This window comes from Armatimonas sp., from assembly GCF_031410135.1.
Classification (GTDB): domain Bacteria; phylum Armatimonadota; class Armatimonadia; order Armatimonadales; family Armatimonadaceae; genus Armatimonas.
In genome coordinates this window covers 1-56669 of the sequence record NZ_JANNYP010000405.1, presented here as the reverse complement: position 1 = coordinate 56669, position 56669 = coordinate 1, and the positions used below count along the sequence as shown (strand labels likewise).

Sequence of the window (56669 nt, the reverse complement as noted above, 5' to 3'; positions counted from 1 at the left end):
GTAAGCTTCACGATCTGGTCAGGAAGGCTTGTCAGGCCGTTGCTATCAAGGTAAAGCACCTGCAAACTGGTAAGATTCCCAATCTCAGCAGAAAAACTAGTGAGCTTATTATTTGTCAACACAAGCCAGGTTAGGTTCGTCAGTTTCCCGATCTGGTCAGGAAGACTTATCAGGCCGTTGCCCTCAAGATCAAGCCTCTCCAAGCCGGTAAGTTCTCCGATCTCAGCAGGAAGGCTCGTCAGGTCGTTACCATCAAGTTTAAGCCTCTCCAAGCCAGTCAGTTTCCCGATATCGATGGGAAGACTTGTCAGGGCGTTGTCTCGAAGGTCAAGCGTCTCCAAGCCGGTAAGCTGCACAATCTCTCTGGGAAAACTCGTCAAACCGTTGCCCTCAAGACCAAGCCAGTTTAGGTTCGTTAGTTTCCCGATCTCGGCGGGAAGACTTGCTAGGTTGTTGTTGCTAAGGTCAAGCGTCTCCAAGCCGATAAGCTCTCCGATCTCGGCAGGAAGACTTGTCAGAGCGTTGTCGCTAAGGCCAAGATTGGCTAAGTTCGTTAGTTTCGTTAGCTTCTCTATCTCAGCAGGAAGACTCATTAGAACATTATCGTCAAGACCAAGCCAGTTTAGGTTCGTTAGCTTCCCGATCTCAGCGGGAAGACTTGTCAGGTCGTTGTTGCGAAGGTCAAGATCAGTTAGGTTCATTAGTTTCCCAATCTCGGCAGGAAGACTTGTCAGGTCGTTGTTGAGAAGGTAAAGCCCGGTTAGGTTTGTTAGATTCCCGATCTCGGCGGGAAGGCTCGTCAGACTGTTGTTGTAAAGGTAAAGCCAAGTTAGGTTTGTTAGATTCCCGATCTCGGCAGGAAGGCTCGTCAGGACATTGTCGCTAAGGTCAAGATTGGTTAGGTTCGTTAGTTTCCCAATCTCGGCAGGAAGTCTCATGAGGTCATTGCCATCAAGATTAAGCGTTGTGGCGTTGTTCTTTGCGGCTTTTTCGATGGCTTCAAGAGCTTTTTGATAGCCGTGGTCGTTGGAATGGTCGGGCATGGGAACGGTCTCTTCCTTCGCTTCGTATGAGAATCAGTGTAGCCTACTCCGGTGTGGGTGGGCAAGCAGTGGGAGGCGTGGGGGAGCGTTGCAAGAGATGTGCGGGTCGAGTTTGACAAGCACTTGAAGGCTGGATTGCTCTTCCGGGTCGGAGTGTAAGAGCAGAGTGTTGTTTTAGCGCATTTCCAAGTCGAGTAGGAGAAGTGTCCAGACGTTTGAGTGGTCTTCAAAGTCGAGTTTGAGATGCACTCAGACGCTCTTTTATAAATATAAAGCGAGAAATAGACGATGACGAACAAGCAAGTGGAAGAGACCGTGCGGGTGGGTAAGCTCATCCGCAGCAGTGACGATGCCAAAAGCGACGGAGATGCGTTCAAGCTTCCGGCGTGGCTTCGTACCCTCCATGAGACGCGGCTGGCGGCGTGTTTGCAGCTTGATGAGGCGCAGCAGCTTGCCACGGGAGATCGCACGCGCAGTGCGGCGCTGAAACGCGAGGCGCTGGAGCGTTTAGAGCAGCGCCTGCGCGATGGCTACAACTTTATCAAGGCGATTCCCGGCTACGAATTAGAGAGCGAGGTGGTGCGGCGCGGGATCTTCGAGGCGTATGGCTGGGACGGCGGGATGCTCGGGGAGCTGACGGGCGAGGGGCGGCTCCTAGCACTGGGGCGCAAGGCACTCGCGACGGCGGCGGTGATCCAGCCGTTGCGTGCCCGCTACCCCCAGGCGCTGATAGACCTACTGAGCCACGAGCTGGGGGTGATCACGGCTCTGGAGCCAAAGGCCACCGTGGGGGCGCGGCGGGTGGTGACAGCGGCACGCAACCAGGCGCTCGACGCGCTGGCGACAGCCAACTCCCGCGTACGGCACTACCTCTGCGCCTGTAGCGACGACACCGATAAGAGCAGCGAGCTTGCCACCGTCGGCTTCCAGCCCCGCCGCGCCACCGGGCAGCGGCTCATTCCTGCGGAGAAGCCCTAACCCCCACTGACTCCCCCTCTGTATCTCCCCCTTCCTCCCACCCGAAGGGCTCCGTTAGTGGGAGGAAGGGGGCCGGGGGGGTTGGAGGGCAGTCTACTCCTCAAGCTCCGCGAGGGCTTCTTTGTCGGCTTCCTCAAACGGCCCGATGGCGGCGATAGTGAGCTTTGCAGCATCTTCGGGCAAGATGGCCTCAGCGATCGCGTGGACATCGGCGACTGTCACGGCGTCAATCTTGGCCAGCGCCTCGGCTAGGAGTGGAACGCGGTTGTAGTACAGCTCGGACTTGCCTAGGCGAGTCATACGGCTGCTCATGGACTCTTGGGCCATGATAAGGGCGCCACGGAACTGATTTTTAGAGCGCTGGAGTTCCGCCTCACTGACCCCCTCTTTGCGGACTTTGGCAAACTCCGCACGCACCAAGTCCAGGCACTCCTCGAAGTTCTCCGGCGACGTGCCCCCGTAGGCGGCAAAGTAGCCCCCCTCACGGTGCGTCGCAGCATAGGAGCCGACGGAGTAGGCCAGGCCGCGCTTCTCCCGAATCTCCTGGAAGAGTCGTGCGCCCATCGAGCCGCCTAAAATGCTATCCAAGATCGCCAGCGGGTACTTTTCTTCGTCGTTCTGGCCGTAGCCCCCCACACCAACACAGAAATTCACCTGCTCGGTCGGGCGGCTGTAGAGTAAGTGCCCTGGAGCGGCGATCGGGCGCGACAAGGGGGCGTTGGGCTCACCGGCGGGAAGGCTCCCCAGCATCTGCTCTGCCAGAGCGACCACGGCGGCATGCTCCAAGTTTCCGGCAGCGGCCACCACAAGGCTCTGTGGACCGTAGCGCCGCGCAACATAGCCACGCAGGTCGTCTGGGGTAAACGCAGAGACCGTCTCCACACTACCGATCACCGGCAGGCCCAGCACATGATCGGGGTAGATCGTCTCCCCGAAAAGATCGTGCACCATGTCTTCCGGGTCGTCGTCGCGCCGCTTGATCTCCTCTAGCACCACTTTGCGCTCTTTTGCCGTCTCCTCAGGATCGAAGAGCGAGCCGGTGAGCATGTCGGTGAGAATATCTAAACCGACGGGCAGGTGCTCGGAGAGAACGCGGGCGTAATAGCACGTGAACTCTTTGTCCGTAAACGCATTGAGATAGCCGCCCAGCGCGTCCATCTCATCGGCGATGTCCTTGGCAGTCGGGCGGCGCTGCGTGCCCTTAAAAAACATGTGCTCTAAGAAGTGCGAGATGCCTCGCAGGCGCGGCTCCTCATCACGCGAGCCCGCACTCGCCCAGAGACCCACCGAGACCGACTGAACCGTCGGAATGCTTTCCGTTACCACACGAACGCCGTTAGACAAAACGGTCCGAGAGACATTTTCAACCATAGTGCCCAGTGTACCGTTTTTTCTTACTGAGAAGCTTACCGGTTTATTCTAAAACGCTTGCCAGTTTGCTTTAGGAAAGGTACATTCCTACAAGAACTATGAACCATAATTCCGCAGGATGTTTGGGGGCACTGGGGCTGCTGGCACTGGCTGTCTTGTGCCCAACCTGCCATCGCACGCCCATTGAGAAGTACTTAAAAGGCGAGGCGGAGGCAGCCCTGAAGCGCGATGGGCTCATGGGGCAGCCCGGCAAGACAGACTGGAGTGTCGGGGTGGATGGTCTTGATGTCAACCTCTTTGGCCCCTCTAGTACCGCAACCCGTGCGCAGTCCATCGTCCAGAACGAGTTGTCGGCGCATGTGCCCTGGTTCTTCGATGTCAATCTCTTGGGTCAGAACGGCGCAAAGCCCTCGCCGAAACCCAGCGCTTCGCCCGTCGCCGTTGCTTCTGCCTCGGCCACGCCCACACCCAGCGCTTCACCAGTAGCCTCAGCCTCACCTGCGCCTAGCGCTTCGCCGAAGCCTGCGGCCGTCGTGACAACCGGGAATGTAACCGGGCTGGTTCAGGTACTCAGCTACGAAGGCATTCACTATGTCCGTGGGGTCTATCCAGACGATGCCAGCCGCAAAGCCGCAGTTCGAGCTGTTCAGGCAGCCTTCGGCGGGACGGTCAAAGATGAGACAACTCTGAGTGGTAGTGGAGGCGAGCTTGGCTGGCCCGAGCAGCCTCTTAAGACTCTCACGGCTCTGAAGAGTGTCCGTAACCTAGAGCTCTCCGCGGGCGGCGATGTGATCACGATGGCGGGTCTGGTTCGCTCGGATGCGGAGCGCCAGAAGTTTGGGGCTATGATGAAGGCCACGCTTCCGTCGGGGGTGACTCTGGAAAACCAGCTCACGCTCGCGGGGGAGCCACGCGCCGTGCCGGAGCCTTCCAGCACCGCTGCTCTTTCCGAGACGGAGCGCCAGAAAGCACAGGCACAAATCAATGTAGCGGTGGCCTCGGGTGAGGTTCTCTTTGCCACCGCAAGCTCCCGTATCAAGCCCGAGGCCTACCCCTATCTCAACCAGATTACCGAGGCGCTCAAAACGCAGATGGGGGCGACGGTCGTTGTCGGAGGTCACACCGATGGCGAGGGTGACTCTGTCGCCAACCGTCTCCTGAGTCAGAAGCGCGCAGACTCTGTCCGTGCTTACCTGGTCTCCCGTGGAATCCCCTCCGTTCATCTTTTTGCAAGGGGCTACGGCTCCTCACAACCTATCGCTTCTAACGCCACCGAAGAAGGCCGACGACGTAACCGACGCACGGGCTTTACGGTACGCTAACGAAGGAATCGCTATGCTCCACTTTCTCTCTTTTATCTGGATATGTCTTCTCCTCGCCGCCGTCGCGGGGTACTTGCTGGCCCTGTGGTGGCTAGGTCGCAACCGCTCGTCGGCAGTAAAGCCCGAGCAAGACACCAAGCTACAAAAAGACCTAGACAACGCCAAGCGCGGCTTGCTAGAGCGCGACAAGCAGCTCGAAACGCTCAAGCTAGAGCGCGACAAGCAGCTCGAAGCCCTCAAAGCGGAGATCTCGACAGCCAAGACCGACCGTGATCGGGTTCGCGCCGAAGCCATCCCGCTTAACGCACGCCTTGATGAGCTAACACTCAACCTGGAAAAGTATGAGAAGCTACGGGTTGCTTCGGAGGGCAAGGTACAGACCGTCGAAACCAAGCCCCGGCTCACCGAGACAGGGCCTAAAACTCTTGGAGCACTTGAGGCAATCGCCGCTGAGCGCGATCAGTTGAAAGAAGCACTCACAAAATCGCAAGATCAGCTTTCTGCCCATACCCAGGCACTGACCCAGGCCAACACTAATATCCAGACCGCCAACGCGACCATTCAGACCGCGCAGGCCCAGCTCAATGCACAAGAGACCCGCCTTCAGCAGCAAGCCGCAGAGCTGGCGCGCCTTCGTGCTACCCCCGCAGCAACCAAAGCGGCAGGGCTCACCATTGCCGCTGTGGAACAAAATCGCGAAGATGATCTCAAGGAAATCATCGGAGTCGGCCCCTTTATTGAGTCCAAGCTCCACACCCTGGGAATCCGCACCTTCAAGCAGATCGCCCTTCTCTCCCCTGAGATGCTGGAGCAAGTCGCAGAGCATATCGAGCACTTCCAAGGCCGCATCGGTCGCGAGAACTGGACAGAGCAGTGCAAGGCGCTGCACTTTGATAAGTACGGCGAGAAAATCTAGAAAATCCCCCAAAAGCCGGGCAGATGTGCCCGGCTTTTTCTTTTTCTGAATTTAACAAACATTAGTTTGCTATTCCGTAAAAATGCCGCTATACTCTTGCCTGGAGGTTTGTGATGAACGTTTCAGAGATTGGACAGGGTCTGGTTGACCTTTGCCGCGAAGGTAAGTTTGACGAAGCAATGGCGGCGTACTACGCCGAGGGAATCGTCAGTGTGGAAGGCGACGGCTCCGAAGTGGTCGGGCTGGTAGCCTGCGAAGCCAAGGGAGCAGATTGGATAGCAAACCATGAAGTACATGGCATTGAAGTCGAGGGGCCATTCTGTGGTGTGAATCAGTTCGTGGTGCGCTTCAAGCTTGATGTCACCATGAAGTCCAACGGCCAACGCATTGTCGCCGATGAGGTGGGAATCTACACCGTTGAAGGCGACAAGATCGTCCGTGAAGTCTTTCTGTTTGCGGGCATGTAAGTCCGCAAGAAATATCAGGCAAACGCTTGAGGCAAACGGTAGAGTGCTCTTGTGAGGACAGACACAGAGCACTTCTACCAAGAAGCCATCCAGCGGGCGATTGCAGCGGCCTTTACCGCGCAAGACGCAACGCCTGCCATGCTCGCCGAGGCCGCAGGGTTCTCGGCGTTTCACTTTAGCCGGATGTTTGCTGGAATGATCGGGGAGAGCCCTGGTGAGTTTCTTCGGCGCTTGCGGTTGGAGCGGGCGGCGAGTAGCCTACACTCAGGCCAGCGGGTCACCGAAGTGGCCTTCGACGCGGGCTATGAGAGCTTGGAGGCGTTTAGCCGCGCCTTTCGGGCTACGTTTGGCTGCGCTCCCTCGGAGTTTGTTGCGAGCTGCCGGGGCTGCCGCTTGCCCACTTCCAACAGCTTGCACTGGAGCGCTTCAGGAGTCGTGCCGGTGTTTGTCCCTCGCACGAAAGGAACTTTAATGGACGTTACGATTCAAGAAAATGCCCCCGCCTGGCGCGTGGTGGCACTGCGACATATCGGGCCGTACCCGGAGATGGGGCCGGTCTTTGGCAGGCTCATGGGCTGGCTGGGGGCAAATGGAGTCACACAGACAGGGCCGGGCCTGGCGATTTTCCACGACGACCCCGAGACGGTTCCTGCCGCAGAGCTGCGCTCCGATATCTGCGCCGTGGTCGCTGCGGACTTTACCACCGACGATCCGACGGTTCAGGTGCTGGAGCTTGCGGGCGGGCGCTACGCTGTGACCACGTACCTAGGCGACTACTCCGGGCTGAGCGCGGCCTGGGGGCGGTTTATGGGCGAGTGGTTCCCGACAAGCGGACAGACTCTAGATCCCTCCCGCCCCTGCTTCGAGGTCTATGTCAACGACTGCGAGACAACTCCCGTCGAGGAAGTTCGCACCGACCTCTACGAGCCGATTCTCTAGCGTCTAACCGACGAGCTTTAGGATCGCCTGGGTGGTCTTCTCGGGCTGCTCAACAAACGGGAAGTGCCCACAGCGATCCAATAGCTCCAGCCGAGCGCCGCTGATTCCCTTCGCGGCGAGCCGGGCGTGCTCCGGTGGGATCACGCCGTCTTGGTTGCCATTGAGAATCAGCGTCGGCACGGTGATCTTCGGAAACAGAGACTGTGCATCGCGCGTCGCGTAGCCATCGTTCTGGGCGAGGGCAATACCCGGCTCGTTGGCGTAGAGCACCGACTCGGGGACTTTGTAGGCTTTGAGCGCTGCGATAATCTTCGCCTGGTAGGCCGCTTGCTGCTTTAGGTCGGCGTAGTAGAGCTCGGGTAGCGACATGGCAAACTGCATCGCCGAGAGTAGCCGCTGCGTCCCCGGCGGGAGCTTAGGGCCATAGTCCACAAAGGGCGCAAGCCGCTTTCCGCGTGCTCGCCGCTCGGCACTCTCACTGAGCGCATCGCGCTTGACCCACTCCCCTGCCGCCGCAAAGATCGCGTCCTGGCTCAGAGGCTGGGAGATCAGGCCGTCCATGTGCACATAGCCACGCACCGCTTTAGGAAAGGCCGCGACGTACTCCAGTCCCACGAGTGACCTAGAACGAACCACTTTCCGAGCTTCAGGTGCGCTCGAACCGCCTCGATATCTTTCAAGAGAGTTGCCACCGTGAAGCTCTTCGCTGTCTGGGGCGTCAGTTTTTCCGACTCACCGCAGCCACGCTGATCCAGGTAGACAAGATTGAGCTTGCTCTCCAGCGCTACACCCCACGGATAGAACATGTGGCTCGAAAACCCCGGCCCGCCGTGCAGCAGCAGCAAGTGGGGATTTTTGGCGCTCGTCCCCCGCACGCGAAAATGAAGCTTGGTGCCGTTGCATAAAACGCGGAAATCGGTGTCCATAAAAATATCCTACCCCGCACTGAACGGTTTGTGAGAAAGCCGGGTTTATTAGGGTGAGATGCGACGACCAACCGGAGATGATGACAGCCTGCTCCAGCGAGCGGTGCGCGGCGAGGCGGCTTGTTTTACCGAGCTTGTCCGCCGCCACCGCCCCTGGGTCTGCCGTCTGCTCAGCGCCATGACCTCCGACCTGGAAGCGGCGGAGGATCTAACGCAGGAGGTATTCACCCGGCTCCATCGCCATGGGAGTTCCTACAAAGGACGAGGGCAGTTTGTGGCTTATCTTAAGCAGCTCGCGCTGAATGTGGGACGGAGTTATCTGCGGCGCATTCCCGGTGTCACGCTTGTGGCCTGGGATGAGCAAGTAGAGCCAAGAAGTGAGCTTAGCAGCGATCTTCTAGACGCAATCCTCACCCAGCAAGTGCAATCCGAGGTTCGTGCCAGTGTCGAGGCGCTCCCTACCGACCAGCGCATGGCCGTTCTGCTGCACTACTTTGGTGGCTGGACCATCCCCGAGATCGCCGTACGGATGCAGTGTCCCGAAGGCACGGTCAAGTCGCGCCTCTTTCACGGAGTCCGCAAGATCCGCGAAGCTCTCACCTCAACTACTCAGAAAGAAGAACAAGAACAATGAACGACGCCACAATTATCCGCATGGCCACCGAGACTATCCAGCACCTGCGCCACGCCATCCCCGTCAGCTCCTGCCCCTACATGGTGCCCTCCTACAACGCCCTGGTGAGCGCTGCGAGTGCCAACCACCCCGAGGACGCCTTTCTCAAGGTACTGACTCCCATCCCCACCACCGGCGACGACCGGGACAGTATCTCCATCGCCGAGATCACAGCCCTCTTCGCCCAGCTTGTCGTCGCCCTGGAATCGCTCACATGACCCGGAAAAACTCTCCTCAGAGATGTCTAGCGCTGGCGGATCGCTCCAAGTCCGCTGATCTGCTCACGAAGTTGCTCAGGTTTGCCTTTGTAAAGAATACTACCTGTCCCGGAGACTCTGGCATCGAGGCGCTGAGATGCCCAGACGAGGAGCGAGCCTGTCCCCGAGCACTGAGCCGTTGCCTCATGAGCCTGTAAGTCCTCTGCATCCAGCTCACCCGTTCCGGAGAGCTGGAGATCAGCGGTCTCTGTGGTGCCGGAGAGCGTGATGGTTCCGGTACCCGATAGATCAACCGACAAGCTCTCGGCCTTGAGCTGGCTCACGATTACACTACCCGTTCCGCGCGAGGAGATCGTATCCAGTGTCGGGCAGGTAACCTTAACTCGTAGCGGCTTGTCCGTATACAAGCTTTCCTCCTCCGTAATCGTGAGTGTGTCTCCTCGAACCTCAGTGCGGATCAAGGACTGGAGATTTGCCTGCGCCGTCACTGTCACGCTCTGTGCTTTGCCACAAACCACTTCAATATCGAGAGTCCCAGTGCACGAAATCCGCATAAAGCTGCCGAGCTTGCGTGATTGAGAAACCACCTCGCCCACTCCAACTGTCTGACCGGTACGCGATACGGAAGTCCCCCCCACAATAATCCCATTATTGTCTCCTATAACGACAATACCGGTGCCCTGATTTGGTTGAGGCTCTAAGGTCGCGTCAGGGAGACGAGGTTTTTCCGGTGTTGGCGCTGGCACAGTCACCACCAGGCAGCCGGTAAGGAACAAAGCAGGCGGAATAAGAACAAAAGACAAAATAGAGCGCATTTTCTAACCTCCAGAAACTGAGAGTGATTTGACAGAATATTGTTGCGGAGGCAGGGAGAGTTCCTGCTAGTGCCGAATCTCTTCCTATGAACCGACGCGTGTTTCTCGCTTCCAGCTTTGCCCTTGTGGCCACTCCCACTCTTGCTCAGGAAAAAGAGCCAAAAGAGAAGCTCGAAAAGAAAGCGCCCCAGGCTACCCCCATGCCGTCTGAGGTGCTGGAGGCAAAGTCCTTCCAGACGCCGCCGCTGGCGGCGCGGCCTCACACCTGGTGGCACTGGATGAACGGCAATATCTCACACGAGGGGATCACCGCCGACCTAGAGGCGATGGCGCAGGCGGGAATCGGCGGGGCACAGATCTTCAATGTGGATCAAGGGATTCCGCTGGGGAAAGTGCTCTACATGACCCCCGAGTGGCGGCAGGCGATGGTGCACGCGGCCAAAGAGGCCAAGCGCCTCGGGATCGAGCTGTGCTTTCACAACTGCGCAGGCTGGTCGAGCTCGGGCGGCCCTTGGATCACGCCGGAGTTTGCGATGCAGGTGCTTACTTGGTCCGAGACTACGGTTACGGGCGGGAGCAAGCTGACACTGACCCTGAAAGAGCCGACAAAGCGGGAAAAGTACTACAACGATATCGCGGTGCTAGCGGTGAAGATTCCGGTAGGAGGAGATACGGCACGCCTGGAGAATATCCGCGCCAAGGCTCTCTTTGACCGGGGTGGCGATGGGCTCGGGCTCAATGTGAAGGGTGTGGTGGGTGGGGGAGCCGTCATCAATGGTGCGATTCCCTGGGACGATGTGACGGTCTTACAGTGCACCGCCGAGGGCAAGCTTACCTGGGAAGCCCCAGCGGGAGAGTGGCTACTATTGCGTATGGGCCATACCCCGACCGGTGCACAAAACGCTCCCGCACCCGAGGCGGGCCGGGGCCTGGAGTGCGACAAGCTCAGCCGGGAGGCCATTGAGCTACACTGGGAGAAAGGGGTCGCGCCGGTGCTCACGGACATGGGGCCGGAGCTGGTGGGCAAGTCGTTTAACAATGCGCTGATTGACTCCTACGAGATGGGCAGCCAGAACTGGACCCCCAAGCTGCGCCGCGCTTTTATCGCCCAGCACCGCTACGATCCCCTGCCCTGGATGCCCGTGGTCACGGGCCGTGTGATCGGGAGCCCGGAGCAGTCCGAGCGCTTCTTATGGGACTGGCGACGCACGATCGCCGATCTCTTCACCGAGAACTACGCCGGGCGCTTTAAAGAGCTCTGCCACGAAAATAAAATGCAGTTCTCCATCGAGCCCTACGGCAACGGCCCGTTTGATAACCTTCAGCTCGGGATGCAGGGCGATATTCTGATGGGCGAGTTCTGGGTGCCGGGCGGCGGCGCGGGCGAGACCGTCAAGATCGCGGCGAGCTGCGCCCATGTGATGGGCCGCAAGATTGTGGGGGCGGAGTCGTTTACCGCAAGCGAGATGGAGGGGCGCTGGCAGGTCGAGCCCTATGGGATCAAGGCGCTGGGCGACCGGATGTTTAGCCAGGGCGTGAACCGCTATATCTTCCACCGCTACGCCCACCAGCCGTGGCTGGATCTCAAGCCAGGCATGACCATGGGGCCGTGGGGCTCACATATCGAGCGCACTCAGACATGGTGGAAACAAGCAGGCACCTGGCTGACCTACGTCGCGCGCTGCCAGCACCTGCTCCAGTCCGGGCGCTTCGTGGCCGATGTGCTGACGTTCTGTGGTGACGATGCCCCCAACGATCTCTACCGCCCCAGCCTGCCACCCGGCTACGACTACGACGGCTGCGACCGCACGGTACTGCTGACCGCAAAAGTGGATAAAGGCGAGGTAGTGCTGCCCAGCGGCGCACGCTACAAAGTCCTCATGATCCCCGACTCGGTCTGGCTGACCCCGCAGACAACAGCCAAGCTGGTGGAGCTGAGCAAGGCGGGCGCGAAGATTGTGGGACGCAAGCCGGAGAAATCCCCGAGCCTGGTCGGCTACCCAGCCTGCGATGCCGAAGTGAAGGCACTGGGCGCGCAGCTCACGCTCACGACGCTGGAGGCCGCGCTCCCTCCGCCCGATGTCGCGCTTCCCAAGGGCACGCCGTTTGTCTGGCTGCACCGTAGCCTGCCCGATGCGGAGATCTACTTTGTCAGCAACCAGCGCTACACCCAGCAAAAAGCCACGGTTGGCTTCCGCGTCGCGGGCCGCGCCCCCGAGCTCTGGCACCCCGAGACAGGCACGACGGAGACCGCCCCGCTCTGGACAACGGATAAAACCCACACAAATGTCACGCTTGCCCTTGGCCCCGCCGAGTCGGTCTTTGTGGTCTTCCGCAAGGGCAGCAAGCCAGGCAAGAGTTTTTCGAAGGTCGAGCGCACGGGCGGCCCGGTAGCTATCGCCAAGCCGCCGGTTCTGGAAATCCTCTCCGCACGCTACGAGGCCGTTGACGGTGCCGGTGGCGCAGATGTGACCGCGAAAGTGAAGGAGCTGGTGGCCAAGGGAGAGACCGAGATTCCCGCCAGCAACGCCCTCTTTGGCGACCCGATCAACCTCCATGTCAAGCACCTCCGCATCTCCTACACGCTCGATGGTAAGCCGCTAGAGAAGACCGTCGGGGAGAACGCGACACTGGTGCTCCTCGGCAGCGGCCCCGACAATGCCCTCCCTGAGTTCACGCTCACGAATGGCAAGCTCCTCGCCTACACGCCGGGCACCTACGCCTTCACCGACCCGCGTGGCGCGATCAAGCAAGTGTCTGCCCCAGCTCTGCGCGAAACCCCACTTACCGCTTGGGAGCTCACCTTCCCCGGTCAAGAGCCGCGCACACTCGAAAAGCTCGTCTCCTGGACAGAGTTTACGGAGCCCGACGCGAAGTACTTCTCCGGCACTGTCACCTACAAGACCAGCTTCACCGTCACGCCCGACCCCACCCGCGCCGTGATCCTAGACCTGGGAGTGGTTAAAAATTTCGCCGACGTGCTCCTCAACGGCCAGGCCATCGCCACCCTCTGGAAAGCCCCGTGGCGCGTGGACATCACCGACCTAGTGCGCCCCGGAAGCAACTCACTCGAAATCAAGCTCACCAACCTCTGGGTGAATCGCCTCATCGGCGACGAGCAGCTTCCCCCAGAAGAAGGCGTCGAGTGGACCGGCAAGACTGGCCCGATAAAAGCCTGGCCCAAGTGGCTTCTCGAAGGCAAGCCCCGCCCCGCCACCGACCGCGTCACATTCACCACCTGGCGCTACTGGACCAAGGACGACAAGCCCCTCGACTCCGGCCTCCTCGGCCCCGCCCGAATCCTGCAAGTGCCGCTTCTAGCATTCTAAGTCGGGGATTTTAATCCCCGGACTCGGTGTAGTAGCCCTTGGGGTGGGACTTGCGCCACTCGTAGGCGTGCTTGAGGATGGATTCGATATCCGGGTACTTGGGCGACCAACCTAGCTCTGCCTTGATCTTCTCACACGAGGCACAGAGCCGTCCGGGGTCGCCTGCACGACGCGGGGCGGACTCCCAGTTGATCTTGGTGCCGGTCACTTTCTCCGCGGCGGCGAGCGCCTCCAGAACTGTGGTGCCGTAGGTGTTGCCCAGGTTATAGGCAGTGGTCTTGCCGCCTTCGCGGAGATAGCCTAGGGCGCGGATATGGGCATCGGCGAGGTCTTCGACATGGATAAAGTCCCGCAGGCAGCTTCCATCGCGGGTGTCCCAGTCGGTGCCGTAGACGAAGAATTTTTCTCTCCGGCCCAGTGCGGTGTCTAGCAGAAGCGGCAGGGCGTGCTGCTCGGGGCTATGGTCTTCCCCAAGGCGGCCCTGGGAGTCGGCACCGGCTGCGTTGAAGTAGCGCAGGCTCACGCTGGTGAGGCCAAAGGCGTGCTCGTAGTCCTTCAAGATCCGCTCGAACATGAGCTTAGTCTCACCATAGGGGTTGGTGGTCTTCTGCGGGTGATCCTCGGGGATGGGGAGAATCTGCGGCTCACCAAACGTCGCAGCGCTCGACGAAAAGATCAGGTTCTTGACCCCGTTGTCCAGCATCGCCCCAAGAAGCGAGAGGCCCTTGCTGATATTTCCTTCGTAGTACTTGCGCGGATCAGCCACGGAGTCTGGCACCGAGGCATAGGCCCCAAAGTGCATCACTGCATCAACCTTGTACTGGCGAATCGCCTTTGCAACTGCTGCGCTATCGCCGTAGTCGGCATAGACAAAGGGCACGTTCAGAATCTTCGTGACCTTTCGGTGCCCCAGCTCGAAGTTGTCGAGCACGACCACATCGTGGCCACTTTCCTTCAGATACAGTGAGGTATGCGAACCAATATAGCCCGCGCCCCCTACCACAAGAATAGACAAAACCAAACCCTCCAGAACGTTCTTTTGAATACTTAGTCTATCAGGTTATCGGTAGACGGGCTTCCAGTCCCTACCACGCCCATACTCATAGAGATCCTTCATGTACTGCCCGAGACCCGATGAAGTGGGAGTGCTAGGCTGTGATTTGTAGACCCAGGAGGCACTGGGCGGAGCGGTGTAGACATGCCCAGAGGGTTTGGCGGGGCCGTTGGGATTGCCCTGTTGCTTCCACTCTTCCTGGCGCTTCTTGAACGCCGTGGCATCGAGCTCTGCCTGCTTCTTGCGTGCCTCTTCTTGAGCGCGAAGGCTCACAGTGCGCTGACGAAGCTCGGCAGCGAGCTGAGGGTCGCGGGCGCTTTTCGCATAGCCCTCCACCACGTCTGCAGTGATACTATAGTGTTCTCCAAAGGCGCTCTGCCCCCCTGATATGATGTAGCGTATCTGCCAGTCGGTGGGGAGCCGGGCCAGCGCCTGCTGGTAGTCGTTGTACTGACGGAGCTCAATCGCGGTGCGAATGCTTCGGAGTGCCTCAGCGATACCCTGTAGCTCGGCAGGTGTTTCGGTGGCTTGGCCGGGCTTGTAGCCATGGGCGATGAGCAGAGTGATGTTGTCTTTGCTTCGCTGCTCCCAGTAGCGTCGCGCCTGCTCCAGCTCTCTCTGGCGGGCCTCTTCTTGAGGCTTGACGATCTTCTCCTGGTAGACAGGCTCCAAGCGACGCAGTGCCTCCGCGCGGCTGGGAGCGGGCTCGGGCAGGAGTGGCTCATGGGCAGGCTGGCCCGCATCGCGTAGTGTGTAGTGTGCCAGCCGGTAGACCATCCAGCTCCCGTCCAGCAGCTCAGCGAGCAGGCACTCGACCTTGGGCGCAGGCAGGCGCTGCATCGAGCGCCACATCGGCCCCGTCTCTTGCTTCAGGTTCTTCGAGACCCAGCCATACGCCAGCCCGCTCTCCAGCTCGTACTCTTTCAGCCACCCCCCAACGATCACAGGAGAAAAAGCCGTCTCGGGGGTACCGGGAGCCGGAAAGGTGATGTTAGGATAGTAGCCGCGCACATTTAGCACATCGGTGGGAATCTGCCCTTGCTGCGTGATGGGAAAGAAGCGGGTCTTCTGCTCGTTGACGGGAACGGCGTACCAGAAGGTCTCCCGGTTTCCCTCCACGTAGACGAAGCTCCGGGCCTCGGGCAGGAGCGGCGAGAGGAGCTGCCCTTGCTTATCTAAGAATCCCCGCACTTTCCGGTTGCCCGGGTCTAGAAACTCGATAGTGTAGCACTGGTAGTAGGAGTCAGGTGGGCGGAGGACGGAGTGCAGAGTTGTGATCACCTCGCCGTCGCTGTCGAGCCAGTCGATGTCAGCGACGGTGTTGGGCTGAAGAGATCCATCGTACTCTGAGGCCAGCTGAACCGTGCGCGGGTTCCGCACTCCGGCCAGCGTCCCCCCAAGCCACAGATCGGTGTAAGTGGTTGCCACGGGCTTGCCGAGCTTGAGGTCTTTGCCTTTGCGGGCCAGAGGAATCTCCCAGACCGTCTTCCGGTCACCCGAGAGCTTGCCAAAAAGCCGACGGCCTCCCACAAGCCATAGATCCTCCCACTCGTCTTTGAGCAAGACGTTCTTGCCGACCGCGTAGCCCTGCTTAAGCCCACGAAACCAGGTCCACTTGTCCGTGGGGGACTGCTTCCAGGTCACGGTGCAGAGAACCCCGAGGATCGGCAGCTTTGCCCAGCGCGTCGTATCGTGTTTCTCGCCGGTTGGGTCGTTCTCAAAGCCTCCAAAGTACCGGTGGGGTATCCCCTGCCCCTGCGCCAGAGCGGGGCCTTGAAGTAGTCCAAAAGCGGCAAGCTGGAGTGCCTGCCGACGGTTGAGTGTCATTCTTGCCTTCCTCCTGTTTTTGAGTGTAGCGCCTTTGCGTTACGCCAGCGTTACAAGGGGATTTTAACCTAAACCGAGGCGGCGAGCGAGCCCATGGGGTCCCAGGGGTCTAGCGGAACGAGGGGTTTATTGAGGAGTGCTAAAAGTGTTTTGGAGAGATACTGCTTCTCGACGACCACCTCGTACAGGTACTCATCGAACCAAGAGTCGGTCATGGCCATGAAGCCCTGATCGCCACCTTTATCACCCCAAGAGTTCTCGACGCGCCACTTGCGCGGCTGATTGTTCTCGTCGACGTCAACGCCGGTAAGCACCATGGCATGGGTCATCAGGCTCTGGCCGTAGTCAAGGCGTGCGGCTTTGTCCATGCCAAGGCTGGTTCCGTAGAGCGGCTCGTACTCAAAGAGCTCTAGGTCCATCAGACCCAGATCGCGATCCATTTGTTTGCCCACATCACAGCCAAACCAGACGGGCTTGCCCTCTTGGATCATCGCCTGAGTCGCGGCCTTGAGAGCCAACATCTCAACATTCAGATACTGAATCGGCTGCCCTCCCACCACGTTGCCCAGATAGGCAATCGTGTAGGGGGTGTTGTAGCTCTTGGTGGCTTGGGGACAATGAATCAGGCAGACCAGCTCGTCAAGCTCCGTCGTGACGTATTTTTTCAGGAACTCCTGCGGGGTAAGTACGCCATCGCGGTGGAAATGCTTGTCTTTATCGCGCCACTGCCAGAGAAACTCAGTGGGTGGCTCGCCGAGGTGGGTTACCAGCATCCGGTAGAGCGCAGGCAGAAGCGCATCTTTCTGGGCGCGAAGCTCGGCCTCACTGGCCCCCGCCGCATGGGCCGCGCGCAGCTCACTGGCGGCTTGGCGCAGCTTGAGGGTCATCAGCGCGTTCATGTCAGCGGAGCGCGACGAGCTCTCGGTCTCGGGCATGGCCTCTTTGGGAACGACGCCGTATTTTTTCACCAGCGCGGCGAACATGTCCCACTGCCCACCGTCTTGTAGCGGGCTGGCACAGAGCCAGTCGAGCAGGCGGCTTCCCACCGGCTCATCGAGGGTGACGAGGATATTTTCGAGAAAGTAGTTCGCCTTCTCCAGCTTGTCCCAGAACATCAGGTAGTTCTGAGAGAGCTCAAAGTCCTCCACTCCCAGCGTCTCTGCGATCTGCGTACGGAAGAGATTGAGACCCGCAAACATCCAGCAGCGCCCGGAGGAGTTCTGCGACGTGGTCTTGCCCGTCTTGACGGTGTGCGAGTACGTGTGCGTGAGCCGCGTAACCGCATCCCGGTTCAGCGCGACGGCTTTGATGGCGGTCTTAGCGACCGCATTGCGGGCGATCCGCGCCACGGGATCTGCTGCGAGCGTGGCGCGGCACTTCTGGAGCACCTCGTCGTTGAGGGAGGTCTGCATAGGATTACTGCCTGGGTGCGATGACAATATACCGATTGGGCTCCTCGCCCTCAGAGTAGGTCTGAATATCGGTACGCTCGGTGAGAATCTGGTGGACGATGCGGCGCTCCAGCGGAGGCAGGGGATCGAGAACTGCTTCCTGGCCTGTCGAGGCAACCTGGTCGGCAAGCTCGTTAGCCATGTCCGTGAGCATCTTCTCTCGGCGCAGACGATAACCATCGGCATCAAAGGTTACCCGAAGCCGCCCTCGGCCCTGTCCCATGATGCTATTGATCGCGATTAACTGAAGTGCATCCAGAACCTGACCGCCACGCCCGATCAGCTGCTTCGCATCTGTTCCCTGGAAACCAATCAGAACGCCCTCGGGCTCGTCCCGTGTTACCTCTGCCGTCACGTCCAACCCCGTGGTTTCGGCAAAGCCCTGAGCAAACTCCAGCACCTGCGCCTTGAGATCCTCCATCATCTACTCCTATTTCTTCTTTTGATTTTTGGGCGAGATTAGCTTCGGATTTGCTGCCAGACTCGCACCCGGTTTGGCATTATCCCCTGAAGTGCCTTCTGCTGCCAGTACGACCGGGCCGGTGCCCTCATCTTTGGTCATGCGGTTCATCAAGAACTGTCGCAGCATTCCCAAGAGTGTGGAGACAAAGTAGTACAGAACAAAGGCCGACGACACCTGGCTATTGAACATAAACATGAAGTACATGACCGGCATGAAAGTCGTCATGGCCTTCTGCACTTCAGCCTGCGTGGGATCGGTCGGCGGGGGCAGGAGCTTCGATTGGAGGAACTGCGCAACGGCATAGAGCAGCAGAAGCAGAATATCCAGCTCACCTAAGTGGTGGGCAACCGCACCCGTGAGAGGAGAGGGCCACTGAAGGCTCGCGAGGCCGTTTGCTTGGTTGATCCAGAGAAAGTGCGTGTTGGTGAAGTGGAACTGATAGCTCTGGATCAGCTGGAACATCGCAAAGAAGATTCCCATCTGGGGGATGATCATCCAGCAGCCCTGCATCGGGTTGACCCCGTGCTGACGGTTGAACTCACTCATCTTCTGCTGCATGAGCATCGGATCTTCTTTGTAGCGCGTCTGAATCTTCTTGATCTCAGGCTGATACTTGGCCAGCTCTTTGAAAGACTTGTACTGCTTGAGCTGAAGCGGCCACATGATAATGGCGACAAATATAGCAATCACAAAGATCGCAATAACCGGTGAGCCTTCCGGGTTGCCTCCACAAATATTGACCAGCCCATCCATGATCTTGTAGGCAACTCCCTTAGAGTTGTCTTTGTCCATCTTTAGGCCAAGTGCATCTAGCTTTTCAACAAGGGCAGTCTTCTCGGGCCCCTCGACCTTTGCGACTTGACGTACTTGTTGTTTGAGCTGAACCCAGGCCTGGTAGTCGTTCTTGAGATGGGCAATGCTCAGGTCTGCGGCGACCACGGCGGCCTTCATTCCCTCAGGCTGCGTGATGAACTTATTGGCAACGGCTCCATAGAACCCCGCAGCCTCCTGCCAGAGGGCGGTAGTCTGGGCCGAGCGGCTCTTCTCTGCCTCTTCGGCGGTTTTCACCTTGGCTTCTGCAGCAGTGACGGCCTGAGCGGGGGTGTCGGGAACCGTGTAGCTAGGTCCACAGCCCGCTCCGAAGAGCAGGGTTAACATCAAGAGCGCTAGGGCTAGAAAAGTGGAGGCACGTCGGGAAAGGGTCACTTCAGTCTTATCCTTCGTTTGAGGGAGCGAGTCCGGGGACAGGGTCGTGGCCACCGGGATGAAACGGATGGCAGCGACAGATACGCTTCATGCCCAGCCAGCTCCCTCGGAGGGGGCCATAGGCCTGGATGGCCAGTGCGGCATACTCGGAGCAAGAAGGGGTGAACCGGCAGGTAGGAGGGGTGTAGCGAGAAACACGCTGGTAGCCACGAATCAGCGCCAGAAAAACAATCTGCGTCCCTTCGGAAAGAAGAGAAGCAGCTTCTTGGAGCTTACTTTGTGTTTTCTGCCTGCGCCTCGTTTTCATCGCTCGTCGTGTCCTTATTGCGGGTCACTGTCTTTCAAGACCCCTGCCTGCTGGAAAAGTTGCACAACAGCGACTTGTAGCTCTGTAAACTCCAGCGCAAGCGCAGGAGTACGGACAACGAGTATCAGATCACAACAGCCCAGCTGGGGCAAAAGAGGCAGACAGATTGCCCGAAGGCGACGCTTGACCCGGTTCCGGTCGTGCGCTTTGCCCGCTACCTTCTTTGATACGACAAATCCGAGCCGCGGCGTTCCCTCGTGCAGACGTCCTACATACAGAGTCAGCGCCGGATGATCTATCCGACGCCTTCTCTGGTAGGTTACCTGAAAATCCCGTGTACGGACAAGCCGTTGGGCACGCGGCAACATTTTTATAAAGACAACAAGAGCGTCTTGTCGAGACTAGTGCTTATGGGCAAAAACCGTCAGAGCATGTCGCCCCTGCTGACGGCGCTTGCTGAGCACACGACGACCCGTGGGGGTCTGCATACGGGCACGGAAGCCATGCACACGCAGGCGACGGCGGTTCTTAGGCTGGAAGGTTCGCTTCATTTTTCTCTACTCATTCCGAAAATTTTAGACGGCGTAAAAACGGCGCGGATCACTCCGCGCCGCACACACAGACGGTCATCTTATCACGGCTTACCCCTCGATGCAAACATTTCAGATTGGGAGAAGTCCCTGGCGCAGAGCAAGAATTTCTGAAGGGGTGGGATAGTTAGGAAAATTCGCAAAACCAGGAAAGCCTCCCCAAAGAAACACAGTGCGCAAGTGGCTCACAAAAGTAGATTGATGAGAGTCTTGTTCAAAGATAAAGTCAGCCTGGTACTCTAACGGGAACACAATACAGTAGCTTCCTCCACTAATGTTCGCTTTGTGAAGCGCATCGGCTCCCAGAGACACCCAGACCGATTCCCCCTCGGGCAGCTCGCTAAACTCCTCCTCAAGATCGCTGATTTCTTGCAAGAACTCTTCGGCGCTACTGAGTTGCATGGGATCGCACCAGTGCCACTTCATCCCCGGAAAGTAACCCACCAGATCAACCCCACCCACTATCTCCCAGAATACTCGGAGTGAGAGCGGCAGTGGCCCCGTGATCGCCTCGATTTCCGCCAGAGTTTCCGTGACCTCAGGTTTTACTGTCTCAAGAGAAGTCTTGGGGCCGTCAAAAGGAGAGCCCTCTGTGTACTTTGTGAAGTCGTAGCCCTGTTCTGTGAGACGCGCGACGAGCACCTCCAGGTTGTGCCGCACCCGGCGCATGGTCTCACGTGCAACCGCAAGAGCATCTGCATGCAAAATCGGCTTCCCAAACCGATCTACCCCGACCACAAGTTCCTCCCAGACGGCCTCACACTCCCCATCCAAATAGCGCCCTAAAATGGATTGCATGACTACCAGTCACAGACGGAGCCATCTTCGTCGTAGAGGTGTGGAGGTTTCCAGTCGTGGCCGAGTTTTTCGGCGATGGCATCTTCGTCTAGCTCGATCCCCAGACCGGGCTTTTTGGGAAGTGGGACGTAGCCGTTCTCTGGTACGAAGGGCTCTTTTAAATACCCTTCGCCCATGTTTACTTGCTCCTGAATCAGAAAGTTCGGGATGCTCGCATCAAGCTGCAAACTTGCCGCAAAGGCAATCGGCCCGAGCGGACAGTGGGGTGCAATCCCCGCGTAGTAGGCTTCCGCCATCCCTGCGATCAGGCGCAGCTCGAAAATGCCTCCGGCGTGGGAGATATCCGGCTGGAGAATCATGGCGGCGCGTTTTTCCAGCACCTCACGAAACGCCCACTTGGTGAAGAGCCGCTCGCCCGTCGCGATAGGAATATAGGTCTTTTTTGCCATGTCAGCGAGAATATCCACGTACTGGCAGTTCACGGGCTCCTCGATAAACATCGGCTGGTACGGCTCCAGGGCTTTGATCAGCAGCATCGCAGTGGCGGGCGGAACCGCGCCGTGAAAATCAATCGCGATATCAATATCGGGGCCTGCCGCCTCGCGCATGGCGGCAAACTTGTCGCGGACGGTCTCAACAAAGCCCGGTGTCTCGATCATGCGCGGGGGGCGTCCTCCCGAGACGCCTGTCTTGATCGCGGTGTAGCCCTGCGCGATTTTAGCCTTCACATTGGCCGCACTCTGCTCCGGGTCATCGCCTAGGCCACAGTGGGAATAGACACGAATCTTATCGCGCGTCGGGCCGCCGAGTAGCTCATACACTGGCACACCCAGAGCCTTGCCCTTGATGTCCCAGAGTGCCTGCTCGACTCCCGACAGAGCGCTAGTGAGAATCTCGCCGCCTCGGTAGAACGCATGCCGATAGATCGCCTGCCAGTGGTGGATAATCTTGGTGGGGTCTTGGCCTAGTAGCTCACTCTCCAGCTCTTTAATCGCCATCGCGCAAGTAGCCGCACGGCCTTCGAGGAGCGGCTCCCCTAGCCCCACAATCCCCTCATCGGTGTGGATCTTTAGAAACAGCCAGCGTGGCTGAACCAGAAATGTCTCAAGCTTTGTAATTTTCATGCACGTAGGATACCTAACGCAGAATGCCATTTTTCTCAAAGAGCTTGCGGCGCTGGCTCTCGTAGAGGCGACGGCGCAAGGGATCGGAGTCTGGGTTCTGTTTTGTCCAGATGCCGTAGAAAATCGCAACGATCATCCCCACGAGCGGGATCAGCCAAGTCCAAGCCGCCATCGCATGCCAGCCGTTCTGAACAAGACCCACGAGATTTTGCCGCTTCCACGGCAGAGTCTCACGCCAGCCAAGCGCAAAAATCGCCACGAACATGCCTCCTAGAAGCACCAAAGGATACGCAAGAAGCAAGCGTATCCACCGATCCGCGTAGGCAGCAGCCTGTTGCTCCAAGACAACACTGACTTTATCGGCGCGTTTTTCCTGTTGCTTCACACGGGCATTGTGCTCCTCGATCTGTTTTTGCTGCTCGCGTGCTAGGCGTTCCGCTTCGACTTGGCGCTCTTCTGCTGTGAGCTCGGGTACAGGCAAGGCAGCAGGAAGTTCTTCCTCAGCAGGTATCTCGGGGATCACGTAGCGCTGGAGAAGCTCCTGAAGAGAGACACGCCCCACCCCCGGCGCAGCATACTCCGTCTCACCGGCATTACTGAGCTGGCGTAGATCCTCCAGTAAAAGAGGCTGACGGGAGATCTTTTCGTCGTCGCTGGCATAGATCATCTCGTCTATGACCGTCTCAGAGAAGCTCATGTGCACGTGACGGAGATCTTCGCGGAGGAAGGCCAGAAGCTCCCGTCTGCCTACCTCAGGGCCGGTGACGAGTAGCTCCATGCGCTGCTTGTTCTCATCGGTGCGGACAAGAGCACGATTATCGCCACGCTTCAAGATAACTCCCGTACGCCACCAGGTTCTTTTTTCTACAAAACGGTGGGCTTTGGCGATAAATAGTGGGAGACACGCAGGAGGTAGCCGGTCGTAGTGGTACTCAAAGCGCAGTGCCCCACGCACATCCGGGAGAGCGGGCTCATCGGTACTCAGAAGCTGTGGCACCAGAAACTTCGAGGGCGTGGTAGCCTCCAAGGGAATCGCGATCTCAAACTTCGTCAGCAGGGCAAGGAGAAACTCATGGGTCTCTACCGGATACCGGTGTGCGTCGAGACAAAGCGCCAGATGAGCACGCTCCAGTACACCCTTGTAGGAACTTCTTAGGTCAGGCCAGCGCAGAACTGCCCCGACCGCCTCCGTAGCCCACTCGGGGCGTAGGACATGGGTTCGGTACAGCTCGGGGGAATCGAAGTGCAGAGTGTGTCCACGCTCCGTCAGAAGCAGTGACTGCTCATGTTGTTGTGCATCGGTCTGGATCCCCTGGCTAACACAGAGCCGAGTGAAGTCCGCATCCGAGAGATAGTCACGCGTCTCGGATTCCAAAGCATCCCGAAGCGCAACATAGTGGGAAGGAGCGGAAGGACTGCCCGAAACCATGACCTCTAGTTGCGCAACAATAGTCGCCTTAAGGGCCTCTATCCCCTCGTTTGTCTCACACGATGTCTTCAGCAGCGCAACAACCTGAGGAAACCTCTCTTTAAGCACTTCCTCGCGAAGGGGAGACAAGGGCTGCGTATCGCTGTGATTCACCACCACAATCACCGGGATATCTTCACCCACAGCGTGCAGTGTATTCAGCCAGTCCTCCTCTTTATTGTGTGAGGAGTCCCGGCGGGCATCCAGGACAAGAAGAGAGAGGGTGTGGTTAGTGAGAAAAAAACGATAGCTCTGGTTCAGGATCTCCTGACTACCAAAATCCCAGACACGAACGAACACATCTTCGTCCCCAATGCGTCGCGGCCACTGATGAACGACAATCCCCTCAGACGCACGGTGCTCCCGCGTAAATCTATCGACTGTCAAACGCTCCACCAGAGAAGATTTCCCTGTCCCTAGTTCACCAACGACAAGCAACTTTGCTTCCTTAAGTAGCACTGACACCTCACTTTAATACTCAGATAGTTTGCCGCAGTGTAACCTGATTAACGCGAGGTAACAAGTACAAGAAAACTAATAAAGCTGGTACAATACCCGCATGCAAAGTGCCGCATCAAAACCCAAAAAGGCGACTCAAAAAACTCCTCCCTTACCCAAAGGCTCATCGCCGATCCAGGTTGCGGGGATGATTAATGCAGTGGTGGATGGTCTCTGGGAAACCAGTGATACCTACTTTCACGATGGTGACTATGTCCGATGCGTCTCTCTTTGCCGTATCTGTGTGGAAGTGGATCCCAGTTTCGACGAGGCCTACAGCTCCGGCGGCTATCTGCTCTGGAGCCTCGGAGAAAATGCGGCGGCGGAGGCATTTTTAGAGTACGGCACTCGGCGTTCTAAGAAGCCCGGATCGCTGAATAGTGAGATGGGCCAGCAGCTCTTCCGCACCAAGAACTATGCAGCGGCACTGCCCTATTTCCAGAAAGCAGTCAAGCTAGGAGGGGTAGATGTGACGACCTATGCCACCCTGGGTCACTGCTACACGCGCCTGAATCGCTTTGAGGACGCCGTTGGGGCATGGAAGCAAGTAGTGGAAAAGTTCCCCAGCTTCATCGCCGGCCCTAAGAACCTCAAGGACGCCGAGGCGCGCCTTAAAGCGGGCAAGTAAGAGATAGCGGCGTGCAGACGCTTCCCAGGACCATCTACCTCTGGCTGGCGCTTCTTGTCGCGAGCCTCTTGGTTGGCAACCGCCTAGAGCCGCGCCGCACTCCGCCTTCGCCGACGGTAAAGCCCACACAAACGGGTCTTTCGGGGCCAAACTTTGAGCGCTACTTAACCGCCGAGCGGCTCACACGCACCCACTACGCCCTCGCAAAATTTGGCGGGAGCGACACCCTCCCCGAGGCCCTCGCAATCTACCGCGAGCTGGCGCTTGCCACGAATCAACTCAATCCCGCACGCAAGGTCCTGATTCTGGGCAACCAGCTTCACAAGCCGCTGGATGAGATGATGCTAAAGCAGCTTCCTGAAGGGGAGCAGCTTCTCTGGCGATCTCTGTATGGCCCCTATCCACCTCCACCGATTCCTCTCAATGCTGAGGCGCAGCTCGTGGCCATGCAGCTGCGCTTCCTGGACAACCAGGCGCTGGCGGATCTGTATAAACGACAAGACAACCCCCAAGCGGCGGAGGCAGCAGAGGCAAGGCGGGATGCACAAGCACAAGGGGCGATTCTCAAGCGCTTGGTTCCTCTCTTGGTGCTGGCGGTCTTAGGCGGTGTGATCGGGCTGGGCTTGCTTCTCTTCGTGGGATTTGTGGCCCTGCGGCGCGAGTGGCACCTACTGGGCCGTGTCCCGGAAGCTGGGGAGCCGAAGCTCACTTGGGGGGACTTACTAGACGGCTTTGTTTTTTACCTGGCAAGCTATCGCGCTCTGGGGCTCTTGATCGGCGTGGTACTGATGTCGCACAGCGCCGTGGTTCCGCTCCAGGTGCTTCTTCAGTTCCTGACGGGGGGGCTGGCCATTGCGTACTTAGCAGCGAAGGCAAAAAAGCGAGGCACCTCGCTGGCGGAGCTTGGCGCGAGCCGGGAGCAGCTGGGGGCCAATGTTCTCTACGGGCTTGGTGGGTATCTGGCAACCCTCCCCTTGCTTGCAGTTCTGGGGCTGCTCTCCAACTTTCTCTTCCGAAATAGCACCACGACCACGCCGAATCCTGCTCTAACTCTGCTCAGTGGGACATCCAGCACGGGCTGGGAGCGTGGCTTGCTCTTTGTGACGATCGCCGTGGGAGCACCACTTTTTGAGGAGTTCTTCTTCCGAGGAGCGCTCTTCACGGGCCTACGAAGGCGTTTTTCGGGGCTACCAAGCATCTTGCTTTCAGCGGTTGTTTTCGCGTCGGTACACCCGATTCAAGACGCACTCCCAATTATCGGGCTGGGGGTTTCGTTTGCGACCATGCGCCACTTGCGCCAGAGCCTGGTACCCGGAATGGTCGCGCACTTTTTGCAGAATACCCTGACATTTCTGATGCTCACCGCGTCTCTGGGAGACTGACGGAACTCTATGGGGGAGTCAGTTGTCATTCTTTCGGTGCGCGTGACGCCACGGGCGGATCGCAACCGTGTGGCGGGCGTTCAAGGTGACGGCGCGGTTCTGGTGCGAGTCACTGCCGCACCTACGGATGGCCAAGCCAATAAAGCTGTACTAGAGACCCTAGCAGATGCACTAAAACTCAAGAAAAGCCAGGTGATTCTGGTAGGCGGCGAGACCAGTCGCAACAAAAGATTTCAGATTAGCGGCCTAAGCGCCGCAGAATTGCAGAGCAGATTAGAACCATGAGCGAACTACGCGATATCGTCATTATCGGCAGCGGCCCGGCGGGCCTGACAGCGGCTATCTACGCCGCCCGTGCGGAGCTAAAGCCACTGGTCTTTGAGGGGCCCCAACCTGGTGGTCAGCTCACGATCACCACAGAAGTGGAGAACTTCCCCGGCTTTGCCCACCCCATCGAGGGCCCCGAGCTGATGGACGCCATGCGTGAGCAAGCAGTACGGGTCGGCACGGAAGTCCGTATTGACTGGATCACCAAAGTGGATCTCTCCCAGCGCCCGTTTGTGATCGAGACCAGCGCCAACCAGACGGTTCATGCCCAGACGCTGGTGATTGCCACGGGTGCATCGGCCAAGTGGATTGGGATTGAGAGCGAGCAGCGCCTGCAAAATAAAGGCGTCTCGGCCTGTGCAACCTGCGATGGCTTCTTCTTCCGAGGCAAGGATGTCGCGGTTGTGGGCGGCGGTGATACGGCAATGGAGGAGGCGATGTACCTGACGCGTATGTGCAGCTCTGTCACCGTGATTCATCGCCGCGACACGCTCCGCGCCAGCAAAATCATGGCGGATCGGGCACTCAAGAACCCCAAGATTACGTTCGCCTGGGACAGCGGCGTCGATGAGATTCTGGACGGTGGCACGGGGAAAGTAACCGGCGTGCGCCTCAAAAACCTCAAGACCGGTGCGCTGAGTGAGCGCCCCGTGCAAGGCGTCTTTGTGGCGATTGGTCACCAGCCCAACACGAGCCTCTTTGCGGGCCAGCTTCCCATGGACGCAGCAGGCTATCTGGTCACCGACGGCGTCAAGACCCCGATTGAGGGCTGTTTTGCTGCAGGCGATGTCTATGACACCATGTACCGGCAAGCCGTGACGGCAGCAGGGATGGGCTGTATGGCCGCGATTGAAGCGATTCGCTTCATCGAGGCCGAAGAGAGCCACTAGATGGATTCTTCCCCCACGCTGGGCGGGGGCTGGGGGGGCGGCAATGTCCTAGCTGTAGGCGTGGATCTGACCGATGTCCCACGTATTCGCAAGGCGCTTAGGGAGTTCCCGGAGCGCTTTGTCAAGCGCATCCTCACCGAGAGCGAGGCGGCTTACTGCCTCTCCCGACCCGACCCCGCCCCGCACATCGCCGCGCGCTTTGCTGCCAAAGAGGCTGTGATCAAGTGTCTGGGTGGTGGCGTGGCGTTTAAAGAGATATGTGTCGAGCGGGCGATGTCAGGCGCACCGAGCATTGTGCTCACCGGAAAAGCCGCCGAGCTTGCTGCCGGGCGCAAGATTCTCATCTCCCTCACCCACCTCCCCGAGATCGCCTGCGCCTTTGCTGTACTGGTTGAAACGGAGGGGAGCTAACCAGGCAGGAATCCCTTGGTTTTCTGACGTCCCTTACGTACGAGCTCATCCAGATAGGACTCGGCGAGGTGAGGCTTGGCGAGAGGCACCCCATCCACGGTCACGGTTTTTGCCTCGCAGTCCAGCACGACGGTGAAGTCAGGAGGCAGGTGGTTGCCAGGGTACTTACGCACCGTCAGCGCCACTACAGTCGGGCTTTCCCAGACGGCATTATCCACCGACCAGTTGGGGTCTGAGAAGCTGAAGAGATGCTCCTCGGTGGCGACCTCGATCAGCTCGGCGGACTCGATCCAGTGGGACATTCGTGCCTCCCAGGAGCTGATCCGAAAGCCATAGCGACCATCGGGAGAGGGATAGCGAAGCTCAAGTGCCATCTTAGCCCGCTGGTGTGCCGAAGTTTAGCTCGACACGGTTGCCCGCCGGATCCACGACAAAGAACTGGAGCTGCCCGGTGAGTGGGATTGTTGTCTTATGGACGGGCACGCCTCTCTCTTCCAGTAGCTTCTCGACATCTGCAGAGCCCGTACAGTCGAAGGCAAAGTGGTCAAAGTAGGTGGGGGATTCTTTTTGACGAACCTCGGATGGCTCTGCTTCGTAGAGGTGCACGACAGCGGCCTCGGTCGCGCCCTCGGCGTAGAGCCAGTAGCCAAAGCCGGGAAACGGGGGACGGAAGCCCTCGTGCAGCCCGACGATATCGCAGTAGAAATCTCGCAGAGCATCGAGAAGCGCGCGGTCCGCGCGGATATTGATGTGGTTAAGTCCTAGAGTTGCCATTTGCCAGATTGTAGCACGAATCCGGGGAGATTTTTGGTATCCTAGAGCGGTGATGCTCTTTACGGAAACCGCACTCTCGGCAAGCGACAAAGCCGCGCTCGACCACGATGGCCATGTGCTCCTCCCAGGGCGGCTTACCCCCGAGGCACAGACCCAGCTGATTGCCGCGCTCACCGATATCGAGGCGCAGACGACGGGCAACCCGGTCGCGCCTCGGCACTACTCGGCGGAGCACAGTGTCTATCTGGCGAGCCTGATCGCCCACCCCGAGCTGCTCGCGCTAGCCCAAGCGGCTATCGGTCCTGAGCTGCGCTTTGACCACTGCGTCGCGCTGAACCGTGCGGGCGGTGATCGGGGAATCGGCTGGCACAGCCACGACTACGCCGAAGACCGCCCGGAGCTGGGGTTTGTACGGATTTTCTTCTATGTCAATGGCTTCCGGCAGAGCGACGGTGGCTTGAAGGCTGTTCCCGGGAGCCAGCTGTTCCGCGACCCGAAGATCCGCGCCGAGAGCGACGAGGCGCTACGTGCAGGCTGGCTCGCCGGAAAACTCCATCCCCACACCGGCAAGCCGCTGGAGATTGTCGGGCTAGACGCGCCTGAGGGCAGTGTGGTGCTCATGCACACCCATGCCGCACACGCCGTCACGCCGCGCCAGCCCGAGAGCCCCATGCGCTGGTGCGTCGTCTACGCCTACCGTAACCCTGGTGCGCCCATCTCCGCCGCTCGCTGGATCACCCCCGAGTTCGAGCAAAATCCCCCGCCCGGAGCCGCGTGGCTCATGCCGGAGCAGTAGTGCGAAAGGCGCGACTTGAGATACTCACGGAGTTGCCGTCGGGGTCTTTGGCATTGGCAAAGGAATAACCATTGGCCTGATGCGTGCTGCCAAACTCCAGCCCCAGCGCGGCGACGCTTGCCTTAAACGCCTCGACATCGGGCACGGAAAAGCTCAGCTTGACGCCTACCTGCCCCAGCTTCACACTCTTGGCCGCCTGGTGGATTAGAAGACTCGCCCCACCCTCGGGAGCCGCCAGTTCAATCAGTCCTTCGACTATCTCGCCCGTTGTGGTGAAGCCAAAGTAGCGCTCATAAAATGCCGCCGTGCGTTGCATGTCTCGGGCATAAATAATAATGACATTGAGAAGTGGAGTCATAAGGAGCAGTATAACATACTGTCAAACATTCGTGTGAGCTACATTTGGGCTCCAGTCAATCCCAAACGGTGCGAGGCTAACGAACTTAATGTAAAAAACGATGACGCACGCCCTTGACTACAGCCGTGGTTACATGGTAGACTCCCATAACTACACACGTGGTTAGCCACAAGCGTCGTTAAGCGAGAGTACAACAAGATGCCAAAACCAACTCTGGGAAACCTGGAGCTAGAGATCCTTCAGTACATTACGGAGCACGCGCCCATCACTGTCGGGCAGGTCACCGAGGGCTTCGCCATTCCACGCGGATTCTCCCGCTCGACTATCAACACCAGTGTTGAGCGTCTTTTTAAGAAAGGCTACCTCACGCGCACCTCGGAGCCGGAGGGCACGGTCTTCCGCTACTCTCCTGCGGTTCCCTCCGAGGAGGTGCTCACGGGCCTCGTGGAGCGCTTTGTTGAGAACACTCTAGCGGGCTCGCTCTCGCCCTTTGTTGCTTACTTTGCGCGTCAAAAATCCCTCTCTGTTGAGGAAGTCGCCCAGCTACGCTCTCTCGTGGAGACTCTGGAAGCGTCAGGAGCCCAAGATGAATCTGACAAACCTCGATGAGCTGGCCACTCTCTGGTCTGAGGGGATGCTTCGTGCCTGCTGGCAGGGAGCGCTCGCCGTAGGAATCGTGTGGTGCCTCTGCCGACTCTTCCCACGCCTACCCGCCGCAACCCGCGCGCTGCTCTGGTGGCTCGTCTGTCTCAAGGCACTCTTAAGCCTTGTCACCACGGGGCCGCTTAAGCTGGCCGTACTCCCTGCCGCACCCGCGCCGAGCTCTCCGACCGTTGTCTTAACGCCCGTTGCTGTGCAGTCGGTTTCGGTGAGAGCGCTTCCCCAGTTTTCACAGACAGCGCCCCGTAGCCCAATCCCCCCCGCTCCTCCAGCACTGTCAGCGCATCTCTCAGTGTCAAGCGCTCTCTTCACGCTCTGGCTGACCGGCGTGCTGGCTCTTCTCGCCCTTGTTAGCCGGGAGCGGCGGACAGTTCGACAGCTGGCAGCTCAGGCTCGCCCCTGTGAGGAGGCGACGCCGCTTCGAGAAGTAGCACGCGCCGTGGGGCTTGCTTCGTCGCCGCCGATCTTGGTCTCAGAGCGGACAAAGAGCTCACTGGTGATGGGACTGTGGCGGCCTAAAGTGGTGCTGTGCCAGGCCGACATGATCCGTCTGACGCAGAGCGAGCTGAGGGCCGTTCTTGCCCATGAGCTGGCACATATCCGGCGCAAGGATCTCCTAGCGGGCACGCTGCCCAATCTGGCGCGGCTGGTGTTCTTCTTCGACCCGTTTGTCTGGCTAGCTTGCCGAGAGTACGATCTGGCGCGAGAAGCCGCCTGCGACGCCGAGGCACTGCGGGTCAGTGGCATGGCCCCTGCAGAGTACGGGCGGCTCCTACTCAAGCTCAGCCTGCCCTCGCCACCGCTCACCCCGACCGCGGGTATGGTGACCCTAGGCGTCGCTTCCCCCGATGGCCTCCTGCTCCGGCGCCGCCTCCAGGGTCTCCGACGGGGCACAGGGCTTCCCCGCGGGGCATCCAGCCTGGCTCTTCTCGCCACTCTGGGAGCCTTCAGCCTCCATCCGACCCGAGGCAGTGCCCGAATCGCCGCAGTAAGAAGTGAGCCGCCTCTTGCAGCGCCTCCCGCCGCAAAGGCTCCTATCCAACCTCTCTCTCCCGTCGTCCCGGCTGGCCAACCAGCCATTACTCTCCCGAACTTGGTTATCACGAAAGGAATTGACACGATGTTTACCCCCCCTACACAACCGAAACCGCTGATGCGCCCCCTTGGGCTGAAATCTAAGCTGTCCACCGCACTGGCGACGGCTTCTCTATCCCTCGTCGCCACTCCCCTGCTCCTTACCCCAGCTCCCGTAGCTGCCCAGGTACAGATACCTCCTCCCGCACCCGCTATCCCACAGATTCCTGCGATTCCTGCTGTACCCGCCGTGCCATTCGTTCCCGTCGTGCCATCCGTGCCCGCTGTCCCAGAGGGGCAAGCATCTCGCTACCAGTACACGCTACGAATGGGAACCTCCTACTCCGTCCATAGCCAAGATAGTAAAGTCGCCACAGCCCAGCGTGAGCTGGCGAAGGCACAACCCGGAGACTGCCTCGTGGTGGATCGCGACGGCAAGCGCTACCTCATCACCGATCCAGAAACCCTGCGCAAGCTCCAAGACAACTATGCCTCCCTTGAGGTGCTCGGTAAACAGATGGAGGCCAAGGGAAAAGAGATGGAGCTGATGAGCAAGCCGATGGAGGAGTTCGCAAAACAGATGGAAGCCTTCGGTAAACAAATGGAGGAAAAAGGAAAAGAGATGGAGGCGCTTGGCAAGCAGATGGAAAGCGCCTCCGAGGCGGAGCGCCAAGGCATCCTAGAGAAGATACGTGCGCTTCAGCAGCAGATGAAAGCTCCCGCTGAGGAGATGCGCCAGCTGGGAAAGAAAATGAGAGAATCAGGAGATAAAAGGCGTCAGCCAGGTAGCGAGATGCGCGAGCTCGGCCAGAAGATGCGCGTCGCGGCAAAGGAAGCCAATGAGCGAATGATGAGCACTATCGACACATCTTTCAAGAACAACCTGGCTGTCGAGCAGAAAGGTTCCTAGCCCACTCTAAACAGCGCTTAAAACACCTCTCCAAAGCGCTGGGATCTCGGACACGGCCACACCTTCAGGGAGCCAAATAGTTCTCTCAAGGTGTGGCCGCAAACGATAGGGAGAGCCCGAAGACAAAACTCCACTAAGACGCTCCCGCAGTGTGAAAAATCGGGTAGAAAGTAGGGCATGAACAAACCTATTGCAACTCTCTACCTCACGGGTGCCAATAACCACGATTGGGAGCGCACCGGCCCGTTCCTGCGCGACGTTCTTGCAGCCTCAGGCGACTTTGCGGTCACCTACACCGACAATGCCTTTGTGGCTCTGGAGGGCGATCTGTCGGGCTTTGACCTGCTCTTTCTGGACTACAACGGCCCACTCTGGAGCGAGGCGGCGCAGGCGAATTTCTTGCGTGCGGTGGAGAGCGGCACAGGCGTGGTCGTTTTGCACGCCGCCGACAATGCCTTTCCGGGCTGGGTGGAGTACGAAAAACTGGTTGGCTTGATGTGGCGCGAGGGCACGGGCCACGGCAAGTTCCATGCGTTCACGGTGACGATCCAAAACTCAGAGCACCCGATCATGGCGGGCCTGACGGACTTTGTGACGGAAGATGAGCTTTATCATCGCCTGGTTCCGATGCACGAGACACCCGTCGACGTGCTCGCCAGCGCGTACTCGTCGCCCGAGAGCGGCGGCACGGGCGAGTGGGAGCCGATGCTCATGACCACGCACTACGGCGCGGGGCGGGTGTTTCATACCGCGCTCGGCCATGTCTGGAAAGGCTCGTCTCTGGCGGCCATTGAGAACGTCGGCTTCCAAGAGACCCTCCTGCGCGGCGCTCGCTGGGCAACACGGAAGTCTTAGGAAAACAAAAAACCAGAGCCTGGTACACTCTCCGAGAAAGACTTACGCAAATGACGACCCTATCCTTCACCCGTGTCGCGACTCTTGCCTGGATGCTCGTTGGGCTCCTCGGCTCTTCCGCTGCTTCTTCGGCGGAGACGGTCGGGCTTTACGTTGATCCCACCGTACCGCAGCTCGCTTTTGCCGCAGGCGACATCAAAGCGGCCCTGGAGAAGCGAAACTACACGGTTCAAGTCCACAGCCTCGTGGCTCTTGCGAAGAGCTCTTCCGGGAAAAAGATCGTCCTCGCCCTCGCCACCGATAAAGCCGTTGTTTCTCAGCTCGCCGCTCAGGGCGGCAAGCCCGCTACGGGTCTCGGTGCGCAAGCGTACGCCCTGCGCACCACGACCAAGCCTGAGCTGAGCTACTGGGTGCTCGGTGGCGATGCCAATGGCGCAATGTACGGAGGGTTACAGCTTGCGGAGAATCTCTCTGGCAGTGGGCTCCGTGGTCGCTTTGACACCGAAGAGTCCCCTTTGCTGCTGAATCGGGGCATGAAACTCAACCTCCCGCTCGACAAACGAATTCCGACCTACGTGGGCGGCTGGAGCTCCAACTCGGCCAAGAAGGCGATCCCGCATGTTTGGGACATGACATTCTGGAAGACACTGATTGATCAGCAGGCGCGGAATCGCTACAACATGCTGTCGGTCTGGGTTCACCACCCCTTCCCGGCACTGGTAAAACTGGCCGACTATCCCAAGGCATGCTTGCCCAATATCGAAGGCTTCGACGGTTTTGTCAAAGAGTTAAGCCACGAGCAGCGTGTCGCCTTCTGGAGAGAAGTGATGCGGTACGCCCATGACCGTGGCATGACATTCTACTTCTTCAACTGGAATATCTATGTGGACTATGCGAAGACCCAGTACCCCGCCTTAACACAAGATCCGAAAAACCCCACCACTATTGACTACATGTCGAAAAGCATGCGGGCGCTTCTGGAGACCTATCCCGAGCTTGATGGGTTCGGCATCACCTCGGGCGACGGGATGGACGGTACCCAGGAAGAAAACACACAGTGGACGTGGAAAGCCATGGGCAAGGCAGTCACGGACTATCTGCACGAGAACCCCTCAAGACAGTTCAATCTGATTCATCGGAGCGTGAAGTCCTCCGTGACAGCATGGAGTACTACCTATGCTCCGCTCAAGTCGGTGCCCAATGCCACCATGCACTTTTCCTCGAAGTATGCGATGGCCCACATGTACTCTACCACCACCCCGACCTGGTCGTCCGATACGAAAAATGTCGCCAAGATTGGCATGAAGACATGGCTCACCCTACGCAACGACGATTATTTTTACTTTAACTGGGGAGACCCCCAGTTTGTCCGCGAGTTTATCATGGCTATTCCCCAGAAGGAAGCCGTTGTCGGCATGTACATTGGCATTGATGGATACAACCCGAGCCGAACCTACTGCTACAAGAATGCTGCTCTGAACGGGAAGCTTGAGGTCGAGCGCCGGTGGTATATGGAGATGCTGTGGGGGCGGCTCGCCTACAATCCCCAAACCTCGGACGAAGTACTGCAAAACTTACTGGCGGTGCGCTATCCCAAGGTCTCCGCTACCGATCTTTTCAAAGCATGGGCCTTGGCCTCGCGCTCGTTGCCCAAGGTTACGGAGCTGATTATGGGAGAGTGGAAGCTGGATTTCCACTGGTACCCAGAAGCTTGCTGGAGCGATCCCGGTAGGTGCACGGGATTTAGAACCATTGATGGGTTTGCCAACGACACGACGGTTGCGGACGGCTCAAAGCTGTGCGATATCGCGACCTCGGCAAAGGGGGAGTGTAAAGGCAAGAAGTCTTCGTATGAGGTAGCGGATGAGATGCAAACCGATGCTCAAAACGCGCTTGCCTTGATCAAGTCCATGAAAAGCGGCGGAAACCCTGAGCTAGAAGTAGTCATTAACAATATGAAGCAGATGGCCTCGCTCAGCGCCTACTATGCGCATAAAATCCGGGGTGCCACCTATAAAAAAGCGGGAAACATCGAAAAGGCAAGAGACGAGATGGGCAAGGCCTACGGGTGGTGGATGGACTACAGTCGGTCTATGGAGAGCACCTACCACCCGGACTCCTTCCGTAACCTGGCCATTGCTCCCGACTGGAAATTTGCCGATGCCGCAGTTTTGAAGGAATACACCGACTTGGGAGGCACAAGAATCCCCGATGATAGAATTATTCAAAAAGGCGATTGATCAATTATCAATTAGTCCATAGGAATCGTTACCCATGCCACGCTTCTCCTTGACGCAACAGACAACCGAGGCAGCAACCCTCTTCACCCAGAACCGTTTCGCGGAGGCGGTTGCCGCTGCACGAGCAAGTGGGCAGAGCGTGATCTTGATCCGGGCTCTCCTGCGGCTAGATCGCTGGGATGAAGCGCTCGCGGCTGCGGAAGATGCCGTGCGCCTCGCACCCGAGGATATCGACTTGCAGGGCTTGTTGGCCTTGGCTCAGCTGCGGGGAGGCCGATCCGACGAGGCACTAACCAACGCGCGTGCGGCTCGGAAGCGCTCTCCGGAGAACTACTTCGCTCTCCTGGCAGAAGCGACACTGCTGGTGAAGTGGCTTGGTGACCAAAAATCGGCCCTTCCCCTTGCCCGACAGCTGGTCGCACTTCGACCCGACCTCCCGGAGAGCTGGTGGGTATTGGTTGAGGCACTGGAGGATATCAAAGAGACACTCGCTGCGGTAGCACGGCTGCGGGCGTTAAAGCCGCAGGGCCATCCCTTTGAAGAAACGCTTGATACGTACCGTCAGCCAGAGAAGATGCTTGAATATTATACGCGTCTCCGTGAGCTCCGTAAGCGCCCTAACCCCACCGAGTTTCCGGAGACGCTAAGACTTCCTTTTTCGCGTCAAAAAGCGATGGTCTTTATCACCGTGGCTGTCAATGGTAAGGATTTCAAGCTGCTTTTCGACACCGGTGCGTCAGATAACTTAGCTTTGAATCCAGATGCGATTCAAAAGATAAAGCCGAGCTATCTAGGAGAAATGCCCCTACAAGGCGTTACGGGAACGGAGGTTACACGAGATTTTGTAGCAGATTCGGTCAGGATAGGGAAGCTGAACTTCGGTTGGCTACCGCTCACTGAGGTTCGTAAAGATCCCAAAGATTTCCCCTACCGCTATGATGGCCTCTTCGGTGCAGGATTGCTTAGCCGCTACTCGGTGACACTGGACTTCGGTCGTAATGAGCTTGTTTTACGCCGGTCTGAGAAAAACGGCTCTCTTGCAAGCCTACCGCCTCTACGCAAGGCAGCTGGCCCCGTGACGACCTACTCTCTGCCGCTGCATATCTCTCAGGGGCGTGTCTTGACGCACTTGGAGCTTCTGGCACCTCATCATAAGACGGATGCGGCCCCCGCACTGTCTTGTCCTCTCTGGGCGGAAATAGATACGGGGTCTAGTATCACCTTGATCTCCCAGCGTATCGCAAAGGCACTTGCCTATAGTCTTCCTAAAGAGAGTGTCCATTCGAAGACAACAGAGTTCCTTGGTGGTATTGGGACAAGCCAGACAAAGATGGAGATCACGGCAGTGGCGCGTCCTCTGCAGCTAAGCTCTCCGGAAGGGCTTGGTCACAGCATGGATTTTGCCGTCGGAGCATCGCCACTCGATAGGGTTCTCAGCCCACACTCCGGCTTTGAGCGAGGTGCGATACTGGGCATGCCATTTCTGCAGCAGTATCGCCGAGTGACCTTTGACTATCCCAACAAGCAGCTGATCTTGGAGACCGATGTCCCACACAAGCCTTTCAATATGGCAGCAGAAAAGGTTCTCATGTCGCCAATAAATGAACCATCACTACTCAAAGAGAAATATCCTGAGCTATCAAACCATCGTCGGGTATTTTATGGGAACCAGTGGGTTGCGATACCGAAAGGTATGGCTATAGCCCCGAAAGGTGTCCGGAAAGTTACCCCTTTTAAGATTGCTCCTGGCTTTATCGGTATCTTTGATCCAGAATCCGAAAAACATTCGTCACGCTGGTTGCTTTTACCTGAAGCGAGCCGGGCACTCCCCGATGGAAAATGGGAGATTGGCTAACCTATGGATCGTGTTGCAACGGTTACACGCACTAAGGGCTGCGTCGCTTTCTGGGACTTTGTCAAGCGCGAGCCCGGCGGCGCGCGTCGCTTTGTTTCCTACGGCACTCCCTACGCCCTCGATGCGGGCAACTATGTCAAGGACTACTGGGGCGAGGGCCGCGAGGCCAGCTACGCCGACTTCCCCTTGCTGGGGCGCGGGCCGTTTGGCGAGGCGGTGCGGATTCGCAAGGAGGACGACCCTAATTTTCGCCCGTTTCTCTTTGTGCCCCGCGCTCGCCTCCACGACTCGCCGCTGGACATTAAAGGCGCGGGAAAGTCCGTTACCGTGGTGGTCTGGGCGATTCAGGAGAGCGGCAACCACGCGCTCGCCGGGATCTGGCACGAAGGCACCGACCTCAAGCAGGACACGACTGCGGGGATTCAGAAAGTGGAGAGGGGGCAGCGGCAGTACGCGCTCTTTGCCGGGCTGAACAAAGAGGGCTCGGCGTGCGGCCATGTCTCGGAGAACGGGGGGAGCTCGTTTCAGTGCCGCTACGCGCTGCACAAGTGCAACTCCCTCGCCACGTCCCCGACCGTGCCTTGGGACGCGCCCGCCGAGGTGCTGGACGCTTCCTGGCAGTGCTTTGCGATGACCTTTGACCACAAAACACAAGAGATCACCGGCTGGCTCAACGGGGTCTCGGGCGAGCGCTGGCTAGAGAACCCACAAAAAGACAACCTACTCTCGTTTGCCGCGAACGCCTGGGATCAAGGCCACCAGCCCGGCCTTGATCCCAGCTTCCCGCCCGATCAGTACTACACACCGCCGGAAAAGAAGCCGCGCCTCGTCACCCCGCTCGAAGGCTCCGCCGAGCTGCAGGAGTTTGGTTACACCCGAGTAACAGTCACACGGCAAACACGCGAGCTGGCGGCGCTGCGCCTCAATCCCTGGTGGTATCCCCACGGCATCTACGTACCCAAAGACGCCACCAGCGGCGGGCCGTTCACGATTGGGCGCGTGATCCACAGTTCGCGCAGTGTCGGCTTCACTGGCTGGATCGGCGGGGTCGCGGTCTTTGATCGGGCCCTGAGCGAAAAAGAGCTTTTACAGCTTGCCGCACTTGCCCAAATCCACAAGTAATCGGCTGTATCTTGACACATTTAGAGAAGCATGTTATGATTTATCGAGTTTGATTTAACGATAAATCAGAGTAAATTTCGAGGAGGCAGGCAGCGTGAAAAATGGCAAGGTCACTCTTGGAGAGATTGCACGGCAGGCGGGAACCAGCACGATGACCGTCTCAGCGGTGCTCAATGGCTCGCGCTCCAATACCCGTGTCGCCGATGAGACCCGCAAGCGGATTGAGAAGCTCGCCGCGGAGCTGAACTACTCACCCAATGCCATGGCACGCGGCCTGCGCCGCCAGCGCACCGATACGATTGGCGTCCTCTTTACCTGGGCAGGCTCACGCACGATCCACAACCTCTACTCCATGACAGTACTGGATGGGATTGTCGCGGGGGCAGCCACGGCTGGCTACCATATTCTGCTCTACACCCAGCGCTGGGAGAGTGTCGCAGCCTCAGCGGCGGCCTTTGCCGACCAGCGCACCGATGGCATGATCGTGGTGGCTCCTCTGGAGAGCTCCGATGTGGTAGCGGGCCTGACGGAGTTGGGGATTCCCTTGGCCGTGATCTCCTCCAGCGTGAAAGACTCGTGCGTGCCGGGTGTAAATATAGATAACGACACTGGAATGACCCTAGGACTGGATCACCTCGCCGCACTAGGACACACTCAAATCGCCTATGTGGGACCGACTCCCGAGCGGCGCAGCATGCGCGAGCGCCACGATGTCTACCTTCGCTGGATGGCGGAACATGAGCTGCCTGTCCCGGAAGGCTACGTGCTGGCAGACCTCAACATCGGCGAGTCTCTCCAGCCTGATCTTGAGCGTCTCCTACGCCTCCCCGAGCCCCCCACGGCTGTCTTTGCCGCCAACGACGACCTTGCGGTGGAAGTACTCGAAGCCGCACGAACTGTCGGGCTCTCCGTGCCTGAGCAGCTCTCGGTAGTGGGCTTCGACGATGTTCTCGTGGCCTCGCTGACCACGCCCAAACTTACCACCATCCGCCTCCCGCTCTACGAGATGGGCCAGCAAGCCGCACAGCTGCTTGTCGCTCGAATCGAAGGGCGTAGCGAGTCGGAAGGCCCCTCCGTGCAGATCATCTCTCCCGAGCTGATCGTGCGCGACTCGACGGCAGCCGCGCCTGCCGTGCATTCTTAGGTCTATGAAAGAAAGGTTTCCCTTATGAACGCTGTTTTCCCTCACCAAACCTCCAAGCGTGGCTTCACGCTCATCGAGCTTCTCGTGGTTATTGCCATTATCGCCATCTTGGCTGCGATTCTCTTCCCGGTTTTTGCACAAGCACGTGAGAAAGCCCGCGCCACGTCGTGCCTCTCCAATGTCAAGCAGATTTCACTTGCAATGATGATGTATGCCCAGGACTACGATGAGACGTTCTGTCCTGGTCGCTACTTCTTCGGCACCGATGCCTGGACATGGGATCACTACATTGGCCCGTATGCGCAAAAATCGGGTGCGGTAAACTTTGGTACAGGAAACAACCCGTATCTCGTCTGTCCGAGCGATGGCACGCCGCGCACATCCACTGCCTCGGGAAAGCGCTCCTACGCGATTCCGATGTCTTTTGTCGCTCCCAACGATCTGGCCTGGAAGCAGGAGGTGCAGACGGGCGCGAACTACATCACGGAAGGGCGCACGATGGCAGAGTTCCCCGCGCCTGCAAGTGTCATCACGGTTTTGGAAGCTCCGCTCTCGGGCAACCGAATCGGGCATAACGGGACATTCCGCGCAGGCAGTCCCAACGGACAGCTACCTCCGGCGGGCGCAAACCCTCCGGTCGCGAGTGCCAAGACCAACCACTCCGAGGGCTGGAACTACGGCTTCGCGGATGGACACGCGAAGTGGATGCGCCCGGAGCAGAGCGCACGTACCCCAGGGATAAACTACACCACCGCGTTTGTCAATGCCAATGGCTTCAACTGCTTCGGCACCGTGGTTCGTCCCTGCGGCATGTGGACGCTCTCCGAGAACGACTAGCTCAATCCCGGGAAGTGGTGCCTAAGTGGGCACCACTTCCCACGATCACGACTCCAGCAGCCCCCGAAGGTAGGGAATCTCGATGGCGTAGAACTCCAGAAGTGCGGCGGGGGGGACGTGTGGCTCTAGCGTGACAAAGCCGCTGTAGCCGTCTTTTTTCAGCCTTCGCACAATGGCCTCGATAGGAAACGCGGCCTCGGGCAGCGGCACGTAGCCGATGTGATCCCGATCCGAGTCGCGCATGACGCTACCTTTGTGCACGCCCGTCTGGCGGGCATCGTAGCGACAGCCGCCTTTGAGGTGCACGTAACGAATGTGCGGCTGAATCTCCTCGTAGGCCGCCGGGTAGGGCTCGACATACGAGTGGTAGTAGTTACACGGGTCGTACTGGGTTCCAAAGCCGGGCGAGGCGATTTCGTCGGCGATCTTACGGACACTGGCGGGCGGGCCGGACTCGTCGTGGGCCTCGTTCTCCAGCGTGATCACCACGCCACGCTCGGCGGCGTAGGCAGCGGCGGGGCGCATGGCTTGCCCAAAGAGCTTGAGGGGAATTCCGGTAGAGTAGCAGTTCACGAGTTTGCTTCCCAGAGCCACGGCGGCATCTACCGCACCGCGAAGTGCTTCGGTGAAGGCACTCGCGCCGCCGCTGGCAAAGCAAACCGGCGCGGCCCAGAAGCCTAGGGTCACGCAGGCCACCGAGAAACCGCGTGATTGCAGGAGCGCCGCAGTGGCCTCCAGGTCGCGCCCTTCCCAGCGCTCGGCCTCCTCGGGCGAGCTGAGCGTGATGCCCGGTTTTGGCCCCACATTGGCGGGCCAGAGCTCGATAGCATCCACCCCAAAGCCCGTAAGAACATCCAGTACCTCCGGCAGAGAGTACGTGCGGGCAAGCTGCTGCCCATTGACGGCGAGTTTCATAGGGTTACCTCACCCCCTGCTTTGAGCGCGTCCAGCAAGAGCGCATCCGCAAGGGTTTCTTCGGGAGTTGGGGAGAACGGGGTGTTCTGGAGTAGTGCCTGAGTGAAGTGCGCAAACTCACGCTGATAGTTCGTGAAGTGCGGGCGCGTCTCCGAGACATCGGTGATGAGCTCAAAGGGCTGCTTGCCGGTGCAGACTAAGTGCCCCGTGGGGCGCTGCGAGAAGCACTTCGAGAGATCGAGCTGGCCCTCGGTGCCGTAGAACAGAATCCGGCACTCGGCGTGCGAGAACGTCGCGGCGAAGGCTCCGGGGATGCCCTTGGCGGTCTGGAACCACGCGACCGTTGTATCGCGGTTGGGCAGTCCCTCAGGAGCGACCGTGTCGCAGGAAAGTGCGCCCACTTTTGCGATCCTATCGCCCAGGAGCTCTCGCAGCCCGAACGCCAGGTAGATACCAATATCAAGCAGGGGGCCACCGCCATCGGGGTCGGTCCAGCGCCAGCCACCGGGTGCGCCGGGCGGGTACGGGCCAAGCGCGGGGTACGAAAAATTCGCATAGACAAAGGTCACTTGACCGATTGCCCCTGCGGCCAGAAGCTCGGCAGCCTTCTGATAGGTGTCCCCAAAGCGTGACATGTAGGCCGTCATCAGCGCGACATTGTTCTCGCTCGCGGCCTGTACCATGGCGCGAGTCTCGGCGGCACTTCGGCCCAGTGGCTTTTCGCAGAGAATCGCTTTCTTGGCAGCGGCGGCGGCGAGCACGGCTTCGGAGTGCATCCCCGTTGGCAGGGCAATATAGACCGCGTCTATGTCGGGGTCGGCGAGCAAGTCGTGGTAGTCCGCGTACTCTTTGACAGGCAGTTCCCCCGTGATCCCACGCGCCAGAGCACGGCGCTCGGCGAGGGGATCGGCGAGGGCGACGAGCAGGGCATCAGGGACGGCGAGCAAGGCGGGGAGGGATTTATCGAGGGCGATCTGGCCGCAGCCAATGATCCCCCAGTGGAGCTTGTTTTTCATAGTTGGAAAGGTCCGATATCAGGGCGCTTGGTGTTGCGTCGCTTGCCCAAGAAGTCCGTGGGAGTGTCGGAAAAGGCGGTACCTGCCCCACGGAGCGGGCTGTCTTTGGCGGCAGTAAATGTGCGCTTGCCCGAGGCCCAGCCGGTGAGCGTGAGCTTGGGCACGGCAAGGAGATTCTTCCCCGGTGCGCGTGCGAACTTTGGAGTGCTCCCATCCGCAACCGCGTAGAGATTAAAGTCGTAGACCACGCTGCCCTCGTTCTTGTAGTCGCTATTGACCGGTTTGCCCGCAGGGGCGATTAAGACATTGTTGAGAATGCGAACCTGGTTGGATGAGTTGGCGAAGATCTGGCCGTCGTGGAGCTCCGGGTGGCGGTTGTTGCCCTCGGCCCAGTTGTGCACGATATCCACGCCGGTCGAACGAAAGACATGGATTCCCGAGCCGCCATTGTCAAAGACGATATTATTTGCCACCAGGGTCTTGCCGCCGTAGGGCTTGCCCGCCCCGCCGCCAAAGCCCTGCGTGTTGCGGTAGTCATCCAGAATAATCCCATTGCCATCGGTCACTTTGCGCTTGCTGGGGTTGTCTTTGTTGGAGTAGTAGAACGGGATATGGTTGTAGTTGCCAAACGAGACATTGCCCCGAATGATGATCTTGTAGCCCGTCGCGCCATCCAAGTCGACCGGCTGGTAGACCGAGATACCGCTATTGGCATACGGTGCCCAGAAGCCACAGCCTGCGACCGTGTTGTTCTCCAGTGTGAGCCAGTCGCAGTGCATCGCATTAAGACCGCCGCCGGGGAAGTCGCGAATATCGCAGCCACGCACGGTGATATGCGCCGGGAACGCCTTGCGCGCCTTGTCGTCGGTGATGTTGAGGCCATTGCCACAGGTGCGCGGGTTGCCGAGGTTGTTGCTCTCTTTTTGCGCCTCCTCCAGCGTGATCTCCCGCGCGATGCCCCGTAGCTGCAAGTTTTGGATCACCAGCTGCGACGCGCCCTGGACTTTAATCGCCTGCCACGCCCCCAGGCTCCGGAAGAGCGGCCGATGCCCCGGCACGGGCGCGAACGTGATCGGCTTCCCCGGTGCGCCGGAGCGGGTGAGTACCAAGACTCCCTGCCCCGTTTTGATAGCATACTCGCCCGTGGCAAAGAGCACGGTATCGCCCGGATTCGCCCGGTCGGCGGCAAGCTGTGGCGTGCGAAGTGCCCGCCCAAGACTCGTCCCATCGTTGGTGTCACTGCCCTGAGGGCTCACATAGATCGTCATAGAAACCTCTTCTGACTTAACGTTAAATCAATAATGAGAAAGTATAGCATAAATTTCGTTATCCGCCCACTGAAGGGGGCGGCTCAGGTGCCTTACTGCGGCAGGATGGCATAGCCGACTCCAGTGAGCGCCCCGAGCACGATCCAGATAACCGCGTTGAGCACATCGCCGAGGATCAAGCCCAGAAAGAACGGGAGTGCGGCGCGGTAGACTCCCAGCCCGCCGAGGCGCAGGATGATGATTTTTGCCAGCCAGCCCAGCAGCACCGAGAACCAGAGCATCCAGCCGGAGTACACCGACGCGCCGATAAAGCCAATCGGATGGAGCCCAAAGCCGACACGGGCACGGAGCAAGAGCAGGCTAAAAACTCCCGTGAAGCCGCCGAGGATATGGAGCGCATTAGAGGGTACGAGCGGCAGCGGCGTGGTGGCGAGGCTCCCGGCGAGATTCAGCGGACGGAGCGGCCCCGTACGGTAGGTCCAGGCATTGGCCAGCGAGTTCGCCCCCCCGTGGTGGTAGGGTAGCCAGAGTGACGCGACCAGCGAGACACCCACACTCAGCAGGACCGCCGCCAGCATCGCCTTAAAGAGCGCTCGTACCGGAAAGCCCCCCGCCTCGGCGAGCTTGGCCCCGGTCAGCACTTCGGCCAGCAAAAGCTCGCGGGTATCGCGGTAGAAGATGCACTCGGCGCGCTGCACCATGTACCACGCGCCTGGTGTCGCGCCTTGGGTTCCCAGCACGCCCCCCACCGAGTCAATGGTCATCCCCGACGGAATCGTAAAGAGCGTCCCCGCCTGCGTCACCAGCCACGAAATCGTCACGAGTGAGAGCGTGATGGTCAGGAGGCTCACGGCGATCAAGTACGGCGGCACGGTGGCGACATAGAGCCAGAGCCCCATCCCAAGATAGCCCAGCCCCAGTCCGAGGAGGGTGGCACGGGGGCTGAGCAGCTCGCTCGGATCGTCTCTAGTGGCCCGCCAGAAGCTCGCCAGGTGCCGCCGCGCCATCCAGAGTGTCCAGCACAGCAGGGCAACTGCGCCGCCAAAACCCTGCAAGGCCGAGAACTGCCGCTCCGCGGGGCTTCCGAGTGAGCCGGGTGCGTACCAGTTGTTAAGGGTCGCCAGCAGAATCTCCGCTTTATGAAAGAGAAAGAAAAACCAGAGCGAGAACGCCACTTCGGTGGCTAGTAAGTAGGTCAGCCCGATCACCAGCGGATAGACATTCACCGGCAGGTTGCCCAGCTGGTTCCACGGCGGCGTGGTTAAAATCCCCTCTAGAGAAAACGTCAGGGGAACCGTCGGCACGGTCGGGTAGAGCTGGTGCAGGCCATTGAGCGAGTGCAGCACGCTCGTGACTCCCAGTCCCAGCCAGAGTGGGCGCGAGTGTAAGAAGCTTGGTGGGCTCTCCGTCAGAAGCAAGGGCAAGCTCACCAGCGGAAAGACAAACTTCTCGTTCTCGATCCACTGGCGGCGCAGCAGGCTCGCAAGACAGAACGTGACGGTGAAGAAACACATGCCAAACGCGCCCCACGCAAGCAAGGGCTGCCACCAAGCCTCCCAGGGAATGTGCTCCGCACCGCGCGGGTAGCCCACATAAAACGCATCGGCGGCGGCCTTGTCGGTGAGGCGAAACGCGGGCGGCAGGCTTCCCCAGACACGGGCTTCCAGGTTATTGGTGCTATTGGAAAGATACTGCGGCGCGGCGAGGTGCGGCAAGAGAAAGCGCATCAGCCCTGAGGAGGGAATCCCCGAGGCCACGAGAATGAGGATCCAGACGGTCAAGAGCTCCGGGCGGGTAAAGACAAAACGCACGGCAAAGCGTCGCAGGAGCGCATTGACCGGGACAGCGAGCAGAAAGAGCACAAAGAGCGCCCCGACCGGGAACTGGTTGCCCGCCAGCGTGGTCGCGCCGATCTTGTTGTCGTTGTAGGGGGTGATGGCGCAGAGGAGCGCCCCAGCAAGTAGCCCCAGCGCCACCGCACGCCGTGTCAGCACGGAGGCTACCCGATCTCCCGCGCCAGACGCTTACGGTAGGCCGACGGTGTTAGCCCCAGCTCGTCGCGGAAGATACGGCTGAAGAGCGTGGGCGACGAAAACCCGGTCTGTGTCGCGATCTGGCTGAGGTTGTACTCCGAGGTCGCAAGCAGATGCCGGGCACGCTCGATCCGTAGGCGGCGGAGGTAGGCAAAGACCGTCGTTCCCGTGGTCTGCTTAAAGCGCCGCGCCAGATGTTCTTCACTGACCCCAACCGCATTCGCAAGCTCGATGAGGCGCAGAGGCTCGGCGAGGCGCTCGCGCAGGAGCACTTTGGTCTGGGAGACCAGAAACGCACGGGGAGCTGACTCCGTGGAAGGCTCGCTCTTGCCACGCACGAGACGGGCAAAGAGCACCGTCAGGCTCGCACAGAGTGCATGCAAGCGCTGGCGTGCATCTGGCTCCGTACGGGAGAGCTCATCGGTGAGCTGGAGCAGGGTCTCCTGGAGTGGCTGCGCCTCGCGGGCAGGGAAGTAGCGTAGCTCCTGTAGGGCACTCTCGGCCAGCGCGGTAAGTGTTATAGGGTTCTCATCGCCAGTCATTGCCCGGTGCGTCAGAGAGAGCATCGGGAGGAGCGCGGGATCGTAGGCGAGGCGGATGACATGCAGGCGACTCTCTCGCTCTGGCGTACTGCTGATATAGCGCTGCTCACAGCGGTGCGGGAGTGCCAGGCAGTCGCCGGGCTTCAAGACCACATCGCTTCCTGGCCCCGTGTGCCCCAAGACCCGGTGCCGACACTCGCCCCCCAGAACCAGCAAGAGCTTGCGCGACGTGTTGCGTACCAGATGACAGCCCCCCGCGGGGACAATCACCACCTGCTCCTGCACCAGCCAGAACGGCGGCCCCAGCTCCTCAAAGCTATGCAGTGCGTAGCCCACGGTTAGAGTAAGACCACCAAGTCACCGTCGCTGTTCACTTCACAGACATAGGTAGCCACGCGGCTTTTTTCGTCGTAGAGACCCTTGCCCGTGACAATATCGAACTCCCAGCCGTGCCAGGGGCAGCGCAGAACCCGGTCTTGCAGATCGGGGCGGTAGGTAAAGACGGGAGAAGGGCGGTGCGTGCCGTGCACCGAGCCCAAGCAGAGCGGTGCGCCGTAGTGCGGGCAGACATTCTTGAGCGCAAAGAACTCCCCATTGATATTGAAAACCCCAAGACTCACCCCCGTCTCCGGGTCGGTGACCACGCGCTTCTGGCCGGGGGCAAGCTCGCTCGCAGCACAGACTACCAAGCGCCCCCGCTCGCGTGCCTTGGGCGGCTTCGCTTCGTCAATGATCCGAAACGCCGTGTCGAGCGCCTCATTCTCGCTACCAAAACCATTGGGATAGTCGCTCATAAAATCACCTCCCCTGCCTCTTTCTCTTGCCGTGTTGGGAGCCCGTAGAGCTCGGCGGCGTTGTCGTAGAAGATGCGCTTCAGAAGCTCGGGCGAGAGAGTGCGTGGAAATGCTCGTTGCGGGTCGTCGAAGTCCCAGTGAGGAAAATCGCTGGCAAAGCAGACCGTACGCTCGGCTTGGATCATCGCAAAGACCTGCGCTAAGTGCTCGGGGTTATCGGGTTCTTCCAAAGGCTGCGTGGTAAGCCGCACGTGGTCTAAAATATACTCGGATGGTCGCTTCTTGAGCCACGGGGTCGTGCTGCGAAGCGCCTTGAAGTTCTTGTCCAGCCGCCAGAGTGTGTGCACCAACCAGGCGATGCCGCCCTCAACCAGCACGATGCGCAGGCCCGGAAACGCCGCAAAGACACCCTCGCAGGTCATGCTGATCACGTGCGCTTGGTAGGTCAGCGGAATCCCCGAGTGCCACTCAAAGTAGCTTGATGGCCTACCAATGGGCGTGGACGAGCGCAGGCTCCCCTCGCGGCCCGGGTGCATCGCAAATGGCAGGCCCAGCTCCTCACAAGCGGCAAAGATCGGGAAGTAGCGCCGGTGGCCGTAGAGATCCACGCTCTCGCCACTGACGATGACTTGTTTCATCTGAGGGTGCTTGCCGTACTGATGGATCAGCTCCACAGCACGCGCGGGATCACTTGTATTGACACAGACCGAGCCTAGGTAGCGCGGGTCCACCGAGAGCCACTCCGCGATTTGCCACTCGTTCCACGCTTGGGCCAGCGCGGAGCCCATGTCGATGTTATGCGTCAGGCTCACGCCTAGCCCCGGCGGCTGCAAGACCCCGTAGGAAATCCCATACGCATCAAAGTGGTCACGCACCACTTGCTTCGGATCGTTGCAGCTCGCATCGCGGCGGTCCACGCCAAACGGGTTCGCATAGCCCTGCCCCGGCCCGGCAGCCATGCCCTGCTTAAGCGCCTCGCGAAAGGCCACAGGAACGTAGGGGTCCAGCGGGCGCTCTTTCGACGCACTCGGGTGGACATCGCAGTCAATGATCAGGTTCGTACCAGCCATGGCTCAGTATGACCATTTTTTGACACACTCGCAAGAGGCATAGTTGATACTTCTCAACTCTGGTTGATCTAGGCAACTATCCGTCAAGAACCGCGGGACGAAGCGAGGTAGCCCTTCTCTGCGAGAAGTCCGTGCGCCCGCAGGAGCGCGACACCGTCGGTAATAAAGGCTTGAGGCAGGCGGGCACCGCTGTAGAGCAGAGGCGGCTCGATAGCCAGAGCATCGTCCCCGTAGGCGCGGCAGTGGTCGAGGACTTTGTTGGCATTGGCGAAAGCGTTGCCGTGAGGAAACTCCGCGACCAAGACGAAGGCGGCACTGACCACGGTCTCTAGTTTCTGGGAGAGCGCCTCGGCGGCGGCTCGCTCACCGCTGTCGAGGAGCTGGAGCATTTTAGAGAGCTCGGGGGCGAAGACATTGGCGGTACTCAAAAGAAAGCCATCGTAGGGGCCGCCATTGGTACGGGGCCAGGGCGCATAGCCGCCTTTTTCCGCGCCACGCACCAGAAAGACCCCGCCGAAGTCAAGACCACTCTGTGCCACACGATCCTCGCCGCTGGTATCCTTGAAGAGGATGACATTGGCAAACTCGGTGACGAGCGCGGCGACGGTCTCCGGCGCGAGCTCGTTTTGCGTGACTTGGGGAAGCTGGTAGAGCGCGGTCGGCCAGCCACGAGTTAGCACCTGCGCGAGGCCATCAAAGAGAGCTTGCTGACTTAGATCGCTGCCCTTGGGGGGGCAGATCGTGACTCCGACCACGGCGGGATGCGTGCGGAGCGGCTCCAACCCATCAAGGCAGGCGAGCACTTCGTCGGTGGAGGTCTTGAGCATGCCGATCAGCACACGAATACCTGCCATCGCCGCGGCGTCCAAGATGATCTCAAGGAGAGCGTGGATATCGCGATCCGTCATCTCCCAGCCCTCGCCGGTGGAGCCGGGGACGAGGATGCCTTTCACATGAGGCGCAAGCGTGGCCAGATGCGCCTTGATGCGCTTCGGGTCGGCCGTGTGCGCGGCCTGAAAGTGCGTGAGGGTCGGGCACCAGAGGTGTGGAATGCCGCCGGGAAAGAGTTCGGTCTGGAGCATACGGCGGTGAGTCTTGATGTCGTTCATATCCTATCCAGTAATCACGTCAGGTGCCGAAACTCGGCGTAGGAGATCGAACCACGAGAGCCACGGTGGTACATGGTGTGCCCACGCGCCTTCTGGGGGTCGGCGGACTCAGCCACCACATTCCGGCTCAGGTTCGCCACATCCGCCCGGTAGTTACCTTCCGCAAGATGCGAAAAGTGGAGCGGCTTGTCGAGAGTGAGGGTTGCCCCACTAACTCCGAGCAGTGTCCGCTCCTCGGTTTGGGTGCTGTAAGAATCAGCCGGTCGCCCGGTTTCCAACCCGTAACAGGCTCAGATAGCGCCACGATCGTGTCACCCATTTTTGCGGGCATCCCAAGCTTGAGCGCAGGTTACCAGGGCAACAAACAACAAGAGTAACGTTTTCATTTATGTCTCGTTCTCGCTCACTTGCTTCAGCGCAAGCTCAATAACCTGCTCCCCTGTTAGTGCGCGCCCCTCCTCCCACGCAGAATCGAAAGCATCCACACCAGCCGCCGCACGCGCAGTAGCGACCTGCCGTCGCTGGCGCGTTTTTTCCCAGGGGAGGAGGGGCACCGTGACTTCTTCCCGTAGGCGCTGTGCACTCCCCCAGAGACGAGCCGAGTCTAGGGGAGATGATCTCAGAACTGCCTGTCCTTCGAGCATGATGGCGATGCCCACCCTGTCACCTAGCTCTGTGTAGAGTTGCAGCCCCTCTCGGTTGAGCACGCGTGCCGTAGCCTCATCTCCTAGGTCGCAGACAATATTGGCAAGCCCGCTGAGTGCCTCCGCGATCCCTCGCTGGTTTCCCAGTTGACGCCGGATCGCGAGGCCCTCTTCATAGAGCTCTCGCGCTGCCGCTAAGTCCCCCTGTTCCCGAGCCACCAGTGCAAGACTCAGGAGCGAGTAGGCGATACCCTGTACATCACCGAGTTGCCGCTTGATGGTCAAGCTTTCCTGGTTAAGCTCTCGTGCTGCCGCTAAGTCCCCCTGGCAGCAAGTAATAATCCCCAGATCATTAAGAGCAGAGGCAACACCCCATAGATCGCCCTCCGCTCGCTTAAGGGTCAGGCTCTCGTTATGAAATGTCCACGCCGACACGTAATCACCCTGACCAAAAGCGAGCGCTCCTGCCCCGTTGAGTGCCTTTGCCCGTGCGGCGGGGAGACTCCCAACACCTGCTGCCAGCACGTGTGCTAGTCGCTGACGTCCTTCGGAGAAGTAGCCCCGAATCATCCAGAACCACCAGATCGCCCCAGCCACACGCAGCCCCGACTCCGCGCCATGCTCCGTCTCTGCACTCCAGTCGAGCGCCGCACGCAGGTTATCGTGCTCGAACTCCAGTTGATCCAGCCAGAGGTGCTGGTCGGCAGCCCACAGCCGTGACTCCTCTTTTTCCACCAGGGTTAGGTAGTAGGCTAGGTGCTGATCTCGAAAAGCCTCTCGGTCACCACTCGCACTTAGCCTGTCCCCGGCGTACTGGCGAATGGTCTCTAAAAGACGATAGTGCGCCTCCCCTTTGGGCGCTTCATAAACGACGAGGGATTTATCGCAGAGCGCCGTTAGCAGATCAAGTACCTCCCAGAGCTCAATCTCGGTGCCAACACAAATGCTCTCCACTGCCTCAAGTGTACAGCCTCCTACAAAGAGGGAAAGGCGGCAAAGAAGAGTCTTTTGGTTCGTCTCTAAGAGGTCGTAGCTCCAGTCAATCAGCGCACGAATCGTCTGCTGACGCGGAAGTGATGTACGCGAGCCCCCAGTTAGGATGTGGAAACGATCTGCCAGGCGGGCAGCCAGCTGCTCCACCGGCATCGAGCGCACCCGCGCCGCCGCCAGCTCGATCGCCAAGGGGATTCCATCAAGACGATGACAGATAGATGCCACAGCGGGTGCGTTTGTATTGGTGACAGCGAAGCTGGGCAGATAAAACTGCGCCCGCTCGATAAAAAGCCGCACGGCTTCATAGTGCGAGAGCGACTCCGGAGTCTGGGCCTGCCTCGGGTCAGGAAGCGAGAGCGAGGGAACACGGTAGGTCAGCTCACCGGAGATCCCCAGCCCCTCACGACTCGTCGCCAGAACCAGTACCTGAGGGCACTGGCGGATTAGACTATTAGTAAGTGTGGCACAGGCATCGAGTAGATGCTCGCAGTTGTCCAGCACGAGCAGTAAGTGCTTGTTCCGAAGGTACTCGGCCAGCGTTAGTATAATCGGCTTGCCCAGCTCTTCCTTCAGACCAAGCACACCCGCTACGCTCAAGCCCAAAAGTCTGGGATCGGTCAGCGGGGCCAGCTCCACCAGCCAGACGCCTGCTCCATCGCCGTCGAGCAGATCCGCCGCCACTTGGAGGGCAAGGCGCGTCTTGCCACAGCCCCCCGAGCCGGTCAAGGTGAGCAGGCGTGTTTTCTGCAGCAGGCTCTTCACCTCGGTAAGCTGCACCTCTCGTCCGACGAAGCTGGTTACCTGCTGGGGCAGGTTGTGCCGCAGTTCCGGGTTGTCCAGTGAGCGAAGCGGGAGAAACTCGCGGGGCAGGTCCGGATGACAGAGCTGGAAAACACTCTCAGGGCGGCCCAGATCCTTGAGTCGATGCTCACCCAGAGATTCCAGAGTGCAGGCAAGAGGAAGAAAATCGCGCACTAGCTCATAAGCACTCTGGGAGAGCAGACACTGTCCCCCGTAGGCGATCGAGAGCAGCCGTGCGACACGGTTAAGGGGTGGGCCGAAGTAATCGTCGTCGCGGCTCTCGACGCCCCCCGTGTGCAATGCCATGCGCACTTTGATGGGGGTTTCCTGCGGCCAAGGCTCTGCCAAAAGCATGAGCTGAACACTCAGGGTAGCCGTCAGTGCGTCCGTTGCCGTGGTGAAAGCGGCACAGAACGCATCGCCAATGGTCTTGAAGACGTAGCCGTTTGCCGCACCAATCGCTTGGCGAAGCAGCGCGTCGTGGCGGGCAAGGGCAGCTTGCATCTGTGCGGGATGGGCTTCCCAGAGCTTGGTACTGCCCTCAACATCCGTGAATAGCAAGGTGACCGTGCCTGCGGGACGGCTCATGGTGATTGCGTGCTCACTTTCAGCGCCTTGATCGTCCCGACAAAGCGGGGCTGGCCCTCGTAAGCGGGATCTACCGGATTGTCGCTGTCGAATCCCACGCAAAAGGGCTCCTGAGGCTGGCGGCTCAGCGGGCCGGAAAGCTTTTTAGTCGCGACCCGCTGCCCGTTGACTTGCAGGCTCAGTGTGCCATCGGCGGCGATGCGTGCTTCGAGGGTGGCGTTCTCAGGCAGCGGCTCGGGCGAGGTGAGGTAAACCAGCTCCCCACCCGAGGGGTGGACGGCAAAGACCGCGCGGCCCTCTTTGAGGTAGAGGGCGTAGCCGGTGGCGATCCCTCCATGGGCGACCAGCACGCCGCTCTGAGACTTGCCTTCCAGCGTGCAGGAGATGGTCAGCGGGCGGTTCACAATCTGCGGAGCTTGTGCGCCGCTGAGCGTATCGCCGATCTTGAGCGATTCGAGTGTCGCAGGCTTGCTCTTGGCGGGGGCGCTTTCTTCCAGAGGGTAAAGCGTCACGGGGTTCTTGACCTCGCCCGCCGGACGCACGCCAGGCTTTCCCTGGCCCAGCTCCGCGCTCATTGCGACGGCAAGGGCTTTTAATCGGCTCACCACGTCGGGGTGCGCGGCGGCAACATCGGTGCGCTCCCCGATCTCAATGTCGAGGTTGTAGAGGCGGGGGCTCTCCAGTGAGGCCGGAATAGCCGCGCTGCTCTTGCCCATTCCCTCATTCTGCGGCGCAATGGCCAGCTTCCAGGGGCCGGAGCGGACGGCCTGGAGGTTGTAGCCGTTGAAGTAGTAGCGGGCCTCGTGCGGCGACTGCTTTGTCTTCCCCAGCAGCAGGGGCGCGATGTCCTTGCCGTCTATTTTTCGATCTGCGGGGACACTGCCTCCGGCGAGCTTGACAAAGGTCGGCAGAAAGTCTATTGTCCCCGCCACGGCATCACACGCGCTTCCGGGGGCGATCTTTCCAGGCCACGCGGCAATCGTGGGCTCGCGGACGCCGCCTTCCCAGGTGCTGCCCTTGCCGCCGCGCAGGGGGCCTGCCTCGCCGCTGTCCTTGCCTTGAGTGAGCCACGGGCCATTGTCGCTCGTAAAGATCACAAGAGTGTTTTTATCAAGCTTGAGCTTGGCCAGCGTCTCCCGCACCCGCCCGACACTCCAGTCCACCTCCTCCACCCAGTCTCCGACACGCCCGTTGGCAGACTTGCCTTGAAACTTTGCGCCGGGGTGAATCGGTGTGTGGATCGCGGTGTGGGGGAAGTAGAGAAAGAAGGGCTTTTTTTGATTGTCCGTGATGAACTTCACGGCCTCGTCGGTGTAGCGCTCCGTGAGGCGGCTCTGCTCCTCGCCGGTCAGCAGCTCGATGACTTTATCGTCGCGCAGGAGCGGCACGACGGGCTGCGTGCCGCCCTTGGCTTTCTTGACCATGTCGTTGGAGTAGGGAAAGCCAAAGTAGTGGTCGAAGCCATGGCGCGTGGGCAGGAACTCTGGCTGGTCCCCGAGGTGCCACTTGCCGATGCACATCGTGGCGTAGCCCTGGTCTTTTAGCAGCTCCGCCACCGTGTGCTCGTCTTTGTTAATGCCGTTTTTCTCGCCAGGGAAAAAGACCCCTGGAATCGAGACCCGCGCCCCGTAGCAGCCCATGAGCACCTGCGCCCGCGAGACGGAGCAGACCGGCGCGGCATAAAACGACGTCAGCTTCATGCCGTCGCGGGCCATCTTGTCGAGGTTCGGGGTGCGGTTCTTGGTCGAGCCAAACGGCCCGATATCACCGTAGCCCATGTCGTCTATGAAGATCAGGACGATATTGGGTTTCTGTGCTTGCCCCCTAGCCCCCACCGGGCGGGGGAATACGATGAGGATGAGGCTCAGCAGAATAATAAAATAGTTTTTCAAAACGTACTCTCTCGGGTTGTGATGGGGCACCAGTGGGTGGTGTGGGACAGGACGCAGTAGCCCTGCACCAGGAAGTCTCGCATCGCTGCATTGTCAAAGAGAAATGCCTCCAAACCCATCTGCCCCACTCCTTCGCGCGTTACAGTTGAACGCTTGCCGAATGATAGCAGATTCTACGAACAACAACCAAGTACGTTAGACTTCAACTTTTACTATTTGTTTGGCTAACTTCCGAAGAGTTTTGGCCAGGCTTGCGCCTCCCGAAACCCCTACTGAAAGTCACCCCGTGCCTTTAGTACACCATTCTGCTTCAGAAGAAAGAGTTCTGGCACATAATTTCCATATATCGCAATAGCCTTGCGACCACTGATGCGATAGTACGGTTTAGGAAACATATGTCCTGCATCCTTCTTCTTGAGTCCAGAAATATCAACCTCAACTGGTTCCACAAAGTCAATTATCTCTGGCTTTATTGCTGTATTCTTATTATACTCGTGTCCATAATCATACATGTCATACGGAGCAGCCCAAAGTCCGTTTTTTGTCCTATACAGCGGACTGTACTGATATTTTGCATGAATATACTTACCACTATAAAGCTCAACATATAGGAGAACATGATTGTATTTTGAGAACGACACAGATCCCATATGGTCGTACACTGTAAAATCGATTTCATTTCCGTCATAGATTCCTCGATAAGGCTTGAGCACACGGTACCTCGCCAAGAATTGTTGGTCAAATGGAACCTTGCCGACCTTAGGAGGAACAGCGGTAACACTTATCTTTTCACCGACGAATACAAAGTACTTGCTGTTCGCCGCTCCTGGCGAGTATTGCGAAACTGCGAGCAGAGCCAGAGATATTAGGAAATGACACATTACTTGCTCCTGTAAAAGCTAACGTTTAAGCTTTGCGGCGCAAGCGCCGCAAAGCCCGGGTACCCTCGGGGTGCGGGCTACCGAGTTGGTTCCCCAGCCCGGCACGGGCTTTGCAGCCAAAGGCTATTGTAGACGCCGGTTTCCAACCGGCGGCACAGCGATTCGTGAAAAAGGCTCATAACATCAGGTTTTCTTGCGGATGGAGTAGAGCTTGCTCTCGGTGCGGATCAGCAGGCGCTCTCCGACGAGAGCGGGGGTGGCTTGTGCCATCTCGCCGAGAGAGTTGGTGTGGAGCACCTTGAAGGTCTCGCCTGCGCTGACCACGAACGTGTCGCCCTCCTCGCTCAGGCAGAAGATCTTGCCATTGTAGGCCCACGGCGATGTCGTGAAGTTGCCCGCCGTGCCGAGGCGTTCTTTGTAGGTCTGCTTGCCCGTCTTGGCATCGAAGCGGCTGAGAATTCCGGTCTCACTGAGGGAGTAGACCCCGCCCCCAAAGGCCAGAGACGACGGGAGATACGTCCCGCCGCGTGCCTGCCGCCAGGCGACAAACTCACTCGTGTCCTGGCTTTTGGGTAGCGAGATGTCGCCCATTGCACCGGGACGCACAGCAAAGAGCGGGCAGCCGCGTCCACCGTTGATATAGAGTAGGCCATCGTAGGCAAAGGGCATCGGGATGGGGGCGGGAGACATCCCTGACAGACGCCATAGCTCTTTGCCACTGAGGTCGTAGCTCACTGCGATTTCGGGGCCGACGGTTACCAGCTCGGTGCGGAGGGCGTGTTTCCAGACAAACGGGGTCGCCCAGCCGGAGTGCATCTGCTTGGGGCCTAGATCCCGGTCGGTGCGCCAGACCTGCTTGCCGGTCTTGGTGTCAAAGGCGGCGAGATACTGCTGCTTCTGGTTATCGCTGAGAATGATAAGCTGGTTGCCCACCAAGACCGGCGAGCCGCCCGTGCCAAACTCCAAGTAGATCGGGTTGACTTCGAGCTTCTTGGTCCACGCCAGCTTCCCGGTCAAGTCGTAGGCCCACACCCCCAGATTGGCGACATAGATATAGACAAACTTGCCGTCCGTGACCGGCGTCTCCGAGGTGAAGCTGTTCTTGCGGTGCCGTCCGCCCGGCGGATGGCCCGCGTAGAACTCTTTCTTCCAGCTTACTTTTCCGCTCTTGAGGTCGAGACAGTAAAGAAAGTAGTGCAGGTTCACCTCGTTGGGCAGCTCAAAGTCCCGCTCATTGACCTTCTTCATGATCTCCGCCTCGCTGAGCCCCTGCTTCACCAGCTCGGCCACATACTCATTGCTGTACTCGGTGCCGACTTGGGGCGCTTTGGACTTACCATCGGTGGTTGCCGTCGTCACAAAGACCTTCTCGCCCACGACAATCGCCGACGACCACCCGCGCCCTGGAATGGTCTGCGCCCACTCAACATTCTGCGTCTTGCTCCAGCGATCCGCCAGCCGCGTATTGGCACTCACGGGGTTGGCATCCGGCCCCCGAAACTGCGGCCAGACCAAGGTCTGCGCGTGAGCCGAAGAGTTCAAGAGCAGCCCCGCGAGGGCTGTGAGAGAGACAAGTGTCGGTTTCAAAAGAGTGCTCATTTCTGTATATCGCCAAAAGTTAGCCATGTTATACATCATCTAGTACGCGTTGGACGAATGCGCGTAGTACGCGTTGGACGAATACGCGACACTCGGTTTCCTTTATCCATGCGTACGTCTTGCGATCTCCGTCTACTCGCGCGGCGATGTCTTGCTTGATCTTCTCGTACTCCTGTCGCCAATCGGTGCGTGCGCGGAGGGCATCCCGAAACGCGATATGGCGACGAAGCTCCTCGCTCTGGGCGGGGCAAACATAGAGATGGTGTGGCATCCATTGCCGCTGGGATGAGACATGGGGCACCGTGCTGTCCAATCGCTTGAATACCTCGCGCTGAGGAATCCCCTGATCGCCCTGGTGCACATAGCCAAGCGTCTGAAGACCAGCAATGACCTGGGGAAGCACATCCTCATCTTGAATCACTAGGTCAATATCGAGAATTGGCTTCGCTTCCAGGTGCGGCACTGCCGTGCTTCCGAT

At 59.1% G+C, this 56669-nt stretch carries 55 protein-coding genes (1 of these 55 running past the window's edge); 22 read left to right on the top strand and 33 right to left on the bottom strand.

What is annotated here, in order from left to right; translation table 11 throughout:
• Nucleotides 1-1043, bottom strand: partial view of a leucine-rich repeat domain-containing protein gene (locus RMO15_RS14860; RefSeq protein WP_309714178.1) — the 5' portion only. The gene continues 331 nt to the left of window position 1, outside the view; only the first 1043 of its 1374 coding nucleotides appear in the window; it begins with the start codon at nucleotides 1041-1043; the stop codon falls past the left edge of the window.
• A 288-nt stretch (nucleotides 1044-1331) separates the two neighbouring features.
• Here RMO15_RS14860 and RMO15_RS14855 point away from each other — a divergent pair, with 288 nt between their 5' ends.
• Nucleotides 1332-2021, top strand: coding sequence for a hypothetical protein (locus tag RMO15_RS14855; protein ID WP_309714176.1), 690 nt, complete (start codon nucleotides 1332-1334; stop codon nucleotides 2019-2021).
• A 93-nt stretch (nucleotides 2022-2114) separates the two neighbouring features.
• On the opposite strand, the gene RMO15_RS14850 is transcribed toward RMO15_RS14855, so the two are convergent.
• On the bottom strand, nucleotides 2115-3392 hold the full coding sequence (locus tag RMO15_RS14850) for a pitrilysin family protein (protein ID WP_309714174.1): 1278 nt from the start codon (nucleotides 3390-3392) through the stop codon (nucleotides 2115-2117).
• Between the two features lie 98 nt (nucleotides 3393-3490).
• Here RMO15_RS14850 and RMO15_RS14845 point away from each other — a divergent pair, with 98 nt between their 5' ends.
• The 4 genes from RMO15_RS14845 (at nucleotide 3491) to RMO15_RS14830 (ending at nucleotide 7036) form a co-directional block, all read left to right on the top strand.
• Complete coding sequence (locus RMO15_RS14845; RefSeq protein WP_309714172.1) at nucleotides 3491-4714, top strand: OmpA family protein; 1224 nt, start codon at nucleotides 3491-3493, stop codon at nucleotides 4712-4714.
• A gap of 13 nt (nucleotides 4715-4727) precedes the next feature.
• Nucleotides 4728-5630 (top strand): hypothetical protein, encoded by a 903-nt coding sequence (locus RMO15_RS14840; protein WP_309714170.1) that lies wholly within the window; start codon nucleotides 4728-4730, stop codon nucleotides 5628-5630.
• 113 nt (nucleotides 5631-5743) lie between these two features.
• A complete protein-coding gene (locus RMO15_RS14835; RefSeq protein WP_309714168.1) occupies nucleotides 5744-6097 on the top strand; it encodes a nuclear transport factor 2 family protein in 354 nt (117 codons plus the stop codon).
• Between the two features lie 51 nt (nucleotides 6098-6148).
• Nucleotides 6149-7036 carry a GyrI-like domain-containing protein gene (locus RMO15_RS14830; RefSeq protein ID WP_309714166.1) on the top strand — a complete coding sequence of 296 codons (888 nt, stop codon included), beginning with the start codon at nucleotides 6149-6151 and terminating at the stop codon, nucleotides 7034-7036.
• 3 nt (nucleotides 7037-7039) lie between these two features.
• Here RMO15_RS14830 and RMO15_RS14825 read toward each other — a convergent pair whose 3' ends face one another.
• A complete protein-coding gene (locus tag RMO15_RS14825; protein ID WP_309714164.1) occupies nucleotides 7040-7651 on the bottom strand; it encodes an alpha/beta fold hydrolase in 612 nt (203 codons plus the stop codon).
• Nucleotides 7585-7962: an alpha/beta fold hydrolase gene (locus tag RMO15_RS14820; RefSeq protein ID WP_309714162.1), complete on the bottom strand. Its 378-nt coding sequence runs from the start codon at nucleotides 7960-7962 to the stop codon at nucleotides 7585-7587. The genes RMO15_RS14825 and RMO15_RS14820 overlap by 67 nt, the downstream gene beginning before the upstream one ends.
• A gap of 58 nt (nucleotides 7963-8020) precedes the next feature.
• Between RMO15_RS14820 and RMO15_RS14815 the strand changes: the two genes are divergently transcribed.
• Nucleotides 8021-8596, top strand: a complete 576-nt coding sequence (locus tag RMO15_RS14815) for an RNA polymerase sigma factor (protein ID WP_309714160.1) — start codon at nucleotides 8021-8023, stop codon at nucleotides 8594-8596.
• Nucleotides 8593-8853, top strand: coding sequence for a hypothetical protein (locus RMO15_RS14810; RefSeq protein ID WP_309714158.1), 261 nt, complete (start codon nucleotides 8593-8595; stop codon nucleotides 8851-8853). The genes RMO15_RS14815 and RMO15_RS14810 overlap by 4 nt, the downstream gene beginning before the upstream one ends.
• A gap of 26 nt (nucleotides 8854-8879) precedes the next feature.
• Here RMO15_RS14810 and RMO15_RS14805 read toward each other — a convergent pair whose 3' ends face one another.
• Nucleotides 8880-9407: a head GIN domain-containing protein gene (locus RMO15_RS14805; RefSeq protein WP_309714156.1), complete on the bottom strand. Its 528-nt coding sequence runs from the start codon at nucleotides 9405-9407 to the stop codon at nucleotides 8880-8882.
• 347 nt (nucleotides 9408-9754) lie between these two features.
• On the opposite strand from RMO15_RS14805, the gene RMO15_RS14800 reads away from it, so the two are divergent.
• Nucleotides 9755-12997: a glycosyl hydrolase gene (locus RMO15_RS14800; protein ID WP_309714154.1), complete on the top strand. Its 3243-nt coding sequence runs from the start codon at nucleotides 9755-9757 to the stop codon at nucleotides 12995-12997.
• 10 nt (nucleotides 12998-13007) lie between these two features.
• Here RMO15_RS14800 and galE read toward each other — a convergent pair whose 3' ends face one another.
• From galE to RMO15_RS14745, 11 genes are all read right to left on the bottom strand, one after another.
• On the bottom strand, nucleotides 13008-14012 hold the full coding sequence (gene galE / locus RMO15_RS14795) for a UDP-glucose 4-epimerase GalE (protein WP_309714153.1): 1005 nt from the start codon (nucleotides 14010-14012) through the stop codon (nucleotides 13008-13010).
• 45 nt (nucleotides 14013-14057) lie between these two features.
• Complete coding sequence (locus RMO15_RS14790; protein ID WP_309714151.1) at nucleotides 14058-15878, bottom strand: hypothetical protein; 1821 nt, start codon at nucleotides 15876-15878, stop codon at nucleotides 14058-14060.
• 68 nt (nucleotides 15879-15946) lie between these two features.
• Nucleotides 15947-17290: a C1 family peptidase gene (locus tag RMO15_RS14785; RefSeq protein ID WP_309714149.1), complete on the bottom strand. Its 1344-nt coding sequence runs from the start codon at nucleotides 17288-17290 to the stop codon at nucleotides 15947-15949.
• Nucleotides 17291-17294: 4 nt separating this feature from the next.
• On the bottom strand, nucleotides 17295-17753 hold the full coding sequence (locus RMO15_RS14780) for a R3H domain-containing nucleic acid-binding protein (protein WP_309714147.1): 459 nt from the start codon (nucleotides 17751-17753) through the stop codon (nucleotides 17295-17297).
• Nucleotides 17754-17759: 6 nt separating this feature from the next.
• Nucleotides 17760-18998, bottom strand: a complete 1239-nt coding sequence (locus RMO15_RS14775; protein WP_309714145.1) for a YidC/Oxa1 family membrane protein insertase — start codon at nucleotides 18996-18998, stop codon at nucleotides 17760-17762.
• A 7-nt stretch (nucleotides 18999-19005) separates the two neighbouring features.
• Nucleotides 19006-19230: a membrane protein insertion efficiency factor YidD gene (gene yidD, locus RMO15_RS14770; protein ID WP_369016116.1), complete on the bottom strand. Its 225-nt coding sequence runs from the start codon at nucleotides 19228-19230 to the stop codon at nucleotides 19006-19008.
• An 89-nt stretch (nucleotides 19231-19319) separates the two neighbouring features.
• Complete coding sequence (gene rnpA, locus RMO15_RS14765; protein WP_309714141.1) at nucleotides 19320-19673, bottom strand: ribonuclease P protein component; 354 nt, start codon at nucleotides 19671-19673, stop codon at nucleotides 19320-19322.
• 33 nt (nucleotides 19674-19706) lie between these two features.
• Nucleotides 19707-19856, bottom strand: a complete 150-nt coding sequence (rpmH, locus tag RMO15_RS14760; protein WP_309714139.1) for a 50S ribosomal protein L34 — start codon at nucleotides 19854-19856, stop codon at nucleotides 19707-19709.
• Between the two features lie 111 nt (nucleotides 19857-19967).
• Nucleotides 19968-20693 carry a hypothetical protein gene (locus RMO15_RS14755; RefSeq protein WP_309714137.1) on the bottom strand — a complete coding sequence of 242 codons (726 nt, stop codon included), beginning with the start codon at nucleotides 20691-20693 and terminating at the stop codon, nucleotides 19968-19970.
• Between the two features lie 2 nt (nucleotides 20694-20695).
• Nucleotides 20696-21817 (bottom strand): galactonate dehydratase, encoded by a 1122-nt coding sequence (gene dgoD / locus RMO15_RS14750; protein ID WP_309714134.1) that lies wholly within the window; start codon nucleotides 21815-21817, stop codon nucleotides 20696-20698.
• A 13-nt stretch (nucleotides 21818-21830) separates the two neighbouring features.
• On the bottom strand, nucleotides 21831-23744 hold the full coding sequence (locus tag RMO15_RS14745) for a COR domain-containing protein (RefSeq protein WP_309714190.1): 1914 nt from the start codon (nucleotides 23742-23744) through the stop codon (nucleotides 21831-21833).
• Between the two features lie 100 nt (nucleotides 23745-23844).
• Between RMO15_RS14745 and RMO15_RS14740 the strand changes: the two genes are divergently transcribed.
• From RMO15_RS14740 to acpS, 5 genes are read left to right on the top strand one after another with little or no spacing between them, the layout of a single operon-like run.
• Entirely contained in the window at nucleotides 23845-24411 is a 567-nt protein-coding gene (locus RMO15_RS14740) for a tetratricopeptide repeat protein (protein ID WP_309714132.1), read from the top strand.
• A gap of 11 nt (nucleotides 24412-24422) precedes the next feature.
• The gene (locus tag RMO15_RS14735; protein ID WP_309714130.1) at nucleotides 24423-25793 is read left to right on the top strand and encodes a type II CAAX endopeptidase family protein; all 1371 of its coding nucleotides are present in this window, start codon (nucleotides 24423-24425) and stop codon (nucleotides 25791-25793) included.
• Between the two features lie 9 nt (nucleotides 25794-25802).
• Nucleotides 25803-26078 carry a DUF167 domain-containing protein gene (locus RMO15_RS14730; RefSeq protein WP_309714127.1) on the top strand — a complete coding sequence of 92 codons (276 nt, stop codon included), beginning with the start codon at nucleotides 25803-25805 and terminating at the stop codon, nucleotides 26076-26078.
• On the top strand, nucleotides 26075-27010 hold the full coding sequence (gene trxB, locus RMO15_RS14725) for a thioredoxin-disulfide reductase (protein WP_309714125.1): 936 nt from the start codon (nucleotides 26075-26077) through the stop codon (nucleotides 27008-27010). Before RMO15_RS14730 ends, trxB begins: the two co-directional genes overlap by 4 nt.
• Nucleotides 27011-27421, top strand: coding sequence for a holo-ACP synthase (acpS, locus tag RMO15_RS14720; protein WP_309714124.1), 411 nt, complete (start codon nucleotides 27011-27013; stop codon nucleotides 27419-27421).
• Here the strand turns inward: acpS and RMO15_RS14715 are convergent.
• Both RMO15_RS14715 and RMO15_RS14710 read right to left on the bottom strand, forming a co-directional pair.
• A complete protein-coding gene (locus RMO15_RS14715; RefSeq protein ID WP_309714122.1) occupies nucleotides 27418-27795 on the bottom strand; it encodes a hypothetical protein in 378 nt (125 codons plus the stop codon). The two genes, acpS and RMO15_RS14715, sit on opposite strands and share 4 nt — an antisense overlap.
• Before the next feature lies 1 nt (nucleotide 27796).
• Nucleotides 27797-28195, bottom strand: coding sequence for a VOC family protein (locus RMO15_RS14710; protein WP_309714120.1), 399 nt, complete (start codon nucleotides 28193-28195; stop codon nucleotides 27797-27799).
• A 52-nt stretch (nucleotides 28196-28247) separates the two neighbouring features.
• On the opposite strand from RMO15_RS14710, the gene RMO15_RS14705 reads away from it, so the two are divergent.
• Nucleotides 28248-28991 (top strand): phytanoyl-CoA dioxygenase family protein, encoded by a 744-nt coding sequence (locus RMO15_RS14705; RefSeq protein ID WP_309714188.1) that lies wholly within the window; start codon nucleotides 28248-28250, stop codon nucleotides 28989-28991.
• Here the strand turns inward: RMO15_RS14705 and RMO15_RS14700 are convergent.
• Nucleotides 28975-29349: a VOC family protein gene (locus tag RMO15_RS14700; protein WP_309714118.1), complete on the bottom strand. Its 375-nt coding sequence runs from the start codon at nucleotides 29347-29349 to the stop codon at nucleotides 28975-28977. The two genes, RMO15_RS14705 and RMO15_RS14700, sit on opposite strands and share 17 nt — an antisense overlap.
• A 198-nt stretch (nucleotides 29350-29547) precedes the next feature.
• Here RMO15_RS14700 and RMO15_RS14695 point away from each other — a divergent pair, with 198 nt between their 5' ends.
• The 8 genes from RMO15_RS14695 (at nucleotide 29548) to RMO15_RS14660 (ending at nucleotide 40046) form a co-directional block, all read left to right on the top strand.
• Entirely contained in the window at nucleotides 29548-29958 is a 411-nt protein-coding gene (locus RMO15_RS14695; protein WP_309714117.1) for a BlaI/MecI/CopY family transcriptional regulator, read from the top strand.
• Nucleotides 29936-31993 (top strand): M56 family metallopeptidase, encoded by a 2058-nt coding sequence (locus tag RMO15_RS14690; protein ID WP_309714114.1) that lies wholly within the window; start codon nucleotides 29936-29938, stop codon nucleotides 31991-31993. Before RMO15_RS14695 ends, RMO15_RS14690 begins: the two co-directional genes overlap by 23 nt.
• 177 nt (nucleotides 31994-32170) lie before the next feature.
• Nucleotides 32171-32848, top strand: coding sequence for a ThuA domain-containing protein (locus tag RMO15_RS14685; RefSeq protein WP_309714112.1), 678 nt, complete (start codon nucleotides 32171-32173; stop codon nucleotides 32846-32848).
• Between the two features lie 50 nt (nucleotides 32849-32898).
• A complete protein-coding gene (locus RMO15_RS14680; protein WP_309714110.1) occupies nucleotides 32899-35088 on the top strand; it encodes a hypothetical protein in 2190 nt (729 codons plus the stop codon).
• A gap of 34 nt (nucleotides 35089-35122) precedes the next feature.
• The gene (locus RMO15_RS14675; protein ID WP_309714108.1) at nucleotides 35123-36943 is read left to right on the top strand and encodes a retropepsin-like aspartic protease; all 1821 of its coding nucleotides are present in this window, start codon (nucleotides 35123-35125) and stop codon (nucleotides 36941-36943) included.
• Between the two features lie 3 nt (nucleotides 36944-36946).
• Nucleotides 36947-38065, top strand: a complete 1119-nt coding sequence (locus RMO15_RS14670; RefSeq protein WP_309714106.1) for a hypothetical protein — start codon at nucleotides 36947-36949, stop codon at nucleotides 38063-38065.
• Between the two features lie 94 nt (nucleotides 38066-38159).
• Nucleotides 38160-39209, top strand: a complete 1050-nt coding sequence (locus RMO15_RS14665) for a LacI family DNA-binding transcriptional regulator (protein WP_309714104.1) — start codon at nucleotides 38160-38162, stop codon at nucleotides 39207-39209.
• A 24-nt stretch (nucleotides 39210-39233) separates the two neighbouring features.
• On the top strand, nucleotides 39234-40046 hold the full coding sequence (locus tag RMO15_RS14660; protein ID WP_309714102.1) for a DUF1559 domain-containing protein: 813 nt from the start codon (nucleotides 39234-39236) through the stop codon (nucleotides 40044-40046).
• A 45-nt stretch (nucleotides 40047-40091) separates the two neighbouring features.
• Here the strand turns inward: RMO15_RS14660 and RMO15_RS14655 are convergent, their stop codons facing one another.
• The 14 genes from RMO15_RS14655 to RMO15_RS14590 all read right to left on the bottom strand — a co-directional run.
• Nucleotides 40092-40961 carry a sugar phosphate isomerase/epimerase family protein gene (locus RMO15_RS14655; RefSeq protein ID WP_309714100.1) on the bottom strand — a complete coding sequence of 290 codons (870 nt, stop codon included), beginning with the start codon at nucleotides 40959-40961 and terminating at the stop codon, nucleotides 40092-40094.
• Nucleotides 40958-41977, bottom strand: coding sequence for a Gfo/Idh/MocA family oxidoreductase (locus tag RMO15_RS14650; RefSeq protein ID WP_309714098.1), 1020 nt, complete (start codon nucleotides 41975-41977; stop codon nucleotides 40958-40960). Before RMO15_RS14650 ends, RMO15_RS14655 begins: the two co-directional genes overlap by 4 nt.
• A complete protein-coding gene (locus tag RMO15_RS14645) occupies nucleotides 41974-43245 on the bottom strand; it encodes a right-handed parallel beta-helix repeat-containing protein (RefSeq protein WP_309714096.1) in 1272 nt (423 codons plus the stop codon). Before RMO15_RS14645 ends, RMO15_RS14650 begins: the two co-directional genes overlap by 4 nt.
• A gap of 92 nt (nucleotides 43246-43337) precedes the next feature.
• Nucleotides 43338-45239 (bottom strand): DUF6785 family protein, encoded by a 1902-nt coding sequence (locus RMO15_RS14640; protein WP_309714093.1) that lies wholly within the window; start codon nucleotides 45237-45239, stop codon nucleotides 43338-43340.
• Nucleotides 45240-45244: 5 nt separating this feature from the next.
• The gene (locus RMO15_RS14635; RefSeq protein WP_309714091.1) at nucleotides 45245-46156 is read right to left on the bottom strand and encodes an AraC family transcriptional regulator; all 912 of its coding nucleotides are present in this window, start codon (nucleotides 46154-46156) and stop codon (nucleotides 45245-45247) included.
• Between the two features lie 2 nt (nucleotides 46157-46158).
• Entirely contained in the window at nucleotides 46159-46614 is a 456-nt protein-coding gene (locus tag RMO15_RS14630; RefSeq protein ID WP_309714089.1) for a Rieske (2Fe-2S) protein, read from the bottom strand.
• Complete coding sequence (locus RMO15_RS14625; RefSeq protein ID WP_309714088.1) at nucleotides 46611-47684, bottom strand: amidohydrolase family protein; 1074 nt, start codon at nucleotides 47682-47684, stop codon at nucleotides 46611-46613. The genes RMO15_RS14630 and RMO15_RS14625 overlap by 4 nt, the downstream gene beginning before the upstream one ends.
• Nucleotides 47685-47767: 83 nt before the next feature.
• Entirely contained in the window at nucleotides 47768-48793 is a 1026-nt protein-coding gene (locus tag RMO15_RS14620) for a dihydrodipicolinate synthase family protein (RefSeq protein WP_309714086.1), read from the bottom strand.
• Between the two features lie 14 nt (nucleotides 48794-48807).
• Nucleotides 48808-49071 carry a hypothetical protein gene (locus RMO15_RS14615; RefSeq protein WP_309714084.1) on the bottom strand — a complete coding sequence of 88 codons (264 nt, stop codon included), beginning with the start codon at nucleotides 49069-49071 and terminating at the stop codon, nucleotides 48808-48810.
• Between the two features lie 108 nt (nucleotides 49072-49179).
• Nucleotides 49180-51819 (bottom strand): tetratricopeptide repeat protein, encoded by a 2640-nt coding sequence (locus tag RMO15_RS14610; protein WP_309714082.1) that lies wholly within the window; start codon nucleotides 51817-51819, stop codon nucleotides 49180-49182.
• Entirely contained in the window at nucleotides 51816-53711 is a 1896-nt protein-coding gene (locus tag RMO15_RS14605; RefSeq protein ID WP_309714080.1) for a sulfatase-like hydrolase/transferase, read from the bottom strand. Before RMO15_RS14605 ends, RMO15_RS14610 begins: the two co-directional genes overlap by 4 nt.
• A 269-nt stretch (nucleotides 53712-53980) precedes the next feature.
• Nucleotides 53981-54592: a hypothetical protein gene (locus RMO15_RS14600; protein ID WP_309714077.1), complete on the bottom strand. Its 612-nt coding sequence runs from the start codon at nucleotides 54590-54592 to the stop codon at nucleotides 53981-53983.
• Nucleotides 54593-54775: 183 nt separating this feature from the next.
• Nucleotides 54776-56191 carry a PQQ-binding-like beta-propeller repeat protein gene (locus RMO15_RS14595; RefSeq protein WP_309714074.1) on the bottom strand — a complete coding sequence of 472 codons (1416 nt, stop codon included), beginning with the start codon at nucleotides 56189-56191 and terminating at the stop codon, nucleotides 54776-54778.
• Between the two features lie 28 nt (nucleotides 56192-56219).
• Nucleotides 56220-56669: GrpB family protein (locus tag RMO15_RS14590; RefSeq protein WP_309714071.1), on the bottom strand; the 450-nt coding region annotated here is incomplete at its 5' end.

Coding starts and splice junctions, on each gene's coding strand:
- RMO15_RS14715 (WP_309714122.1), bottom strand. CDS start 27,795: ATGGCACTTGAGCTTCGCTATCCCTCTCCCGATGGTCGCTATGGCTTT.
- trxB (WP_309714125.1), top strand. CDS start 26,075: ATGAGCGAACTACGCGATATCGTCATTATCGGCAGCGGCCCGGCGGGC.
- RMO15_RS14620 (WP_309714086.1), bottom strand. CDS start 48,793: ATGAACGACATCAAGACTCACCGCCGTATGCTCCAGACCGAACTCTTT.
- RMO15_RS14820 (WP_309714162.1), bottom strand. CDS start 7,962: ATGGACACCGATTTCCGCGTTTTATGCAACGGCACCAAGCTTCATTTT.
- RMO15_RS14840 (WP_309714170.1), top strand. CDS start 4,728: ATGCTCCACTTTCTCTCTTTTATCTGGATATGTCTTCTCCTCGCCGCC.
- RMO15_RS14810 (WP_309714158.1), top strand. CDS start 8,593: ATGAACGACGCCACAATTATCCGCATGGCCACCGAGACTATCCAGCAC.
- RMO15_RS14645 (WP_309714096.1), bottom strand. CDS start 43,245: ATGACGATCTATGTGAGCCCTCAGGGCAGTGACACCAACGATGGGACG.
- RMO15_RS14625 (WP_309714088.1), bottom strand. CDS start 47,684: ATGGCTGGTACGAACCTGATCATTGACTGCGATGTCCACCCGAGTGCG.
- RMO15_RS14690 (WP_309714114.1), top strand. CDS start 29,936: ATGAATCTGACAAACCTCGATGAGCTGGCCACTCTCTGGTCTGAGGGG.
- RMO15_RS14650 (WP_309714098.1), bottom strand. CDS start 41,977: ATGAAAAACAAGCTCCACTGGGGGATCATTGGCTGCGGCCAGATCGCC.
- RMO15_RS14805 (WP_309714156.1), bottom strand. CDS start 9,407: ATGCGGATTTCGTGCACTGGGACTCTCGATATTGAAGTGGTTTGTGGC.
- rpmH (WP_309714139.1), bottom strand. CDS start 19,856: ATGAAGCGAACCTTCCAGCCTAAGAACCGCCGTCGCCTGCGTGTGCAT.
- RMO15_RS14595 (WP_309714074.1), bottom strand. CDS start 56,191: ATGAGCACTCTTTTGAAACCGACACTTGTCTCTCTCACAGCCCTCGCG.
- RMO15_RS14785 (WP_309714149.1), bottom strand. CDS start 17,290: ATGCAGACCTCCCTCAACGACGAGGTGCTCCAGAAGTGCCGCGCCACG.
- RMO15_RS14695 (WP_309714117.1), top strand. CDS start 29,548: ATGCCAAAACCAACTCTGGGAAACCTGGAGCTAGAGATCCTTCAGTAC.
- RMO15_RS14855 (WP_309714176.1), top strand. CDS start 1,332: ATGACGAACAAGCAAGTGGAAGAGACCGTGCGGGTGGGTAAGCTCATC.
- RMO15_RS14800 (WP_309714154.1), top strand. CDS start 9,755: ATGAACCGACGCGTGTTTCTCGCTTCCAGCTTTGCCCTTGTGGCCACT.
- RMO15_RS14790 (WP_309714151.1), bottom strand. CDS start 15,878: ATGACACTCAACCGTCGGCAGGCACTCCAGCTTGCCGCTTTTGGACTA.
- RMO15_RS14660 (WP_309714102.1), top strand. CDS start 39,234: ATGAACGCTGTTTTCCCTCACCAAACCTCCAAGCGTGGCTTCACGCTC.
- RMO15_RS14630 (WP_309714089.1), bottom strand. CDS start 46,614: ATGAGCGACTATCCCAATGGTTTTGGTAGCGAGAATGAGGCGCTCGAC.
- RMO15_RS14675 (WP_309714108.1), top strand. CDS start 35,123: ATGCCACGCTTCTCCTTGACGCAACAGACAACCGAGGCAGCAACCCTC.
- RMO15_RS14600 (WP_309714077.1), bottom strand. CDS start 54,592: ATGTGTCATTTCCTAATATCTCTGGCTCTGCTCGCAGTTTCGCAATAC.
- RMO15_RS14740 (WP_309714132.1), top strand. CDS start 23,845: ATGCAAAGTGCCGCATCAAAACCCAAAAAGGCGACTCAAAAAACTCCT.
- RMO15_RS14685 (WP_309714112.1), top strand. CDS start 32,171: ATGAACAAACCTATTGCAACTCTCTACCTCACGGGTGCCAATAACCAC.
- RMO15_RS14710 (WP_309714120.1), bottom strand. CDS start 28,195: ATGGCAACTCTAGGACTTAACCACATCAATATCCGCGCGGACCGCGCG.
- RMO15_RS14850 (WP_309714174.1), bottom strand. CDS start 3,392: ATGGTTGAAAATGTCTCTCGGACCGTTTTGTCTAACGGCGTTCGTGTG.
- RMO15_RS14780 (WP_309714147.1), bottom strand. CDS start 17,753: ATGATGGAGGATCTCAAGGCGCAGGTGCTGGAGTTTGCTCAGGGCTTT.
- RMO15_RS14610 (WP_309714082.1), bottom strand. CDS start 51,819: ATGAGCCGTCCCGCAGGCACGGTCACCTTGCTATTCACGGATGTTGAG.
- RMO15_RS14670 (WP_309714106.1), top strand. CDS start 36,947: ATGGATCGTGTTGCAACGGTTACACGCACTAAGGGCTGCGTCGCTTTC.
- RMO15_RS14815 (WP_309714160.1), top strand. CDS start 8,021: ATGCGACGACCAACCGGAGATGATGACAGCCTGCTCCAGCGAGCGGTG.
- rnpA (WP_309714141.1), bottom strand. CDS start 19,673: ATGTTGCCGCGTGCCCAACGGCTTGTCCGTACACGGGATTTTCAGGTA.
- RMO15_RS14655 (WP_309714100.1), bottom strand. CDS start 40,961: ATGAAACTCGCCGTCAATGGGCAGCAGCTTGCCCGCACGTACTCTCTG.
- RMO15_RS14730 (WP_309714127.1), top strand. CDS start 25,803: ATGGGGGAGTCAGTTGTCATTCTTTCGGTGCGCGTGACGCCACGGGCG.
- RMO15_RS14835 (WP_309714168.1), top strand. CDS start 5,744: ATGAACGTTTCAGAGATTGGACAGGGTCTGGTTGACCTTTGCCGCGAA.
- RMO15_RS14680 (WP_309714110.1), top strand. CDS start 32,899: ATGACGACCCTATCCTTCACCCGTGTCGCGACTCTTGCCTGGATGCTC.
- RMO15_RS14845 (WP_309714172.1), top strand. CDS start 3,491: ATGAACCATAATTCCGCAGGATGTTTGGGGGCACTGGGGCTGCTGGCA.
- RMO15_RS14700 (WP_309714118.1), bottom strand. CDS start 29,349: ATGACTCCACTTCTCAATGTCATTATTATTTATGCCCGAGACATGCAA.
- dgoD (WP_309714134.1), bottom strand. CDS start 21,817: ATGAAAATTACAAAGCTTGAGACATTTCTGGTTCAGCCACGCTGGCTG.
- RMO15_RS14705 (WP_309714188.1), top strand. CDS start 28,248: ATGCTCTTTACGGAAACCGCACTCTCGGCAAGCGACAAAGCCGCGCTC.
- acpS (WP_309714124.1), top strand. CDS start 27,011: ATGGATTCTTCCCCCACGCTGGGCGGGGGCTGGGGGGGCGGCAATGTC.
- RMO15_RS14755 (WP_309714137.1), bottom strand. CDS start 20,693: ATGCAATCCATTTTAGGGCGCTATTTGGATGGGGAGTGTGAGGCCGTC.